The organism is Marinobacter sp. BSs20148 (assembly GCF_000283275.1).
Classification (GTDB): domain Bacteria; phylum Pseudomonadota; class Gammaproteobacteria; order Pseudomonadales; family Oleiphilaceae; genus Marinobacter; species Marinobacter psychrophilus.
Map to the genome: position 1 here is coordinate 3,509,266 of NC_018268.1, position 56,844 is coordinate 3,566,109.

Annotated in this window: 55 protein-coding genes, 1 other RNA gene and 1 pseudogene (2 of these 57 cut by a window edge); 29 read left to right on the forward strand and 28 right to left on the reverse strand. The window is 52.0% G+C overall.

Going from position 1 to position 56,844, the window contains the following annotated elements; translation table 11 throughout:
- The 6 genes from carB to grpE all read right to left on the reverse strand — a co-directional run.
- Positions 1–2,071 carry the 5' portion of a carbamoyl-phosphate synthase large subunit gene (gene carB / locus MRBBS_RS16020; RefSeq protein WP_014872628.1) on the reverse strand. 1,148 nt of this gene lie to the left of the window's left edge, so the window shows 2,071 of its 3,219 coding nt (coding positions 1–2,071); its start codon is at positions 2,069–2,071; the stop codon falls past the left edge of the window.
- Between the two features lie 95 nt (positions 2,072–2,166).
- Positions 2,167–3,297, reverse strand: coding sequence for a glutamine-hydrolyzing carbamoyl-phosphate synthase small subunit (carA, locus tag MRBBS_RS16025; protein WP_041635338.1), 1,131 nt, complete (start codon positions 3,295–3,297; stop codon positions 2,167–2,169).
- A 227-nt stretch (positions 3,298–3,524) separates the two neighbouring features.
- Positions 3,525–4,328 (reverse strand): 4-hydroxy-tetrahydrodipicolinate reductase, encoded by an 804-nt coding sequence (gene dapB, locus MRBBS_RS16030; RefSeq protein ID WP_014872630.1) that lies wholly within the window; start codon positions 4,326–4,328, stop codon positions 3,525–3,527.
- A gap of 58 nt (positions 4,329–4,386) precedes the next feature.
- On the reverse strand, positions 4,387–5,514 hold the full coding sequence (dnaJ, locus tag MRBBS_RS16035) for a molecular chaperone DnaJ (protein WP_014872631.1): 1,128 nt from the start codon (positions 5,512–5,514) through the stop codon (positions 4,387–4,389).
- Positions 5,515–5,596: 82 nt separating this feature from the next.
- Positions 5,597–7,522, reverse strand: coding sequence for a molecular chaperone DnaK (gene dnaK, locus MRBBS_RS16040; protein ID WP_014872632.1), 1,926 nt, complete (start codon positions 7,520–7,522; stop codon positions 5,597–5,599).
- A 91-nt stretch (positions 7,523–7,613) separates the two neighbouring features.
- Positions 7,614–8,222, reverse strand: coding sequence for a nucleotide exchange factor GrpE (gene grpE, locus MRBBS_RS16045; protein ID WP_014872633.1), 609 nt, complete (start codon positions 8,220–8,222; stop codon positions 7,614–7,616).
- 250 nt (positions 8,223–8,472) lie between these two features.
- Between grpE and recN the strand changes: the two genes are divergently transcribed.
- On the forward strand, positions 8,473–10,149 hold the full coding sequence (gene recN, locus MRBBS_RS16050) for a DNA repair protein RecN (RefSeq protein WP_014872634.1): 1,677 nt from the start codon (positions 8,473–8,475) through the stop codon (positions 10,147–10,149).
- Positions 10,150–10,243: 94 nt separating this feature from the next.
- Here the strand turns inward: recN and fur are convergent, their stop codons facing one another.
- Positions 10,244–10,654 carry a ferric iron uptake transcriptional regulator gene (fur, locus tag MRBBS_RS16055; RefSeq protein ID WP_041635339.1) on the reverse strand — a complete coding sequence of 137 codons (411 nt, stop codon included), beginning with the start codon at positions 10,652–10,654 and terminating at the stop codon, positions 10,244–10,246.
- A 122-nt stretch (positions 10,655–10,776) separates the two neighbouring features.
- On the opposite strand from fur, the gene MRBBS_RS16060 reads away from it, so the two are divergent.
- Positions 10,777–11,103, forward strand: coding sequence for an outer membrane protein assembly factor BamE (locus MRBBS_RS16060; protein WP_014872636.1), 327 nt, complete (start codon positions 10,777–10,779; stop codon positions 11,101–11,103).
- A gap of 23 nt (positions 11,104–11,126) precedes the next feature.
- Here MRBBS_RS16060 and MRBBS_RS16065 read toward each other — a convergent pair whose 3' ends face one another.
- The 3 genes from MRBBS_RS16065 to MRBBS_RS16075 are packed head-to-tail and all read right to left on the reverse strand — an operon-like array spanning position 11,127 to position 13,374.
- Positions 11,127–11,408 carry an RnfH family protein gene (locus tag MRBBS_RS16065; RefSeq protein WP_014872637.1) on the reverse strand — a complete coding sequence of 94 codons (282 nt, stop codon included), beginning with the start codon at positions 11,406–11,408 and terminating at the stop codon, positions 11,127–11,129.
- Positions 11,405–11,848 carry a type II toxin-antitoxin system RatA family toxin gene (locus MRBBS_RS16070; protein WP_014872638.1) on the reverse strand — a complete coding sequence of 148 codons (444 nt, stop codon included), beginning with the start codon at positions 11,846–11,848 and terminating at the stop codon, positions 11,405–11,407. Before MRBBS_RS16070 ends, MRBBS_RS16065 begins: the two co-directional genes overlap by 4 nt.
- A gap of 41 nt (positions 11,849–11,889) precedes the next feature.
- The gene (locus tag MRBBS_RS16075; protein WP_014872639.1) at positions 11,890–13,374 is read right to left on the reverse strand and encodes a sodium-dependent transporter; all 1,485 of its coding nucleotides are present in this window, start codon (positions 13,372–13,374) and stop codon (positions 11,890–11,892) included.
- Between the two features lie 176 nt (positions 13,375–13,550).
- On the opposite strand from MRBBS_RS16075, the gene smpB reads away from it, so the two are divergent.
- The 9 genes from smpB to MRBBS_RS16115 all read left to right on the forward strand — a co-directional run bounded on the left by smpB (position 13,551) and on the right by MRBBS_RS16115 (position 21,736).
- The gene (smpB, locus tag MRBBS_RS16080) at positions 13,551–14,030 is read left to right on the forward strand and encodes an SsrA-binding protein SmpB (protein WP_041635679.1); all 480 of its coding nucleotides are present in this window, start codon (positions 13,551–13,553) and stop codon (positions 14,028–14,030) included.
- 44 nt (positions 14,031–14,074) lie between these two features.
- Positions 14,075–15,538 (forward strand): wax ester/triacylglycerol synthase family O-acyltransferase, encoded by a 1,464-nt coding sequence (locus MRBBS_RS16085; RefSeq protein WP_014872641.1) that lies wholly within the window; start codon positions 14,075–14,077, stop codon positions 15,536–15,538.
- Positions 15,539–15,595: 57 nt separating this feature from the next.
- Positions 15,596–15,958: a transfer-messenger RNA gene (gene ssrA / locus MRBBS_RS19205) on the forward strand.
- A gap of 235 nt (positions 15,959–16,193) precedes the next feature.
- On the forward strand, positions 16,194–16,754 hold the full coding sequence (locus tag MRBBS_RS16090) for a DUF6088 family protein (protein WP_227497532.1): 561 nt from the start codon (positions 16,194–16,196) through the stop codon (positions 16,752–16,754).
- A gap of 282 nt (positions 16,755–17,036) precedes the next feature.
- The gene (locus MRBBS_RS16095; protein WP_014872643.1) at positions 17,037–17,963 is read left to right on the forward strand and encodes a LysR family transcriptional regulator; all 927 of its coding nucleotides are present in this window, start codon (positions 17,037–17,039) and stop codon (positions 17,961–17,963) included.
- Between the two features lie 129 nt (positions 17,964–18,092).
- Positions 18,093–19,124, forward strand: coding sequence for a TRAP transporter substrate-binding protein DctP (dctP, locus tag MRBBS_RS16100; protein WP_014872644.1), 1,032 nt, complete (start codon positions 18,093–18,095; stop codon positions 19,122–19,124).
- Between the two features lie 80 nt (positions 19,125–19,204).
- Positions 19,205–19,696 (forward strand): TRAP transporter small permease, encoded by a 492-nt coding sequence (locus MRBBS_RS16105; RefSeq protein WP_050996664.1) that lies wholly within the window; start codon positions 19,205–19,207, stop codon positions 19,694–19,696.
- Positions 19,693–20,970, forward strand: a complete 1,278-nt coding sequence (locus MRBBS_RS16110; RefSeq protein WP_014872645.1) for a TRAP transporter large permease — start codon at positions 19,693–19,695, stop codon at positions 20,968–20,970. Before MRBBS_RS16105 ends, MRBBS_RS16110 begins: the two co-directional genes overlap by 4 nt.
- A gap of 166 nt (positions 20,971–21,136) precedes the next feature.
- Positions 21,137–21,736 carry a M15 family metallopeptidase gene (locus MRBBS_RS16115; protein ID WP_014872646.1) on the forward strand — a complete coding sequence of 200 codons (600 nt, stop codon included), beginning with the start codon at positions 21,137–21,139 and terminating at the stop codon, positions 21,734–21,736.
- A gap of 40 nt (positions 21,737–21,776) precedes the next feature.
- Here MRBBS_RS16115 and istB read toward each other — a convergent pair whose 3' ends face one another.
- Positions 21,777–22,595: an IS21-like element helper ATPase IstB gene (gene istB / locus MRBBS_RS16120; RefSeq protein ID WP_050996666.1), complete on the reverse strand. Its 819-nt coding sequence runs from the start codon at positions 22,593–22,595 to the stop codon at positions 21,777–21,779.
- Positions 22,570–23,556, reverse strand: a pseudogene (locus MRBBS_RS16125) (DUF932 domain-containing protein). Before MRBBS_RS16125 ends, istB begins: the two are co-directional and overlap by 26 nt.
- A 999-nt stretch (positions 23,557–24,555) precedes the next feature.
- On the opposite strand from MRBBS_RS16125, the gene MRBBS_RS16130 reads away from it, so the two are divergent.
- Positions 24,556–24,990, forward strand: coding sequence for a hypothetical protein (locus tag MRBBS_RS16130; RefSeq protein WP_041635340.1), 435 nt, complete (start codon positions 24,556–24,558; stop codon positions 24,988–24,990).
- A 213-nt stretch (positions 24,991–25,203) separates the two neighbouring features.
- Here the strand turns inward: MRBBS_RS16130 and MRBBS_RS16135 are convergent, their stop codons facing one another.
- From MRBBS_RS16135 to MRBBS_RS16150, 4 genes are all read right to left on the reverse strand, one after another.
- Positions 25,204–26,244: a reverse transcriptase/maturase family protein gene (locus MRBBS_RS16135; RefSeq protein WP_014872650.1), complete on the reverse strand. Its 1,041-nt coding sequence runs from the start codon at positions 26,242–26,244 to the stop codon at positions 25,204–25,206.
- Between the two features lie 1,576 nt (positions 26,245–27,820).
- Complete coding sequence (locus MRBBS_RS16140) at positions 27,821–29,086, reverse strand: DUF1302 family protein (protein ID WP_227497534.1); 1,266 nt, start codon at positions 29,084–29,086, stop codon at positions 27,821–27,823.
- A gap of 1 nt (position 29,087) precedes the next feature.
- On the reverse strand, positions 29,088–32,237 hold the full coding sequence (locus tag MRBBS_RS16145) for an outer membrane lipoprotein-sorting protein (RefSeq protein ID WP_014872652.1): 3,150 nt from the start codon (positions 32,235–32,237) through the stop codon (positions 29,088–29,090).
- Between the two features lie 82 nt (positions 32,238–32,319).
- Complete coding sequence (locus MRBBS_RS16150) at positions 32,320–33,162, reverse strand: alpha/beta fold hydrolase (protein ID WP_083847078.1); 843 nt, start codon at positions 33,160–33,162, stop codon at positions 32,320–32,322.
- Between the two features lie 246 nt (positions 33,163–33,408).
- Here MRBBS_RS16150 and MRBBS_RS16155 point away from each other — a divergent pair, with 246 nt between their 5' ends.
- A complete protein-coding gene (locus tag MRBBS_RS16155; protein WP_014872654.1) occupies positions 33,409–33,876 on the forward strand; it encodes a MarR family winged helix-turn-helix transcriptional regulator in 468 nt (155 codons plus the stop codon).
- 19 nt (positions 33,877–33,895) lie between these two features.
- Here MRBBS_RS16155 and MRBBS_RS16160 read toward each other — a convergent pair whose 3' ends face one another.
- Positions 33,896–35,476, reverse strand: a complete 1,581-nt coding sequence (locus MRBBS_RS16160; protein ID WP_014872655.1) for a 2Fe-2S iron-sulfur cluster-binding protein — start codon at positions 35,474–35,476, stop codon at positions 33,896–33,898.
- A gap of 84 nt (positions 35,477–35,560) precedes the next feature.
- On the reverse strand, positions 35,561–36,106 hold the full coding sequence (locus MRBBS_RS16165) for a carboxymuconolactone decarboxylase family protein (RefSeq protein ID WP_014872656.1): 546 nt from the start codon (positions 36,104–36,106) through the stop codon (positions 35,561–35,563).
- A 132-nt stretch (positions 36,107–36,238) separates the two neighbouring features.
- Between MRBBS_RS16165 and MRBBS_RS16170 the strand changes: the two genes are divergently transcribed.
- Positions 36,239–37,132, forward strand: coding sequence for a LysR family transcriptional regulator (locus MRBBS_RS16170; protein WP_014872657.1), 894 nt, complete (start codon positions 36,239–36,241; stop codon positions 37,130–37,132).
- Between the two features lie 97 nt (positions 37,133–37,229).
- Here the strand turns inward: MRBBS_RS16170 and MRBBS_RS16175 are convergent, their stop codons facing one another.
- A complete protein-coding gene (locus MRBBS_RS16175; RefSeq protein ID WP_014872658.1) occupies positions 37,230–38,123 on the reverse strand; it encodes a LysR family transcriptional regulator in 894 nt (297 codons plus the stop codon).
- Positions 38,124–38,222: 99 nt separating this feature from the next.
- Between MRBBS_RS16175 and MRBBS_RS16180 the strand changes: the two genes are divergently transcribed.
- Both MRBBS_RS16180 and MRBBS_RS16185 read left to right on the forward strand, forming a co-directional pair.
- On the forward strand, positions 38,223–38,546 hold the full coding sequence (locus MRBBS_RS16180; protein ID WP_041635342.1) for a hypothetical protein: 324 nt from the start codon (positions 38,223–38,225) through the stop codon (positions 38,544–38,546).
- A 50-nt stretch (positions 38,547–38,596) separates the two neighbouring features.
- Positions 38,597–39,274: a hypothetical protein gene (locus MRBBS_RS16185; RefSeq protein ID WP_041635343.1), complete on the forward strand. Its 678-nt coding sequence runs from the start codon at positions 38,597–38,599 to the stop codon at positions 39,272–39,274.
- 445 nt (positions 39,275–39,719) lie between these two features.
- On the opposite strand, the gene MRBBS_RS16190 is transcribed toward MRBBS_RS16185, so the two are convergent.
- The 3 genes from MRBBS_RS16190 to MRBBS_RS16200 all read right to left on the reverse strand — a co-directional run bounded on the left by MRBBS_RS16190 (position 39,720) and on the right by MRBBS_RS16200 (position 41,336).
- The gene (locus MRBBS_RS16190; protein WP_041635344.1) at positions 39,720–40,190 is read right to left on the reverse strand and encodes a hypothetical protein; all 471 of its coding nucleotides are present in this window, start codon (positions 40,188–40,190) and stop codon (positions 39,720–39,722) included.
- Between the two features lie 323 nt (positions 40,191–40,513).
- A complete protein-coding gene (locus MRBBS_RS16195; RefSeq protein ID WP_014872664.1) occupies positions 40,514–40,789 on the reverse strand; it encodes a hypothetical protein in 276 nt (91 codons plus the stop codon).
- Positions 40,790–40,898: 109 nt separating this feature from the next.
- Positions 40,899–41,336, reverse strand: coding sequence for a hypothetical protein (locus MRBBS_RS16200; RefSeq protein WP_014872665.1), 438 nt, complete (start codon positions 41,334–41,336; stop codon positions 40,899–40,901).
- Between the two features lie 135 nt (positions 41,337–41,471).
- Here MRBBS_RS16200 and MRBBS_RS16205 point away from each other — a divergent pair, with 135 nt between their 5' ends.
- Positions 41,472–42,599 (forward strand): zinc-binding dehydrogenase, encoded by a 1,128-nt coding sequence (locus MRBBS_RS16205; protein ID WP_014872666.1) that lies wholly within the window; start codon positions 41,472–41,474, stop codon positions 42,597–42,599.
- 504 nt (positions 42,600–43,103) lie between these two features.
- Here the strand turns inward: MRBBS_RS16205 and MRBBS_RS16210 are convergent.
- The 3 genes from MRBBS_RS16210 to MRBBS_RS16220 all read right to left on the reverse strand — a co-directional run bounded on the left by MRBBS_RS16210 (position 43,104) and on the right by MRBBS_RS16220 (position 45,212).
- Complete coding sequence (locus MRBBS_RS16210; protein WP_014872668.1) at positions 43,104–43,883, reverse strand: hypothetical protein; 780 nt, start codon at positions 43,881–43,883, stop codon at positions 43,104–43,106.
- A 178-nt stretch (positions 43,884–44,061) separates the two neighbouring features.
- The gene (locus tag MRBBS_RS20515; RefSeq protein WP_014872669.1) at positions 44,062–44,808 is read right to left on the reverse strand and encodes an integrase core domain-containing protein; all 747 of its coding nucleotides are present in this window, start codon (positions 44,806–44,808) and stop codon (positions 44,062–44,064) included.
- Positions 44,805–45,212: a transposase gene (locus tag MRBBS_RS16220; protein ID WP_014872670.1), complete on the reverse strand. Its 408-nt coding sequence runs from the start codon at positions 45,210–45,212 to the stop codon at positions 44,805–44,807. Before MRBBS_RS16220 ends, MRBBS_RS20515 begins: the two co-directional genes overlap by 4 nt.
- 98 nt (positions 45,213–45,310) lie before the next feature.
- Here MRBBS_RS16220 and MRBBS_RS19710 point away from each other — a divergent pair, with 98 nt between their 5' ends.
- Positions 45,311–45,475: a hypothetical protein gene (locus MRBBS_RS19710; protein WP_014872671.1), complete on the forward strand. Its 165-nt coding sequence runs from the start codon at positions 45,311–45,313 to the stop codon at positions 45,473–45,475.
- A gap of 21 nt (positions 45,476–45,496) precedes the next feature.
- On the opposite strand, the gene MRBBS_RS16225 is transcribed toward MRBBS_RS19710, so the two are convergent.
- Positions 45,497–46,405 (reverse strand): LysR family transcriptional regulator, encoded by a 909-nt coding sequence (locus tag MRBBS_RS16225; RefSeq protein ID WP_014872672.1) that lies wholly within the window; start codon positions 46,403–46,405, stop codon positions 45,497–45,499.
- 200 nt (positions 46,406–46,605) lie between these two features.
- Between MRBBS_RS16225 and MRBBS_RS16230 the strand changes: the two genes are divergently transcribed.
- The 6 genes from MRBBS_RS16230 to MRBBS_RS19220 all read left to right on the forward strand — a co-directional run bounded on the left by MRBBS_RS16230 (position 46,606) and on the right by MRBBS_RS19220 (position 49,551).
- Positions 46,606–47,214, forward strand: a complete 609-nt coding sequence (locus MRBBS_RS16230; protein ID WP_014872673.1) for a glutathione S-transferase family protein — start codon at positions 46,606–46,608, stop codon at positions 47,212–47,214.
- A 15-nt stretch (positions 47,215–47,229) separates the two neighbouring features.
- Positions 47,230–47,595, forward strand: coding sequence for a nuclear transport factor 2 family protein (locus MRBBS_RS16235; protein WP_014872674.1), 366 nt, complete (start codon positions 47,230–47,232; stop codon positions 47,593–47,595).
- 23 nt (positions 47,596–47,618) lie between these two features.
- A complete protein-coding gene (locus MRBBS_RS16240; RefSeq protein WP_050996749.1) occupies positions 47,619–48,230 on the forward strand; it encodes a DsbA family protein in 612 nt (203 codons plus the stop codon).
- A gap of 46 nt (positions 48,231–48,276) precedes the next feature.
- Positions 48,277–48,501, forward strand: a complete 225-nt coding sequence (locus MRBBS_RS16245) for a 2-hydroxymuconate tautomerase family protein (protein WP_014872676.1) — start codon at positions 48,277–48,279, stop codon at positions 48,499–48,501.
- A gap of 49 nt (positions 48,502–48,550) precedes the next feature.
- Complete coding sequence (locus MRBBS_RS16250; protein ID WP_041635347.1) at positions 48,551–49,015, forward strand: DMT family transporter; 465 nt, start codon at positions 48,551–48,553, stop codon at positions 49,013–49,015.
- A gap of 128 nt (positions 49,016–49,143) precedes the next feature.
- Complete coding sequence (locus MRBBS_RS19220; RefSeq protein ID WP_083847080.1) at positions 49,144–49,551, forward strand: GFA family protein; 408 nt, start codon at positions 49,144–49,146, stop codon at positions 49,549–49,551.
- Positions 49,552–49,708: 157 nt separating this feature from the next.
- On the opposite strand, the gene MRBBS_RS16255 is transcribed toward MRBBS_RS19220, so the two are convergent.
- Complete coding sequence (locus MRBBS_RS16255; protein WP_014872679.1) at positions 49,709–50,368, reverse strand: TetR/AcrR family transcriptional regulator; 660 nt, start codon at positions 50,366–50,368, stop codon at positions 49,709–49,711.
- Between the two features lie 102 nt (positions 50,369–50,470).
- Here MRBBS_RS16255 and MRBBS_RS16260 point away from each other — a divergent pair, with 102 nt between their 5' ends.
- The 3 genes from MRBBS_RS16260 to MRBBS_RS19225 all read left to right on the forward strand — a co-directional run bounded on the left by MRBBS_RS16260 (position 50,471) and on the right by MRBBS_RS19225 (position 51,867).
- Entirely contained in the window at positions 50,471–50,902 is a 432-nt protein-coding gene (locus tag MRBBS_RS16260) for an MAPEG family protein (RefSeq protein WP_041635348.1), read from the forward strand.
- Positions 50,903–51,008: 106 nt separating this feature from the next.
- A complete protein-coding gene (locus MRBBS_RS16265; protein WP_041635349.1) occupies positions 51,009–51,416 on the forward strand; it encodes a hypothetical protein in 408 nt (135 codons plus the stop codon).
- A gap of 343 nt (positions 51,417–51,759) precedes the next feature.
- Positions 51,760–51,867 (forward strand): DUF1127 domain-containing protein, encoded by a 108-nt coding sequence (locus MRBBS_RS19225; protein WP_227497687.1) that lies wholly within the window; start codon positions 51,760–51,762, stop codon positions 51,865–51,867.
- Between the two features lie 1,214 nt (positions 51,868–53,081).
- Here the strand turns inward: MRBBS_RS19225 and MRBBS_RS16270 are convergent.
- On the reverse strand, positions 53,082–54,512 hold the full coding sequence (locus MRBBS_RS16270) for a sigma-54 interaction domain-containing protein (RefSeq protein WP_041635685.1): 1,431 nt from the start codon (positions 54,510–54,512) through the stop codon (positions 53,082–53,084).
- A 255-nt stretch (positions 54,513–54,767) separates the two neighbouring features.
- On the opposite strand from MRBBS_RS16270, the gene speB reads away from it, so the two are divergent.
- Together speB and MRBBS_RS16280 are read left to right on the forward strand one after the other, a co-directional pair.
- On the forward strand, positions 54,768–55,718 hold the full coding sequence (speB, locus tag MRBBS_RS16275) for an agmatinase (RefSeq protein WP_014872681.1): 951 nt from the start codon (positions 54,768–54,770) through the stop codon (positions 55,716–55,718).
- Positions 55,719–55,768: 50 nt separating this feature from the next.
- Positions 55,769–56,844 carry the 5' portion of a YjiH family protein gene (locus MRBBS_RS16280; protein ID WP_041635350.1) on the forward strand. It continues 310 nt past the right edge of the window, so only the first 1,076 of its 1,386 coding nucleotides appear in the window; the start codon lies at positions 55,769–55,771; its stop codon lies off the right edge, out of view.

Here is a 56,844-nt window from a genome sequence, read left to right on the forward strand (position 1 = left end):
CGGGCTGTTTCAGGCCCAGGCCCGCAATCAGCTTCTGGAACCGCTCGCGGTCTTCGGCGCAGTCAATGGCGTCCGGGCTGGTGCCTATAATAGGCACGCCAGCGGCTTCCAGGCCGCGGGCCAGCTTCAACGGGGTTTGACCACCGTACTGCACAATCACACCCTTGGGTTTTTCAACGTGGATAATTTCCAGCACGTCTTCCAGGGTGATCGGCTCAAAATACAAACGGTCAGAGGTGTCGTAATCGGTCGACACGGTTTCCGGGTTGCAGTTGATCATGATGGTTTCATAACCATCTTCGCGCATCGCCAGGGCCGCATGTACGCAACAGTAATCAAACTCGATGCCCTGACCAATACGGTTAGGGCCACCGCCAATGACCACGATCTTTTCACGGTCAGTCGGGTTTGACTCGCATTCTTCTTCATAGCTGGAATACATGTAAGCCGTGTCTGAGGCAAATTCCGCAGCACAGGTGTCTACACGTTTATACACGGGGCGAATACCCAGCCCGTGGCGCATGGCGCGAAAGGCGTCTTCTTTCACGCCCATCAGCTTCGCCAGACGCGCGTCGGAGAACCCCTTGCGCTTCAAGCGAAACAGGGTAGCGTGGTCCAGTTCGACCTTGCCAGACGCCTGCAGCGCCTGCTCTTCTTTAATCAGGTCTTCAATCTGCACCAGGTACCAGGGGTCTACGTGGGTCTGGCGAAATATATCCGCCACACTCTGGCCCGCGCGGAAGGCATCACCGATGAACCAGATGCGCTCGGCACCGGGCACATTCAGCTCGCGGGTTAACGTTTGCCGGCTTTCTTCGCTGTCAAATTCCGGCAGCATTTCATCAAGGCCGTCAGAGCCTACTTCAAGGCCGCGCAGAGCTTTCTGCAACGATTCCTGGAAGGTGCGGCCAATGGCCATCACCTCACCCACCGATTTCATCTGGGTGGTCAGGCGGGCGTCGGCCTGGGGGAATTTTTCAAAGGTGAACCGTGGGATCTTGGTCACCACGTAATCAATGCTGGGCTCGAACGAAGCGGGGGTAATACCGCCGGTGATGTCGTTCTTCAACTCATCCAGGGTGTAACCGATCGCCAGCTTGGCCGCCACTTTGGCAATGGGAAAGCCGGTGGCCTTAGACGCCAGCGCCGAGGAGCGTGACACCCGCGGATTCATCTCGATCACCACCATGCGGCCGGTGTCCGGATGAATGCCAAACTGCACGTTGGAGCCGCCGGTTTCCACACCAATTTCACGCAGAACCGCCAGCGAGGCGTTACGCATGATTTGGTATTCTTTGTCAGTGAGGGTTTGCGCCGGTGCCACGGTAATGGAGTCACCGGTGTGCACGCCCATCGCGTCGAAGTTTTCAATGGCACAAACAATAATGCAGTTATCGTTTTTGTCGCGCACCACTTCCATTTCGTATTCTTTCCAACCGATCAAGGATTCGTCAATCAGCAGTTCGCTGGTGGGCGACAGGTCCAGCCCACGAATGCAGATTTCTTCGAACTCTCCACGATTGTACGCAATACCGCCGCCGGAGCCGCCCATGGTGAAAGAGGGACGGATGATGCACGGAAAGCCAACGTTGTCGGCAATGCGGTGGGCTTCTTCCAGATTGTGAGCAATGTCGGCACGGGGACACTCAAGGCCAATGGATTTCATAGCCTTGTCAAAACGACTGCGGTCTTCAGCTTTGTCGATGGTATCGGCGTTAGCACCGATCATTTCAACGCCGTATTTAGCCAGTACGCCGTGCTTTTCCAGATCCAGCGCACAGTTCAACGCGGTTTGCCCACCCATGGTCGGCAACAGAGCATCGGGCCTTTCTTTTTCAATAATCTTGGCAACCGTTGACCAGATAATCGGCTCGATGTAGGTGGCATCGGCCATGGCCGGGTCGGTCATGATGGTGGCCGGGTTGGAGTTAACCAGTATCACCCGGTAGCCCTCCTCGCGCAGAGCCTTACAGGCCTGAGCGCCGGAATAGTCGAATTCACACGCCTGCCCGATCACGATAGGGCCTGCTCCCAGGATCAGGATGCTTTTAATGTCGGTACGTTTTGGCATGTCTTGGTCAACCTGTCAGCAACTTTAATGTCTTGCAGCGCGGTGCGCAGCGCCTGTTTGCGCGAGGCCATTGGCTGACCTCACTCGCCTTTTCTCTAAGCGCGCCGGGCTTCCATCGAGCGGATAAACTCGTCAAACAGTGGCGCCACATCGTGGGGGCCAGGGCTGGCTTCCGGGTGGCCCTGAAAGCTAAACGCGGCTTTATCGGTGCGGCGCAAACCTTGCAGAGTGCCATCAAACAGCGACTTGTGAGTTGCCTCCAGGTTCGCCGGCAGGCTGGCCTCGTCTACTGCAAAACCGTGATTCTGGCTGGTGATCATGACGGTTCCATCGGCCAGGCACTGCACCGGATGGTTAGCACCGTGGTGGCCGTGGTTCATCTTCATGGTTTTGGCACCGCTAGCCAAGGCCAGAAGCTGGTGACCCAAGCAAATACCAAACACCGGCAGGTCGGCTTCCAAAATGTCCTGAATGGCTTTTATGGCGTAATCGCAGGGCTCAGGATCACCGGGGCCGTTGGACAAGAACACGCCGTCCGGATTCATCGCCAACACCTCGGCTGCAGGCGTTTGTGCCGGCACAACGGTGATGTCGCAACCGCGCGATGCCAGCATGCGCAGAATGTTCAGTTTAATACCGTAGTCGTAAGCTACGATTTTAAAGTGCGGGCTGTCCTGCTGACCGTAACCATTGACCAGATCCCACTCCGTTTCTGTCCAGTGGCTAACGCTTTTCGAGCTGACTTCTTTCGCCAGGTCCATTCCTTTCAAACCCGGGAAAACTTTTGCCAATTCCAGAGCGCGTTCGGCAGTAGCGCTTTCGCCGGCGACAACGGCGCCGCTCTGGGAGCCTTTGTCGCGCAGAATTCGGGTCAGGCGACGGGTGTCAATATCGGCAATGCCCACAATATTGTTGTCGCGCAAATAGCCATCCAAGCTCTGGGTGCTGCGCCAATTACTGGCTGCCAGTGGCAGATCGCGAATGATCAGAGCGGCGGCGTGTATGCGGTCTGATTCCACGTCTTCCGGGTTGACGCCGGTGTTGCCAATGTGCGGATACGTAAGTGTCACCAGCTGGCGAGCGTAGGAAGGGTCGGTCAGTATTTCCTGATAGCCGGTCATGGCGGTGTTAAACACCACTTCGCCGCTGGTTTCGCCGTCAGCGCCAATAGCGGTGCCGTAAAACAGGCTGCCGTCTGCGAGTGCAAGGATTGCGGGAGTACTCAAGGCTTCTATCCTCATCGAGTGGCGTCATGTTCGTCATGAACGGGAGCGTAGGCGCAAATTCAGGTCGCAAAAAAGCGAGAGGGAGTGGTGGCTCCGTCCCGCTGTTTTGTCCTACGGGAAGGAAAGATGTTTCCCGTGGCGCTGTAAAATCTACGCTTGATGCAGTTAAAGCGCTCTATTATAGAAAATAAGGCGCTTTTTGTCCATGAGGAATCCGCCCGGTGGCGTTATTGCTTCAACTCCAACACATCTTGCATATCGTACAAGCCGGCCGGCTTGTTTTTCAGCCACAGCGCGGCACGCATTGCGCCTTTGGCGAAGGTCATGCGGCTGCTGGCTTTGTGGGTGATTTCGATGCGCTCGCCTTCGGTGGCGAACAGGACGGTGTGATCGCCCACAACGTCGCCCGCGCGAATGGTTTCAAAGCCAATTTCTTTGCGGGTACGTTCGCCGGTGAAGCCTTCGCGGCCGTAAACAGCGCATTCTTTCAGATCGCGGCCCAGCGCATCGGCAACCACTTCGCCCATACGCAGCGCGGTGCCTGACGGAGCGTCTTTTTTGTGGCGGTGGTGGGCTTCGATAATTTCAACATCGTAGTCGTCACCCAGCGCGGCAGCCGCAGTGCGCAGTAAATTCAACACCACACTTACGCCCACACTCATGTTGGGGGCAAACACCACAGGTACATTTTCGGCAACTTGTGCAAGTTGTTGCTTTTCGGCGTCAGACAATCCGGTGGTACCAATAACGTGGGATTTACCGTGGGCCAGGCAGAAGCGAGCGTTTTCCAAGGTAAGATCTGGAAAGGTGAAGTCGATCAGCACGTCGAAATCATCTTTCACGTCCGCCAGGCTGCCGGCCATGGCAACACCGGTTTTCCCGATGCCGGTCATGTCGCCGGCGTCAGCGCCGATCAGGCTATTGCCGGGTTCAACAATAGCCGCGCCTAGTTGCAGGCCATCAGTGCCGTCAACGGCTTCGATCAGTACCTTTCCCATGCGCCCCGCAGCACCGATGATGGCTACCTTCATCTATAAACCCTCAGTTCTTGCATCTGTTTAAGCCCTCAGTACTCGCCTCTGCGTGCCCTCAGAACTTGGTTTCGTCAAAGAAGCTCTTCACACCTCTAAACCACGATGTTTTCTTCGGGCCATGCTGGTCGCCGTCACCGCTGTCGAGGGTATCCTGAAACTCATTCAACAGTTCTTTCTGGCGCTTGGTCAGACGTACCGGGGTTTCGATGGTCACCCGACACAGCAAGTCGCCAGCACCGCCACCACGCACCGGTGCCACGCCTTTGTTGCGCAGGCGGAACAATTTTCCGGTTTGGGTCTCGGCCGGTATTTTTAGCTTAACGCGGCCATCCAGCGTTGGCACTTCCAGCTCACCACCCAAAGCGGCATCAACAATGCTGATGGGCACTTCGCAATACAGGTTACGCCCGTCGCGGGTGAAGATGGAATGTTCGCGCACGGCCATTTGCACATACAAGTCGCCAGCAGGGCCGCCCTCTATGCCCATTTCGCCTTCACCAGACAAACGGATGCGGTCGCCAGTATCCACGCCGGGGGGCACTTTAACCGATAAGGTTTTCTCTTCTTTCACCCGGCCCTGACCCTGGCACTTACTGCACGGATTCTTAATAACCTTACCCGCACCACGGCAGGTAGGGCATGCTTGCTGCACAGTGAAAAAGCCCTGCTGCATACGCACCTGGCCCATACCTTTACAGGTACCACAGGCTTCAGGACGCGAGCCTTTCTCGGCACCATTGCCATCACAGGCTTCGCATTCACGATGGCCAGGAATGGTGATTTTAACCGTTCTACCTTTAACGGCTTCTTCTAAGTCCAGGTCCAGGGTGTAGCGTAAATCGGAGCCGCGGGTGTTGCGGCCACGGCCACCACCGCCTCCAAAAATATCGCCAAATACGTCGCCAAAAATATCCGAGAAATTCCCATTACCGCCACCAAAGCCACCGCCGCCCTGGCCGTCAACGCCGGCATGACCAAACTGGTTGTAGGCCGCTCGCTTGTTGGCGTCTGCGAGTACTTCGTAGGCCTCACTGGCTTCTTTGAATTTGTTGTCGGCGTCTTTATCGTCCGGGTTGCGGTCCGGGTGATATTTCATTGCAAGCTTGCGATACGCCCGCTTTACTTCTTTGTCGTCCGCGTCCCGGCTCACGCCGAGAGTCTCGTAATAGTCGCGCTTGGCCATGCTTCAAATCCCGTGGTTATAACGAGGAAAACGCGGGAGCGACCCGCGTTTTCCAACTACTGGCAAAATCTAGGTCAATCGATTAACGCTTGTCGTCGTCCTTCACTTCTTCGAACTCAGCGTCAACAGCGTCATCAGCGGTGTTCGACTGGGCATTTTCCTGCCCTTCCTCCGGCTGGCCCTGCTCCGCCTGATCGGCGTACATCTTCTTGGCCAATTCGCCAGAAACTTCAGTCAGCTTCTCGGTCTTAGCCTGGATGTCGTCCTTATCAGAACCTTTCAGCGCTTCTTCCAGTTCAGTTACAGAAACTTCAATCGACTCTTTCTCGCTGTCGCTGACTTTATCGCCAGCGTCCTTTAAGGTTTTACGCACCGCGTGAACCATGGCATCGCCCTGGTTGCGGGCTTGAACCAGCTCCTCAAACTTGCGGTCTTCGTCAGCGTTGGCTTCGGCGTCACGCACCATTTTTTCAATTTCTTCATCACTCAGGCCGGACGACGCCTTGATCACGATAGACTGCTCTTTACCGGTCGCCTTGTCTTTGGCAGACACGTTCAGAATACCGTTGGCGTCGATGTCAAAAGTCACTTCGATCTGCGGCACGCCGCGCGGTGCAGGCGGAATATCAGCCAAATCGAAACGGCCCAGTGACTTGTTCTGCGTAGCTTGCTTGCGCTCGCCCTGAACCACGTGAATGGTTACCGCTGTTTGACTGTCGTCCGCGGTAGAGAAAGTCTGCGACTTCTTGGTCGGAATCGTGGTGTTCTTGTCGATCAGCGACGTAGCAACACCACCCATGGTTTCGATACCCAGGCTCAGAGGTGTTACGTCCAGCAGCAGTACGTCTTTCACATCGCCAGACAATACGGCGGCCTGAATGGCGGCGCCCATAGCAACCGCTTCATCTGGGTTAACGTCTTTGCGAGCTTCTTTACCGAAGAACTCTTTTACTTTTTCCTGCACCAGCGGCATACGGGTTTGGCCGCCAACCAGAATCACTTCGTCAATCTGATCGAGGTTCAGACCCGAGTCTTTCAGAGCGACTTTACACGGCTCAAGAGTGCGCTGTACCAGGTCTTCCACCAACGACTCCAGCTTGGCACGAGTCAGCTTGACGTTCATGTGCTTGGGGCCGCTGGCATCAGCGGTAATGTACGGCAAGTTCACGTCGGTCTGCTGGCTACTGGAAAGCTCAATTTTAGCTTTCTCACCGGCTTCTTTAAGACGCTGCATGGCCAATGAGTCGCCACGTAGATCAATACCACTGTCTTTTTTGAACTGGTCGGCCAGGAATTCGATGATTTTCATATCGAAATCTTCACCGCCCAGGAAGGTGTCACCATTCGTGGCCAACACTTCGAACTGGTGCTCGCCGTCTACATCGGCAATTTCAATGATCGACAGGTCAAACGTACCACCGCCCAAATCGTAAACCGCGATGGTGCGGTCGCCGCCCTTCTTGTCCATGCCGTAGGCCAGAGCAGCAGCAGTCGGCTCATTGATAATACGCTTAACGTCGAGACCGGCAATTTTGCCCGCATCTTTGGTCGCCTGACGCTGGCTGTCGTTGAAGTATGCCGGAACGGTAATAACGGCTTCAGTCACTTTCTCGCCCAAGTAATCTTCGGCGGTTTTCTTCATTTTCTTCAGAATTTCCGCAGAAATCTGCGGCGGAGCCATTTTCTGGCCTTTTACATCGACCCAAGCATCGCCGTTATCAGCCTTGGCGATCTTGTAAGGCACCATTTTGATGTCTTTTTGCACAACATCGTCTTCAAACCGACGGCCGATCAAACGCTTGATCGCATAAAGGGTGTTATACGGGTTGGTAACAGCCTGACGCTTGGCAGACTGACCTACCAGAATTTCGTTGTCGTCGGTATAGGCGATGATCGATGGCGTAGTGCGATCACCTTCAGAATTTTCAATAACCCTGACCTTGCCACCGTCCATAACGGCGATGCAAGAGTTGGTTGTGCCTAAGTCAATACCGATAATTCTGCTCATTGAGTCACTCCAAATCTTTCTGAATGCTGGGGCCGGAGGATCACTCCGAACTGTTCTGGTTAAAAGCTATATTGGCGCTTTAAGCTATTTTTCAAGCCTGCTCATCAATTTTTGGTGCATCTTGGGGCTTGGCCACCATCACCATGGCTGGGCGCACAACCCTGCCATTCAACAAATAGCCTTTCTGCATAACCGCAACCACGCTGTTTGGCTCAGCGTTGGGCGCTGGCACCATAGACATCGCCTCATGGTATTGCGGATCAAACGGTTCGCCGACAGGATTCAGGCGCTCAACGTTAAACTTCTTGAGGCCAGACAGGAACATATCGAGGGTAAGCTCTACGCCTTGGCGAATGGACGCCACCAAGTCGCCAGAAGATTCATGGCCTTCGGTGCTTTCAACCGCTTTTTCCAGACTGTCTACCACCGGCAACAGTTCCTTAACGAACTTTTCTACCGCAAATTTGTGGGCTTTTTCGACGTCGTTCTCGGCGCGACGGCGTACGTTCTGCATTTCTGCATGCGAACGCAGCACCTGCTCTTGAAACTCCTGGACCTGCGCCTGCAGTGCTTCAAGGTCGGCGGATGGCGAGCTTTCTGGCTCTCCCTCGGCTGCTTCTACGTTTTCTTCTGCGGCTTTATCTACGGCTTGTTGCAGCTCATCTGCAAATTGCTCGTTGCGTTCTTCGTCAGTGCTCATGACTACTCCTGGTGAATAAAATACGGCCGGTATGACCACGGCCTACTCTTTATATCCGGATAACCGCCATAACGGCCGGAACAAAGTATTTGCAAGTCGATATGGGGCCCCGCGACGCAGTTTCAACCGATGCGCGATGCATTTTGCAACAAAGTTGACACCACAGAGTTTGCAACAACACAAAAGCCTGTATATATTTACAGTCACTGTATGAAAAAACAGTATCCAGACATCGAGCGGAGGTTTCGGCATGCTCACACAGCTAACGGTTTCCAATTACGCCATCGCGGAACGGGTGGAACTGCACTTCCATAAAGGCATGACCGCCCTTACCGGGGAAACCGGTGCCGGCAAATCAATTGTGCTGGACGCACTTGGCCTTGCCATGGGAGGACGCGCAGACGCCGGCGCTGTGCGTTATGGTGCGAAGCGGGCTGACATTACCGCCACCTTCGATATTTCAACTATTACGGCTGCGCGCAGCTGGCTGGAACAGCAAGAGCTGGACGATCATAACGACTGCATTTTACGCCGCGCCATCAGCCGCGACGGCCGATCCCGCGCCTACATCAACGGCCAACCCTGTCCGCTAAGCCACCTGAAAGAACTGGGTGGCCTGCTAATGGACATTCACAGCCAGCACCAACATCAATCCTTACTGCGCAAGGATACCCACCGCACCTTACTGGATGAATACGCCGGGGCCGATGAACTAGCAGGGCAAACCCGCCAAGCCTGGAGTAGGTGGAGTAAAACCCGTCAAAAAATGGTCGAGCGCCAAAACAACGCCGATGAAACTGAAGCCCGACTGCAACTGTTGCGCTATCAAGTAGAAGAGCTGGATCGCCTGGATCTGCAAGAGCTAGAGCAGCAGCAGCTGGAACAGCAACAACAGGAGTTAAGCCAAGCTGATACCATTTTGCACCATAGCAATCAGGCGGCTTTACTGTGTTCGGAAGACGACACCAGCGCTGCCGCACTGGTACGCCAGGTGCTTCAGCAACTTGGGCAGCTGCCAACGGAAATTCCAGCGCTGGCCGACACTCTGCAAATGCTGAGCGAAGCGCAGATACAAATCAGCGAAGCCGGCGACAATCTGCGCCGCTTTGTTGATGATTACGAAGCCGACCCGCAGCACCTTGCAGAAATAGAAGATCGCTTGAGTGCGATTTATCAGATGGCGCGCAAGCATCGCATCATGCCCGAACAATTGTTCGAGCTGCACCAGCGGCTGAACGGCGAGCTGGCTGATCTGGACGGCGGCGCAGACAGTCTGGAGCAGCTTCAGGCCGAATTGGACGAGCAGCTACTGGAATACAACGCGCTGGCCGATGAACTGACACAGTTGCGCCGGCACGTGGCGGTAAATCTGGACGTCCGCGTAGCAGCAGAATTGGCTCAACTGAGCATGCCTAATGTGCAGTTTGTAACGCAACTGGCCGACAACCGTGACGAGCCGGCGGCTCATGGCCACGAAGACATCGAATTTCTGGTTAGCGCCAATCCCGGCCAGCCAGCGCGACCACTGGCGAAAGTCGCCTCGGGCGGCGAGCTTTCGCGGATCAGTCTGGCCATTCAAGTGGTGGTAGCACAAACCTCTACCACACCGACATTGGTGTTCGACGAAGTAGACGTGGGGATTGGCGGTGGCACCGCCGAAGTCGTTGGCAAACTACTGCGGGCACTCGGCGAAAACGGTCAGGTGCTGTGTGTTACCCACTTGCCACAAGTGGCAGCCCAGTGCCATCAACACCTGTTCGTTAGCAAGTTCACAGAGCAGGAAGCCACCTTCTCGAAAATCGAAACCCTGGACGATCAGGGCCGAATCAGCGAAGTCGCCCGTATGCTGGGCGGCGTAGATATGACAGAACAGACCATTGCCCACGCCAAAGAAATGTACAGCAAGGGACAGGCAACCCATCACTGACAGCATTCCCCCTCTCTATCCTGAGAGTTTTCGGGGCGGGCCAGAACCCCGCCCCCTTTTTTGCGCTTGGGAAAGTGCTTGAGTGTGAGTTGGCTTATGACTTGATGGGCTTTACGTACAACGTCAGGCTGTGATCGACAATCTCATAACCGTGCTCGGCTGCAATGATTTGCTGGCGATCTTCAATAACCTGATCAAAAAACTCGATGACTTTTCCGGTTTCGGTACATACGATATGGTCGTGATGGTCTTCGCTCGCCATTTCGAATACAGCATGGCCGCCTTCAAAGTTGTGCCGCAGCACCAGGCCCGCTGATTCAAATTGGGTCAATACACGGTAAACGGTCGCCAGCCCTACATCATCACCCTGTTCCAGAAGCTTTTTATAGACATCTTCTGCGCTCATGTGGTGCTGAGTGGCGCTTTCAAGAATACCGAAGATTTTAACCCGTGGAAGAGTAACCTTCAGACCGACTTTTCGTAATTCGGCGTTTTCAGATGGCATATTACTATTCACTCGTTGGTGTGCCTTGCGGCTTCCGGTATGATGGGGCCGCCATTTTAGGATCAACCCGTGCTACATCTGCCATTGGCAGGCATTTTCAAGATAGAGGAATTCCCCCGGCGATGCAAAAGCTTATAGCTCTTATTCTCACTCTTTTTCTGGCTGGCTGTGCCTTTCCCGGCGTTTACAAAATCAACGTCCAACAAGGCAATATTGTCACCAACAAAGAGCTGACCGCACTGACGGAAGGCATGCCCCGCAGTCAGGTTCACGCGGTGATGGGCACACCGCTGATGCTCAACCCTGTTGACACATCAAGGGAATATTACGTTTACACGTTCCAGCGTGCAGGCGGAGACATCGAAGAACAGCGCATTATCGTGTATTATGATGATGACCGTTTCTCCCGCTACGAAGCACAACTGCTGGAAGAGACGCCCGCCTACTGAGGCTAAGCAGGCGCTGTAAGCGCCTACTGTTTTTTAGCTCTGTTCAATCGTGCCTGCTTGGGGTCAATCATGAGCGGGCGGTACAGTTCTATTCGGTCGCCCTCCTGCACCTCATGCTGGCCCGGTTGTTTTATGGCCTTACCAAAAATGCCCATGTCAGCGTTATCAGGGTCCAGCCCCGGGAACCGCACACAGATAGAAGACGCTTTAACTGCACCCAACACACTGGTGCCCTCAGGGACATCCACCGTTACAATTTCCTGCCGTTCAGGCAACGCGTAAGCCACTTCTATCCGAATGCTCATGAGCTTTCACCATAAACGACATCGGCCCGCCGGCAAAACGCGTCTACCATGGTATTGGCCGCCTGATTGAAAATGGGCCCAAAAGTCATCCGCGCCAAAGATCCGGAAAACTCAAACTCCAGAGTCAAAATCACCTTGCAGGCGTTATTTTGTAACGGCTTGAAGTGCCAGCGCCCGCTAAGATTGCTAAAAGGCCCGTCCACCAACTGCATTTCGATAACTTCGGGCATCAAAAGCTGGTTGCGCGTAGTAAGAATATGGCTCAAACCGCCTTTGGCAATTTCCATCGAAGCAGTAACATGCTGCTCATCTTGCTGCTGCACACTGGCACTGCGACACCACGGCAGAAATTCCGGATAACGGGCTACGTCGTTAACCAAGTGAAACATGCGCTCGGCGGAATGCCACACCAACGCGGTTTTATCAATCTGATGAGCCATTGAGTAAAGCGGTCCTATCTAATAAAGGAGTAAACATGGAACTAATTCGAAGATAAACGTGCTTCTGGCAGCCTTTGTGGCGCCGAACCCACTTCGGCCTGGGCGTTGCCATCGCACCAGAAAGTACGACTGTCGCCATCGCACCATTGGTTTAGCGAAAACACTGTGTACTGCAGGCCAATGTATACAACCACCAGCGGCAACACCCAACGCATCACCCAGTACCAGCCATCAAACAACCAACCGGGCGTGTTGCCTAGAATTTTTCGCAATAACCGCCGGGTAAGGCACCAGCCAGCAAACAGCGACACCATCACCCCAACAGCCGGCATAAAAATGCCACCAGAGATCAATTCCAACCAGCGAAACAGTGTTGCACCTGCGGGCCGATAACCGCTCCATATATTCAACGAATACAGCGACAGCAGGCCCAACAGCCAACAGGAGACCAGAACCAGCAAGGTCGCTTTGCCCCGCGACAGATCCGTGCGTTCCCGCAGCCAGCCAATCACCGGCTCCATCAGCGCCAGAGCGCTTGCCCAAACCACCATCACCAACATCAAAAATAGCAGGGCAATAACCACCTGACTGGCAGGCAGCTGACCCAGCGCCGCAGGAAGGGCTACAAACAACAGGCCAAAACCCCTGTTGGCTTGATTACCATCGACATCCACTACCACCGCAAACAGCGCCAGGCCAGCCAACACGGCAACCAGCGTATCCAGCAAAACCACGGCCAGAACAGAACGTTTCAAACGGGTGTGTGGCGAGCTATAAGCACCGAAAATGGCCCACACACCCACTCCCAAGCCAAGGGTAAAAAAGGCATGAAACAACGCCGCTTTAACGCTGTCCATAGTCACATCTTGAGGATGTAACGCCAGAAAGCGGGCCATAGCGGCACCCGCCTCACCGAAATAGACCGCAAATCCGACAAACCCCATCAGCAAAATCAGAGTGGCCGGCACCAGCAGGCGAAACGCCCGCTCCAGGCCGCGAACCACGCCGCGCATAGACACACCGGCCACCAGCAACAAAAAGAAACCGTGCCAAGCCATGAACACCGGGTACCGTTGCGGGTCAGACACCAGGCGTGACAATACGCTTGCCGCATGGGCGGCGGTATTACCGGTAAAGTCCCCACTGGCGCCATAAAACACCCAGGCCAGCGCAATAGCGCCAAATACAGCCGTATAAGACAACACCACAAAGGCTGCCAGCACACTCAAGTAACCCAGCCATATCCAATTGCGGGAGCGCTTGGCAGTGAGCACGAAATTGTCCATCGCCCGCACCATTCCATGACGGCTATAGCGGCCAAAAGACGTTTCAGTAATCGCCAGTGGCAGAGTGATTAACAACAGGCAGGCCAAATAAAGCAGGATAAAGAGCCCGCCGCCGTGGCGACTGGCCAGATAGGGAAATTGCCAAAAGTTGGCCAGCCCCACAGTAGCGCCCGTCGCCGCCCAAAAAAACGTGGACTTGCGGGTAAACGATCCCATCTGTGCCTGAAGATGCGGCGGCATGAACAATCCGGTCAAAAATGATCGCCCATTGTAGCCGATACCGGTTGCAGCGCACGACCTGTTGCCAGCAGGCGGGTGAATTCGTGACCGGTCTGGCACTCCTGAGCTACAATAGCCGCTTTGCCGGACCAGCAATCGCCGGCCGGTACATTCGTGCGACGTCGGATAACGGATTCATGAGCAAGAAAAAACCAGGTACTTCAAGTAGTACCATCGCGCTGAACAAAAAAGCCAAACACGAATACCACATTGAGGACCGCTTTGAGGCCGGTCTTTCGCTGCTGGGCTGGGAAGTAAAGTCCATGCGCGCTGGCAAAACGCAGCTGACCGACTCTTACGTGCTGCTGAAAGACGGCGAAGCCTGGCTGTTGGGGACCCATATTACGCCACTGACCACTGCGTCAACCCACGTCATAGCAGACCCTACTCGAACTCGAAAACTGTTATTGCACGCCAAAGAAATCGCTAAAATTGTGGATTCAGTCGGCCAAGAAGGCCGTACCTGCATACCCTTAGCGCTGTACTGGAAAAAGAACAAAGTGAAGTGCGAGATCGCGCTGGTAAAAGGCAAAAAACTGTTCGACAAGCGCGCCACCGAGAAAGAACGGGATTGGAACCGCCAGAAGCAACGGGTGTTGCGCGAGGCTAATATCTAAGAAAACGCCCCAAAGAATGGCGGCGCACAGAATAGGGAAAGCGCATGAGCAAAATTACGCAAATCCCCATGTCAGGTGTCGACCTATCCTGGCTGCGCATGGACACGCCAGAAAACCCGATGATGATTTCATCGGTGCTGATTTTTGACGCGGCCATCGCCATCGCCGACCTAAAACGGGTTCTGAACGAGCGTTTTCTGAAATTTCGTCGTTTTCGTCAGCGCGTTGTGGAAAAAAGCAGCAAAGCATACTGGCAAGACGACCCGCTGTTTAACCTGGATAACCACGTGCATCGCCGAGCCCTGCCCGGCAGCGCCGACAAAACCGAACTTCAGGCGCTGGTGAGTGACTTGAACAGCAGCGTCATGGATTTTCGACGGCCGCTGTGGCAGATCGATTACGTCGACAATTACCAGGGTGGCTGCGCGCTGATTGTGCGCATTCATCACTGCATTGCCGATGGTATATCGCTGGTGCGGGTACTGCTGTCACTCACCGACCCAACACCGCAACCCTATATACCAAAACCGCGGCCAACCAGGCCTGAAAAAGCCGTGTTAAAACCCCTGAGCCGCTGGATGCACAAGGCCGTCAGCAGTGCACAGGTCGCGGGCCAGCAAGCCAGCATTCTGTTCCAGTCACTGCGCTCAGAGCCAGGCTACGCTCTGCGTCTGGCTGGCACCGCTGGCGATATCGCCCTGGACTTGCTGAATCTCGGTTTGATGCCCTTTGATCCGAAAACCGGTCTGCGCCGACCGCTGTGCGGTCGCAAACAAGTGGCCTGGGCCGAAGCTCTGAACCTGAACGACGTCAAGCACTGCGCAAAAGCCATGGGCGGCACTATTAATGATACGCTGCTGTGCGCTGCAACCGGCGCTATACGTCGCCACCTTTTGGAAAGCAATGAGGCGATTCCCGACTGCGGGATCCGCGTAGCTGTGCCGTTTAATTTGCGACCGCTGAACCAGCCCATTTCCGTACTGGGCAATCAGTTTGGCTTGATGCTGGTTAGCCTGCCCATCGAAATTGACGGGCCAAAGGCACGTTTTCAGCAGATTCAAAACACTATGAACGAGCTCAAGCGGTCTTACCAGGCGCAGGTAACCTACAGCCTGCTGGATCTTTTTGGCCGCGGCCCGGGCATGCTCGAACGCCGGGCCTTGGCAATGCTCAGTAACAAAGCCTCAGCCGTACTGACCAACGTGCCCGGCCCGCGGGAAGCGGTCTATCTGGCAGGCAGTAAGCTGCGCCAACCCATGTTCTGGGTCCCGCAAAGCGGCAGCATTGGCATTGGCATGAGCATCTTCAGCTACGCCGGCAGCGTGCATTTCGGCATTACCGTAGACCAAGGCATTCAGGCCTGCCCAAACGCCATCATGGACTACTTCCACGACAGCTTTTACGAGTTGGCCAAAACGGCCGGTATCGAACTTGAACCCCCCGCAAAACCACTCGCTGCCGATGTCAAAACCAAGCCTCCTCGGCGCGAGCGCAGGCAATCGGCTTAAATTCTCTGGCACGCAGCCCTTGAAGTTAGCCGGAGTAGCCACATATAATGTGTGTAAGGGGACGACATGGCTTCGACGCTGGTGGCGAACCCTTGGGTGCATGTCGAGATGGCAGCGAATCTCGTTAATCCAAAGCTGCAACGCAATAGTCGCAAACGACGAAAACTACTCACTAGCAGCGTAAGCTGCTAGTCGTCCTGACTGGGTCGCCCGTAGCCCAGAGCTACATTTCAGGACGTCATCGCTTACGGGATGCTTCGTTATCCAGAGTTCACTGGCTAACGACTAAGATCTAAAGAACTCGCTTCTCGCGCCCTGGCCTTCGGGTAGCCTGAAGTTAAATCAGTAGAAGGACACAAGCATGTAGATCCTAAGGCACAGTGCTGGCGGACGCGGGTTCAATTCCCGCCGTCTCCACCAACTCCTGAGGCTCCGGGATTACACCGGAACTCATAGAACTTTAAAGCCCCGCTAGTCGGGGCTTTTTTCTGCCTGTGTTTTGTGGCTTAGGGAAATAGATCTGCCATAGGCCATCACTCGCAATCACTATGATCCTGACACCAACTCCCTTGAATGCCCTGATATTAAAGGGCTACTAAAGATTGACTGCGTTTTATTTATGTCAGATTAAAGCATATCCACGTCAGAGAAGATCTTGCATCAACTGCAGCGCATGAGGTGGGGGTTCCCGTTTTCCATCAGACAGTTCCACGAAATGAGTACAGCTACGTCTGCGCACAAAACGCTGAGCAGGCTTACGCAGAAAGGAATAATTGTAAGAGTAGCCAAAGGCATTTGTGTGCGCCCCAAGGCATTCGCCAGCATACTATCAATCGAAATCACGGCAAGGGCAGAACAGATAGCCAAAAAGTGGGCACAGCAGAACGGCTACATACTGTTAAGGCAGGGCATTGAGTCCGCCTATCGACTTGGCCTTCAAACCCAGGCTCCCGTCAGAACGGTGTTTTGGAGTAACGGTGCCAGCAGCACGTTTTCGGTTGGCAATGACATTGTTGAAGTGCGACACGTGGCAGAATCAAAGCTGCAATGGAAATCACGCCCTAAAGGCGAGCTACTGCGAAGCTTCACCGTCACCCCAGCCTATTACGTGAAACTCAGCGAATTGAAAAAAGCACTGACCAGGCTGAAACTTTCCGAAGCCCAGAGCCGCGTAGCGATCAAAAAGCTCAAGGCGGCGCCTTTGCCTGGAGGATAGCAGGTCAAATTGGAGCAGCTTAAAAAGGAAATGATGGTTTGACGGACATTTTTCGACTTCCTGACCAGAAAACTCGCCTCTAAAGTCAGATAGCGGTCAAAATATCTACGAACGACACCTCATTTTATACAGTGGCCAGTGTTGGGGACCAGGCAACGGTCATTTCTGGTCATCAAACACCACGTTTATTGTGGCAATATCACCACCTAGGTTGGTGCTTGGAATCGTTGAACCATCTCGCTGCACCGTTACGACATATGACACTCAAAACAGGCACTTTTTATGCTCAGCCAGCGTGCGTTAACCTACCTAAACGAAGTCATTCGCCGCGGATCCCTTAGGCGCGCTGCGGCTCATCTGAATGTCGATGCTTCTGCCGTTAGCCGTCAATTAAAAGCGCTTGAAGAAGAGCTAAATACCCGACTGTGCGAGCGGCACGGTCGCGGAATGCGAGCGACTGCTGCGGGCCAGCTACTTGTTCATCATTTTCATGCCCAGCGGGCTTCAGAAGAAGCCGTACTGTCTCAACTCATGGCACTTCAAAACTTAGTAAAAGGGGAAGTTCGCATTGCCGTTGGGGAAGGATTTATTGCTGATTTGATCGCCGCACCTTTGGGCACGTTCATGTCAGCGTTTACTGGTATTAATGTAGAAATTCGCATGGCCGGCGTTAACGAAGCGATGTCACTACTCAAAGATCGTGAAGTCGATATAGCGCTACTTTACGCACCGCCGGTAGATCCGCAGTTTTTCTGCCATGTGGAAACGCGCCAGCCTCTCGATGTTATTGTTCCTCCTAATCATCCGTTAATTGAACTGAATCGACCCGTAACGTTGAATGATCTAAAAGGTTGGCCTCTTGCGTTAATGGATAATCCTTTCGGTATGCGGCAAATGGTAAATATGGCAGCTCACCAGGAGCGTGTTCACCTGGAAGCGCGCCTTCATACGAATTCTGTATCCGTTTTAAAAAATTTCGTCCGTTCAGGGATTGGAGTTACGTTTATGCCGGAGCTCACAGTCATGGATGAAATAAAACGCGGAGAAATTTTCACGCTACCCATGCAATATCCCGTTATGAACGATACCCACGCGCAAATTGTGAGTCTAAAGGGCCAAGAGTTAACGATAGCGTCAGCCGCTTGTATCGATCATTTACAAAAAGGAATGCGCTTTTTCTCGGCTGACGCACCTAGACTGTTGCAATAAAGTCCACACTTTAGGTATTGCATAGTCAACACTTCAACACATAGTCTTCTACCAGACATCCCTGATAAGTCTGAGTGCTTGCACGTAATACCTCGCAACTAATCAAAATAAAACAGGAAATTTACTATCATGAGACAAAAATTTGCACCCAAGCGACTCATATCAGCTTGCCTGATTGGCTCCGCCTTAATGGCAGGAAATGCCCTTGCAGCAACCACGATTAATCTGAGCTACAACGGAGCCCCTGACCTAGAAAAGAACGCCGTGCACGTTTTCGCCACTAATCTAAAAGAGTTGGTTGAAGAAAAAACCAAAGATCAGATTCAGTTAGCCCTGTATCCCAACAGTATGTTGGGAGAAGAGCAGGAGCGCATGGAGCAGACTATGAGCACACCGTCGCTCAACGTCGCATCCTTTGCTGGAGTTTCACCTCTCGTCGATGAAATATTCGTCAGTGCTATTCCATTCCTGTTCGATGATTTTGCTGCGGCACGCAGCTTCTTCGATAAAGGTCAGTATTGGCAGGAAGTCGGCGATGTGCTGCAGGAGCGTGCCGGTATCGATATGTTGGCGGTCGTGGAAGAGGGAGGCTTTTTGGCGTTCACCAATAACAAAAAACCCATCAGCCGCCCTGAAGACTTTCAAGGTCTTCGCTTCCGCGCCATGGACCCGAGTCAGGTGGCACTCTATGAGGCATTTGGTGCATCCGGCACGCCCATTCCCTGGACCGAAACTTATATGGCCCTGCGGACGGGTGTAGCTGACGGCCAAATGAACCCGCCGATGTACATTGCCCTGGGCAGCCTTCATGAAGTGCAAAAATACCTGACCCTTGCGAATATTCAATACTCCAATCAATTCCTTGTCGGCAATAGCGAGATGATTGCAAATTGGGACGAGGAGATTCGCAGTGCCTTTATGGAAGCCGTCGCCGAGGCTAACCACAATGCCAGGGAGCATAACGAGGATCAGGTTGAAAAGCGTATCGCTTACCTGGAAGAGCAAGGCATGGAAGTTATTCGCCCTCCTGAAGAGGACCTGACTGCTTTCCGCAACATTGGCCAGCCCGCCTATCTTAAATGGCTAAAAGAGCGTGACATTGAGCAACGCTGGATTGATATGGCGCTGAAAGATGCAGGCATGAGCAGTCTGCTCGACTAATCAACGGCTAACACCTTTGCCGCGACAGAGGGCTGGTGCCTCGCCAGCCCTCTATTTTTTGTGCCTCATGGAATGCTGCAATGCTCAATAAGCTTCGATCCCGCCTACTGCTTATAAGCTGTCCGTCCACTCTAACCCTAGCGGGGGCTTTATTATCCCTCAATGTTGCGGCTATTTTGTTTGGTGTTTTTGCACGCTACATTGCGGGCGGCGCCCCTATCTGGACAGATGAGCTCTCTCGCTTCTTGATCATAGCCACCGTCATGATTGCGGCTGGTGCCGTCTGGTCGGAAGGGGGCCACATGCGCGTCGGTCTCCTAGAAAAACTGCTTCCAGCTCCATTCGCTCGTTTACTGAACCTGTATCAATGGCTGCTTACTCTGCTAATAGCCGTGGGAGCAGCATGGGTAAGCTACCGCTATGCGCTATCGGTCAGCATGTTTACCACGTCCGGGCTTGGCATTAGCCGCACAGTGCCACTACTCTCGTTGCCTTTTGGCTTTTTATTACTGGCTTGGCATGTGCTGCTTTACGGACCCGCGCCTCTAAAGTCCATAGAGGACCAGATATGATTCTTAGCATGTTGGTCGTTTTTCTTATCCACGTTTTACTGGGCCTTCCTTTATTCATCGCATTGATTACAACAGCGATCGTAGGTTTTTTGTTTGTCGATCCCTCGATGATTCCACGGATGATGCCCCAGCAATTTTTTAGCGGTATTAATGTTTTTTCCCTGATGGCTATTCCGCTATTCATCTTCGCCGGTAATCTGATGAACGTCAGCGGGTTAACGGAACGTTTAATGGGGCTGGCACGCCTGATGGTCGGGCACTTACGGGGAGGTATGGGCCACGTCAACGTCGTTTCGAGTGTTTTCTTTGCAGGCATTAATGGCTCAGCAGTGGCCGACACGTCGGCACTCGGTTCGCTTTTGGTACCCGCCATGGAGAAAGAAGGGTACTCAAGAGCCTTTTCGGCTGGATTGACCGCGGGCAGCTCGTTGATCGGTCCGATCATTCCGCCCAGTATATTTATGATTCTCTACGCCTCACTAACGAACACCTCGGTCGGGGATCTTTTTCTGGCGGGCGTTATACCTGGGCTGTTGCTAGGTGTTGCATTCATGGGAATGAACGCTTGGTATGCCTGGCGCCATCGATTGCCAAAAAGTGGCAAGTTGCCATCGTTCGGCCAGCTTGGAGTAGCGTTTTTAGCGGCCCTGCCCGCGCTTGTCGCTCCCTTCATTATCGTCGCAGGCATTGTGTTTGGTTTTGTTACCCCTACGGAATCTGGAGCTTTGACAGCGCTATATGTCGCCTTGTGCGGTGTCTTTCTCGGTGGGTTACGTTTGAAGGAATGCTGGAAAGCTATCGTTGATACGGCACGCCTAACTTCTGCGATTTTTCTGATTATGGCAGCTTCCGCTACGATTAGCTGGCTACTCTCGTATGCTCAGGTTCCAGCGCAATTCGTGTCACTACTTTCTCCCTATGTGGACAATGGCGTCGTCATTTTACTAATGCTCAGCGTTATCACATTCTTCACGGGGATGTTTATGGAAGAAGTATCAGCGTTGATGTTACTAACGCCAGTCTTTGCGCCAGTGGCCATGATGGCAGGAATCGATCCCGTCCATCTGGGTGTCATCATCACTTTGAATATTACGATTGCCTTGATAACACCGCCGTTGGGCGCCTGCGTTTTCGTGGCCGCGGCCGTTAGTCGGCTTGAGATTGTCTCACTGTTCAAAACCATTTGGCCCTTTGTGCTAACGGCTATTGCGGTACTTATTCTACTAATCCTTTTCCCACCGCTAACGCTGTGGCTCCCTACTCTGTTTGGATAAGACAATGCCTTTGAACACACTATTGAACGCCTTGCCACTTATACCCAGTCATCCAGCCCCGTGCTGGGAACGGCTACGCTGCGCCCCCATTAAAGATAACGGTGAGCGCCTAGTACCAATGAGCCTCGCGCCTACACCGATCAGCGTGTTCCCCGCCTATGCTCGGATGGGCATTCCTGGTGCGGTGCAGGAATGTTTTGTACGTGAAGGTGTTTATCGGGCGCTGCTCGCTGCGGCACGTAGCTTACCCGACGGCATAGGTATAATCGTTTTAGACGGATGGCGTCCATGGCAGGTGCAACAGTATTTGTTCGACACCCTGCACGAAGCAATCCGGCACCACCAGCCTGATCTCAGCACAACCGCGCTGTTAGAGCGAACAAGGGAGTTTGTTTCGGTACCTAGTCGCGACCCCTTAGCTCCCAGCCCTCACCTCACCGGCGGCGCCGTCGATGTCACGTTATGCGATGCCGATGGTTTACCTTTAGATATGGGCACTTTGTTTGACGAGGCAGTGCCTGCCTCCCACAGCGACTATTTCGAGCACCTGAAAGCACTAACGCCGCAGCAACAAAAAGCGCGGGATCATCGCCGCTTGCTTTACCACTCCATGCGTCAACAGGGCTTCACCAACCTACCCAGCGAGTGGTGGCACTACGATTTCGGCGATCAACTGTGGGCGTATTATGGAGCCCATGACCACGCCTATTACGGCCCAGCCGAGCTAGACACCATTGAAAATCGCTGGCGCAAACAACTGGGATGATTGGGTAACAGTCACCAATTTAGTGTGTTTGTGTAGTGGTTCAATGATCTCGGACATCAACCCAAATGCTAATATCGCCGCCCTGAGTGAGGCGCCTGATGACCGGGAAGCTTCCGGCCGTCATAAAGTTACTCACTGTTCCACATTCCCGGATTTGGACGATGTGCGCGTGGTGTAACAGCCGCTCCAATAGCGCAGCGGTTAATGTCGTGTCGCCATAGAAGGCACTGGCCCACTGTGAGAATGGGAGGTTACTGGTGACGATGACACTGCCGTGCTCGTAGCGTTTGGCAATGACATTAAAGAACAGATTGGCCTCTTCGCGACCAAATGGCAGATAGCCGATTTCGTCGATGATCAATAGCCGTGGCGCTAAGATACTGCGTTTTAAGTACTGATCCAGACGTTCCTGTTTTCGGGCAATAACCAGTTGCAGCATCATGTCGGCCGCGGCAATGAAGCGCGTTTTAATGCCTTGGCTGACGGCTTTGTGGCCCAGGCTGATGGCCAGGTGGCTTTTGCCAACGCCACTGGGGCCCAGAAGCACCACGTTCTCTGCTCGCTCTACGAAAGCCATGCTCGTCAGTTCGTTCAGCTGTTTGCGCGGGGCTCCGCTGGCGAACTTGAAATCGTAATCTTCAAAGAGCTTTCGTCCCGGGAAGCCTGCGAACTTTAACAACGTCTCTCGGGATCGTTGTGATCGAGCGTTCAGTTCCAGATGCAAAAGCTGCTCCAGGAAGTCAGCCAAGGTGCCTTCGTTTGAAGCAGCATGGTCGGCGATGGCCGCCCATTCACTGGCCAGGGTATCGAGCTTGAGGCTTGCGCAAGCATGCTCAATACGCTGATGTTGCAGGTTCATAGGCGAGCCTCCAGCAGCCGGTCGTACACGCTGAGCGGATGCTGAAAGCTCTCTGTTGGAATAGGTCGAGTTGAGACTGGTCTTTGTTGTAATGCCTGTTGTGTTGGTAATCGATGAATTCAGTCACAGCATTCACCAAACCTTAAGCAGTACCTTTGGATGAAGCCAGCGTGGCGCCCATGCCATCGCCTTCATACAGCCCGAGGGCTTTGGCCATGGACCGCTCGTTGGTTTTGCCGACCCCATTACCGGAATCATCGGTGAACACCTTGAGGAAGTAGTTCCTGGCTTCGATGGTATTCACTTTCCGTTCGCCCAGTGTCTTCAAGCGATACATGAAGTCGTCCCAAGCGGAGACGAATATGCCGAGCTGCTTCTTCACTAGGTCCGCATCGAAGGCTGTATTGTGCTTCACCTTTACCGCAGTAGCGGTGGCGTCCCTAAGCGCCACCGCTAGTGTGTTGTTGCATACCACACGAATGCTGGTGAATTGCGCGGTGGTGGCCATGGTGCCATCACAAGCCGCAGCCAACAGCACATAGGCATTGGTTTGATCATTGCCTTGCAGCACACCGGACTGGCCGGTGCGAGCAAGCGCCCACATTTTCCGGCCACCTTTCAGCACGCTCGCTGTTTCCAGTTCAAAACCGGAAACCTCGGTTAGATCCCGATAGAACTCCAGAATTTCTTCGGGCTGGACCACTTTGAAAGGGTTACCAACAACAGACAGCGGAGCTTTGGTGTCTAACCGGTACAGCACCTTGCTATCCGGGTAAGACAGGATCTCCCCGAGGGTGCCACCGGCATTGGTGACGTGGCGAACGGGGCTTTCCTCGAGCTGCCAATCCAGACCGGCTTACTTGACCCAGACTTCCAGGGGCTGATTCGTCGTGAGTTGATTACCCCGGCCATTCCACCGGGTTTGGCCAACATAGGCCACCTGCTCAATAAGGTGAGCCATGGTTGTTCTCCTATGGAATTTACGAAATGACTTAACGAGAGTCGTCCCGGGAATCGGGATCAGTGCCGGCAGACGCACCAACGACACCAGCCGTTTTCTTGCCATAGTTTTTCTTACCAATCCAGACAGATTGGCAGTTGAGACATGGTTCGAGCATTGAAAATACCTCTGTGAATTGGGAGGGAAGGCACTTTCAGCGCCTTGGTTCACGGAGGTGATATAGGTTTGAGATTTGATGGAATCGTAGGAAAGCTCACGTCCAGCAGTTTTGGGAGTAACACGTTTTCACTCGTTACCGGCCCAGATCCCTTTGCATTTCCACGCCAAATCGTCCACTTCGATCAGTCATTATGCCTTACTTGCAGCAGGATCAATTGCCAACTAGAAAGTCCTCGAGAAGATTGTGTCATTTGGAGCTGCTTGCCTGAAAATAAGGGCTGACATCTGATAAAAGCGGCCCTTTTCGCCCGCACCCGGACGTTAGCTGCGGTGGATTACCGTCATCTCTCTTTTTGTCGAGGGGTCCAAAAAGCAGCTCAGGTCACAAAGGGGCCTCACGGGCCAGGACTGACACGGCTTCGACCAGCGGCAGGAGTCAGCCCTAAGCGAATAAGCAGTCACTTAAAAAAACTTTTCTAATGCCAGTGGTCGGGTTCGTGAATACTGCCTTATATGAAGAGCCTGCTGTTGAAACCACTGAGAGTTAGGTTGGCTAATGCGGCAGGTCGTTGTTGATATTCATGCTCTCCCTCTCTTTTTTGCAGTTCAATAAAAGCAATTATCTGCACTGATAAACGATGACTTGCGGCACTGATCAACCACATAAAGTGTCGAGATAATTTACACTCAATCCATATAAGACAAGACTGATTTCTTCAATCGTTATGCGAATCAAATATATGTAAATTTGGTACGATATTTGCTTACGTTTTTTTGTAGTAATTAATTCTGAGACGTGGAGGTCGATTCGTATCTACCACCCAAATAGAGGGTTAGGCGATGAATAAGTGTATCCAAAAGATTTTGTTGGCCGCGTGCATCGTGGCCATGCCCGTTGCGACTCACGCGGGTCCTATTGACCCCGGCACTGGTTACACCCGCGATTCGGCGTCCAATGTCGTCCAGGGCGGTGGATTAGAGTGGTTGCAGTGGAGTGAAACTGTAGGCCAGTCTATCGATTCCGCACTCAGGGTATACGCGTCCCAAGGCTGGCGTTTAGCCACAAGCATTGAAATGGCCGACCTCTTTAACGCTTTTAGCTTCGGCAGTCCCTTTACGGGACGGGAGGACACCCAGACGGTGTCTTCGGATTGGCTTCCTGGTGAAACGGGCTTTCAGCAGGATTTTTTTACGATTTTTGGACGCACCGGTTTTGTCCCTAATTCCATTTTTGATTCGAACGATCCTTCTGATCAGTCAAGCGCGTTTTTCTGAGTTGCATCGTGTATAGGAAAGTGTGTCTGGACGGCTACCGTCGTCGACGACCGTACGCGGATTAATCAGCAGAACTTCTTACCCGTATTTGAGGACGGTTCAACGCAGTTATATTATGATGATGGTGCGACCACTCAGTCCTTGGGTAACATCGGTATCGCTCTTGTCAGGTCGGTGTCAGTGCCTGAGCCCGGCACCTTCGCGTTGTTGTCGCTAGGTCTTATGGGGCTGGGATTGAAGCGCCGAGTTCATCGTAAAACCCTGTAAGTCATGTAGCAGGTCTACGTGTAAAGTCGATGGTGGTAATCCTGCAAAGGCCCATTGGATCCAGCGCCGTCGATACCTCTCAAGGCACGCCAGTATATCTTCTCGTGAAGAGCGCTGGCGTAGCTTCTGCTCATAAAGCCGAGTGTAGCGACGAATGTGGTTCTGATGTGTTCGTGCTGAAACAGTGAGTTTACCTTCTCCAAACTGATAGCCCAGAAAATCGAAACCCTTTTCGATCCTGCCAATAAATGTCTTGTCAGGATGTTGTTCGAGTCCTAAACGCTCGAAGACCTGGCTAACGCTCCGTATGGCCTTTCTGAGTTTCCAGCGTGTCGAGGCCAACACGATGATGTCATCCATATAGCGGCGATAGAATAAAGGCTGTTGCTCCATCGCTTGATCGAGCTCATACAAAAAGAAGCTGCCTATCAATGGGCTCAGCGGACAGCCCGATGAGATCCCTTGGCGATGGGTTAAAAACACACCGCCCTTATCAACAGAACGTTTTAGATACTGCCCGAGCAGATTTATCACAATCTTGTCATCGATGTGTTTTTCCAGCCTATCCAACAGCCGTTCGTGGTTGATGGACTGGTAATAGGATTTTACGTCGGTTCGGAAGACGAAGGCGTTGCCGCTAAGTTCTTGGTAGATCGTATTGACTGTTTGCTTGGCTCCGCCATGCCCTTTGAGATGAGTACAGAGTCGAGACGCCGGTAGCAGGTCAGCAAGTACCAGCGTTAACGCCTTCAGTACGATGCTGTCTTGTGATGTCCAAAGGTGAATGTACTCACCGTCTTGTTTGATGACTTGCTGCTGTGGACTGAATAGGTAGCGGTTCCCTCTAAGCTGCGCGATCAGATCAGGCTGGATTTGATCCCAATGAAACCGCAGATCCCAGACATCACTGTTCGCCGGGAAGTGTTTACGCTGCTGACACAGCCAGCGGTAGGCGGTGTCAACGTGATGGATGAGGCGATCAATCATTGGATTGCAAATGTCCCCTTTGTGGTCAAAACGGTCAGTCGCGGCACCGTAAGAAAGGACCGCTTTGAGAACAATGCGGACATTTGATCAAGCATAGAAGACTTACCAAGTACATTATGTGAAAGGGTTCGAAAGCTGATCGATGAAGTCCTTTATGACACTAAGCAGCTCAGTCCGCCTCTCTGCAACTTTATTGAAGCGCAACCATGGAAACAGAGTAGAACCCTTCTTCGTGCTAGGAAGATCACGGGCCGCTTAAAAAGATACTTTAATGGAATAGTGAAAGCAGAGACCCGGCCTGGAGCCAGTTCCCTGCTTTGTCCTGATCGCAATTACCAGCCGCCCGTTAATGCATGCGCTATGATTCTCTTTTGGCACATTATAGCTTGCTACGCCCAATCTCAAACATGGGAATCACTCCGCGGTACAGAAACGATTTAGGGGGTATATATTGTGGTAAATTTTTTAAAAAAATAATTATTTATATACATTTATCAATTATTTATAATAGATTATGAGTCCTTTCGGGGTAAAGATATTAACGGGAACGCTAGAGAGCTTTGTAGTGATCCTTAGCGCTGACGACGGTTTTAGGTCAATCTCCCGCATAGCTAGGTTCAAGAAAAGCGACTATGTTATGCCTTTTCCCACCGGTGCATAACCGTCTTAACGTGGGTAACGCGACTAAAATTCTATAATTTAAACGATATTAATCAAGATTTTAAAGACGCTATTCAAGGGACGCCGTCTCCACCAACTCCTGAGGCACCGGGATTACACCGGAACTCATAGAACTATAAAGCCCCGCTAGTCGGGGCTTTTTTCTGCCTGTGTTTTATGGCTTAGGGAAATAGATCTGCCATAGGCCATCACTCGCAATCACTATGATCCTGACACCAACTCCCTTGAATGCCCTGATATTAAAGGGCTACTGTAGATTGACTACGTTTTATTTATGTCAGGTTAAAACATATCCACGTCAGAGAAGATCATCCGTCAACTGCAGCGCATGAGGCGGGGATTCCCGTTTTCCATCAGACAGTTGGCGGTGCGCTCCTTACGTTGGATACCAGTCCGATTTCTCGGTACAAATACCCCGTCCCAAGCAAAGCGGAAAAGGCGCAGTCTGAAACGATTGAGATTGTTGATACATCCCTCAAAATTTGTGTCGATGCAGTAAACCGGATGCCTCGCAGCCCCTATGGCGAAGATCAAGTCGAGAAATGACCGGATCCAGAATTGGACTGATTCAACTAGCACCAGGTACACATGTTCCGACGCGAAACTAAGATTTTGTCCAACAAGCCGTCGAAGTGGCGTTGAATCAGCGGTCAGAGTCCGTTTCAGGATACGAATGATCTCAGTTTGGACACGCGTCGGCAGGTGAAGATGGGGGATGAATTGGTAAACAGCTGCCAGACTTCATGAATCCGTGCATGAGCAACCCAGGCAGGATTGAATACGTGGGTGTCGTTGATTTCCAGATACGGAACAACAACGCCTTAAAGCAGGATGCCCACGGTCAATAGTATTTTATCCAACATTTATTTGCCCCCAGTGGAGATAGTCAATGCGCTTAAAAACTCAGAGTGAAACCTGCAGACAGGCGACTCTCGTCATGAAACTGGCCAAAGGTCCCTGTCCGTTTTCCAAAAAACAGATCAGCCCCCGTCCGCAGAACCACGTTGGTCGATACTGAGTACTCAGCTTCCAGTTGGATCAGTGAGTCCCGATTGTTCAGGTCATATATGCCGAGAACCTCCAGTAACAAGGCGTTGTTCATTGCATCACGCCTTACCAGTAGCGTGAACTGCTCGTTGGACGGCTCTTCATCGCGCTCAGTGGAAAAACGGTATGTCTGGAAGAACTGCGTGCTGATAAACCAGTCACTGAAGCCACTGTAATCCAGTCCAAGCACATAAGACGCGACTTCTGACTTCCTGACTTGTCCGGTTGCGGGGTCCAGTGACCGCTTTTCACTTTCAAGACCGATCTCACTGCGAAATGTTACATCCCCAACCGGTTTTGATGCAGTGCCGCCGATCAAGTGGGAGCGATTATAATCCGCCCTAATCAGTTGCTCTGAGGGATCAAACTGAATCAGTGGATCATCAATTGTGTGGTAGAGATAATTCAGAGAAAGATCCCAGCCTTGCTGGAAAGTTGACAACTTTAACCCAAAATCGCTCTTGGCAAACGAGTCAGGGCGATCTACCTCCAGCCGCCCTTCTCCCGCAAACGGGTCCGGGATGAGGGAATACGTGGCGCCCGGTAACGTGCTTTTGGTCACCGTAGCGTCCGGGATCCAGACGATCTGGGCAGTCCCGTTATCCAGCGCAATCTCTGTGAGTGCAGACCATAACGGGATACGCCGATTCTCAATATCCGGGAGTATAAACTCCCGGTAGCTCAGCGGATTTAATACATCCAGCACCCTCAGACCATCGGCTTGCCCCCAGACGATCTGTTGCTTGCCCAGGCGCACAAAGGCGTCACCGACATAGTGATCCAGGTAAAATTCCCTGAGTTCCACGTCGGCGTGATCACCAGGAAAGCTTTTCTGCGTCAGCCCCGCGCGAAAGGGTTGGTCCGGCCGCCCCGGGTCCAGTTCATCTTTTGCATCAAGGCGCCCTTCCCCTAACAGCGTAAGGCGCATTCCCGACTCAAAACGCGCGATCCATTCAGGTCTCCAGACTATTTCCTGCTTCTGCCAACCACTGACCTCAGGGGCATAGGCGGCCTCTACCTCGATCAGGGAGGCGTGCTCAACTTCAGCGGCTTGGACTGGCGTAAGGAGCAGGGTCCAGATGACCGGCAGTATCAGCATTCGAACCGGTTTCATCTCAGTAGCCCCGCTTCAATGCATTCTGCTCAAACAAACGTGGGGGCACGTCTGCTCCGTAGTCCGTGTTGTGGAACTGGATGCGTGTGGAATGACCGGTCTTCTTGTTGGTGGCCTCGATATCAGTGATGGCCCAGATGCCGTCAATCTTCTCAATACCGCGTGCGTGCACCGTCTTGAGAAAATTACCCCTTACGTCCCAATATTCGGTCAGTCGTGGAATCCACAAAGATGAATCGATACGGAACACCACCCGCCCATAGCCCAGTGCACGACTAACCTCCTGATCAATCGGAGTCGCCTCTACTTTCCAGGTAGGATGACCATCTACCTCCTCTTCACCGAGTAGTGAGAATCGGTAGTCCTCGGCAGCAATCTTGCTCTCTTTCTTGATTTCTTCGTAGGTGAAGTCGGTCCCCAGAAAGTAATCGCCGCGATCGGACGCAGAGATCCGTCGAACCTTCCTCAATGCCGGCAGATAGAGCCATTGATCATCTTCTCTGGCCTGGTCCTCGTAATCCCACGTCAGGAACGCAGTTCCCGCAACGGTTGCAGGCTTTGTATAGAAGATTGCCGTCTTCTTGGTCTCTCCGAAGTAGCGACGAAACGCCCGGGTATGTTCTTCACGAGTGTTACCACGGCGATCAGTCAAAGTGATGATCATATCCCGTTGAACAGAAACACCCTCAGGGCGGTCGTTCATCTGTTGGATAATCTCATCGACTGCAGGCGCGCCCTCACCTGCGACGGCTTTGCTGGTCAGCGCGGCCGCTGCCAAAAGCGCTAGCAGGATCATTCCGGTTTTCCAGAAACTCCCGCTTTGGCCGAGCATGAATTTTGGCTGAAAAATAAGAGTAATCGCGGGAATCAAGAGCAGGCTGGCAACAAACGCAACCGATACAGACAATGCCACCAACATTCCGAAGTTCACTAGGGGAGGAACCTGGCTGGTCATCAGAACACCGAAACCCAGAGAGACGGCCAGAAGGTTAAACCAGAGTGCGCGCCCGGTGGACACGAAGACACTTGAAATGCGCTGAATGCTGCTAAGATCCCCAGGCTTTGACATTGCTTCCCGAAGTCGGTCAATGGTGTGGATCGCAAAGTCCACGCTCAGGCCTATGGCAATGGCGGCGAACATGGATGTTCCCACGCCGAGCCAAATACCTTTTGCACCCATGACGGCGTAGATCACCAGGATGGACAATCCAACCGGAATCGCTGCCATCATGCCGGCGATGATTGACCGAAAGAGGAGTGCGGCCATTAAAAATACAGCCAGAAATGACACGATTACGCTATTAACATGGCTGTCAGCAATGCCATCAATCCAGTGGTAATCCACGTTAATCCGGCCGCTTATTTGCGCCGTCACTTCGCCATCAAATTCAGCGGAGAGGTAGTTCTCGATCCGTGGAATGAGAGAGCGGCTGACCTGATAGGACCCTGTTTTCAGGCTTGCTCTGACCAACGCTGTTTTGCGCTGGGAATCCACGCGCTCCTCGAAGTCAGTCGGATCGCCTGATGCCGTGTACAAGAGAAACAGCTGGGCAATGAGATTCTTGTCATCCGGTAAGGCGTAGTATGCTGGATCATCCTCATGGACGGCTTTATTCATCTGCTTGATGTAGTCAGCAATGGAGGTTGTTCCATGAACCTCGGACTGCCCTTCCAAGAAGCTCTGCAGCTGACTGATATCTCTCAACACGGACGGATCGTAAATTCCCTCTGCATCAGGTGCTTCGATCACTACGTCCAGATAGTAGGTTCCATCCATCGAAGCATTGATTGCCTTATCAGCGACGTAGATCGGTTCATGTGGCTGAAAATTTTCGATCCTTTCCTCGTTGATCACCACGTTTGAGGCTCCCACCACTGCAAGGCCGCCAAGCAGTAGCCCTCCCGCAAGGACTTTCTTCGGATGCTTCAGAGAGAGTGAGCTCAGTATATTCACCAAGCCTCTGTTTGGAATCAGGCTGTTTTGACGCTGGAAAAGCCTGCTAGGCCGCGCTTTGAAAAAGGACAGCAGTGAAGGCGTCACGAAAAGTGTCAGAATGCCCGCAATCAAAACCGCCACGGCACCGAAGATGCCAAAATACTGCAGCGGCGGCATATCATTGGTGGGATACAGAGCCAGAAACCCAGCCGCTGTTGTCAGGGTGGTCAGAGTAACCGGGCGCCACATGTTGGCCATTGCCGTAGCAATCGCATCGGAATGGGGCAACGCGGGGTCAGCGGACAGAATTTCGTAATATTCAGAGAAAATATGAATGGAATCAGCAACGGCAATTCCAATCATGCAGACGATCAAGCCGTTGGTGATGACATAGAATTCTGCTCCGCCGACTGCCATTGCCCCCAGCGTTCCGGCGACAGTGCCCGCAACAATCAGGTTAGGAATAATGGTTGCCCGTGGGGTAAAAAAGGCTGCGATCAATACAATAGTAATAATGAGACCTGCCAAGGGGTTCAACCTTTTCGCATCACGGTCAATGTACTCAGACAGAAAACCGACGATGGCACCCTCTCCTGCAACATAGATTTGTTCCTGCCCCTTTGGTGCCCGCTCAATGAGCCCCATTACAGCCTGATAGGTCGCTTCAGCCTGCCCCTGATCCAACAGCTCGGCTACGATTAATGTCATGGAGCCATCGGCGGCAACCAGGCTGCCGTCGTAGAGAGGAAAATTCTTAACGCTGTTTTCAATCCATTTGATGTGAGCCCCATCGAGAGGGCCATCAAGAAATTCCCGAACCTCCATTCCAAAGGTATCCCCCTGGATATTGGACTCGGTCGCCAGGCTAGTGATGCCCTGAGGGTCAATATTCGGCACGGATATCAGCTGATCACTCAACCACTGCACCAGTTTCAGGCTTCTCTCGTTGTAGATCCCTGCCGCCCCATCGTTTTGCACTGCAATCACCATAGGATCTTTCAGGTTGAAAATTTCTTCGACAGCGCGCCGATAGATCAGCGCCGGTTCGTTGTCGTCGATAAACGCATCGGCCTGGGTGTTCTTTTTTAACTCCCCAAGCTGACTGCCAAGGCCACCAACAACAATCAGTGCCGCGATCAGCGAGAACCAGCGATACCGAATCAGACGTTTGAAAAACAGAAACGCAGTTGAGCGATGCTCCTGATGTCCAGCCATCACCTCCTCCTAGTGTATATACACTTTAAAAATGTTTAAAAAAGGCGCTTCGACGCCCTACGCTATTCACTTTTTCCTATGCTCAGATGCTTATCAGGGCCGGGCGGGGTGAATGGATAAACTTCACGATCTCGCCAATCACATCAGGGTTCTGCAAAAGTCGGCTATGACCATACCCACTGGTCTCGAACAACCGGCTGCGCGGGAAAACCTCATTCAGCGCCTTTGATTCAATGACTGGCACCTCTTGATCCATAACGTCGTGAACCAGCAACGTGGGTTGCATGATTGCTGGTGCGAGCGTGACCAGATCTAACCGGTTAACATCCAACCCTACCGTTGTTTCCATACCACGGATGAAAAGTCGTTTACTCTTTTCGCCAAGATTCACGAATCGGGCAAACCGGTTCAGTACCCCCTCAATCGTTGCCGGGCCTGAAACTAGTACCAAACGGTCGAAACAGCTTTTCATTGCTTGTACATACACCAGCGCGGCCGCGCCCAGGGAGTGCCCGATAGCAACATCAAAGGGTACTCCCACGTAATCACGTGCTTCCAGAACGGCTTCAATAAACCGCCCGGGATGCGATTCTTCTGCGTGAGATTCCCCATGCCCCAGAGGATGAACCGCATAAATGGTGTACTCATTCGGATCAAGCTGACTGATCAGATCTTTGAATTGCCCGATCCAGCCAGACCATCCGTGCAACAGCAGCATCTTCTTCTGACCGTTGCCGTGGATGGACAAAACGCTTCCTCCACTCAATTGCACGGCCTGATCAAACAACGGAATCGATGACCTCCGTCGTTCTTCTTTAATCCGGGGACTGGTCATTAGCTTGACAGCTTTTCGAGCCGCTCCCAGGGGTGACAATCGGCTATATATGCCAAAAAAAGCTTGCAGCAAGCTTAGTGATACACTCATGTGACCTTCCCTCCGACTGAACTTCAACAATGTGGTATGACTCGGAATCAACTACGGACTCTCAAATTCCATTTGTTAAGTGTATATACACTACAATAGGTAGCGCAAGAGGAAATTTCGTGAATTTGATATTGATAAATGCCGAGGAGAAGGAACTGATTTACGCCATTCAACCAGTGGCAGTAGACATTCCCGTTGGGTGAACCTACCATAATGCATATACACTTCATGAAGCAGGAACCGGTAATGTCCGAGCACTTATCCGACAGCCATAATACGACGCCTCTGGATGTCGCCCAAACGTGTGCGGCGCTGTATTCAAGGGTGTTTTCAAGGCTGGTAACCCGCCACTATAACAACAGCCTGTCGGAAACCGGTCTTCGCATCACTCAGTTTTCCATATTGAATGCCATCAAATTATCACCACCAAACTCCATCAACGAGCTTGCGGATCTGCTTGGCATGGAGAGAACATCACTGCAACGGACTGTCGAAAAGCTGATAGCCAAAGGCCTGCTCCAATCTCAACCTACAGGCCACAAACGCTCTTTGGGCCTGTCACTCACGACTAAGGGCGAAGAAATATTCCAGCAAGCATTGCTCAAATGGGAAGAAGCTCATGAGGAGTTTACCAGCCTGGTTGGAGAGGATGACTGGGCGGAAATGGCACAAAAACTCTGGCGATACAGCGGCAAACTTAAGTCCACACTCTAGACTCGCGGATTCGCAGCCACTAGATATCGAGGACCAGAGAATTCCCCTTTGCGCGCGAAACACACGGGCACATCAGGCCCCCGCTATCGCGTTCGAAGGGTGAGAGTGCTTCATCCCAATGCTCTGGTTCGCCAGCAAGAACCTTGACGGCGCATGATTTACACTGGCCAACACGGCAGCTGTTTGGAATCTCGACACCTGCATCCAGAATGGCATCCAGAAGTGTCTGGTCCGGTGTGACATGAAGCACCTCTCCGGATCGCAAAAGCGTCACTTCAACCGGTCTGGCGTCGGCTCCAACCTGCGCATCAAAGCGTTCGAAGTGAACGCGTTCCCGATCGATTCCGAGTTGGTTCGCAGCGATGAGTACCCCATCAATCAATTTCGCGGGGCCGCAGACATAAACTTCGGCGTTGGCAGGCGCGCTCGCCAAAACTCTTTCGAGATCCATTCTCTGCCCGAGATCTCCAACGTAACTGGTCATTCTTGGCCCGAACTCCCTTTGTAGTCGGTCAAGGTAGGCCATTGCAGACGCTTTCCTACCGGTGTAATGAAGCTCGAAATCAACAGTCTGGTTTTGCAGCGCCTGAGCGATCGACTTTATAGGTGTGATACCGATACCACCGGCAATCAGGACAGCTGGATTTGTGTCAGTTTGGATATCGAAGTAGTTGATTGGCAGGGAGACCCCCAAAACGCTACCTAATTGATAGTTCTTGTGGATCCAGTCCGACCCTCCCCGACCATCGGGCTCGCAGAATACCGCAATCTCATAAACGTCTCTGCGGTTTGGATTGGAGGCAATGGAGTATCGGCGGACCTCGTTTGTACTGCTGCCCAAAACAACGGGCACTTCGATGTGCGCCCCTGGCTTGATTTCTGGTAGTGGTTCTCCGGAGGGCGCTCTTAGCTCAAATGCCCGAATCCTGTCAGCGAGTTGTCGCACACCAGTTACAATCAGCTCAAGCTCCCCCTCCCCGATCTTAGAGATATTCGGCGATGCCAACTGCTCTGCCCGGGATCTCAGATCGCGATTCTCTTCGCGCTCCAATTCGATCAGCTTGTCCACCTCGGCCTGGCTGTAACGAGGCGTAATATGTTGCGGGCAATTCCAGTCAAACGCCTCGATGTGAATGATCATTCCCCGCTCCACGCGAGCTCGATAACCATCATCTTCCAGACGCACCATTTTGGGGGTGTCATCGGCATCCACGAGCTCCATCCGCCCAAGCAGTTTCAGCCGGACGCGATTCGGATAATCCATGAAAAACACAGCTACCCGATCATTTTTCAGGACATTCCCTGTCGTGACGTACTGTCGGTTACCGGAATAGTCGGCAAACCCAAGCGTCGACTGATCGAGAACCTTCAGAAAACCTGCAGGCCCGCCACGATGCTGCAGATACGGCCATCCGGTCTCGCTAACGCTCGCCATATAAAAGCTGTCTCGGGCTTCAATGAAGGCCTTTTCGCGCTCACTCAGCAGGTTATTATGATCAGGTCCCGAGTCCATGGCCGCATAACCCGAGCGACTGCCCATTGCCTCCTGGACCCGCCTAACCGTCTGAGTAAAAGCAATCTCCGCAAATTTATGAGCCATGGTTTTCTCTCTTGGTTCCAGATGATCTTTATGGAAGGCCGAGACGCTGCTGCTCTATCAAACAACGCATCCCGGCCACCAACGCTAGTGGCTAAGCTCAAGTTCAACAGACGGAAAATCAATCGCGACCCGGCTGGCTTTGCCCAAAATGTTGGTAAGAACGTTCATACCAACGTGTGTGATGATTTCTACAATGTCTGCCTCTGAGAAGCCTGCATCCCGGACCTCCTGAAGCTCAGCGTTGGTCACGTCTCCGTTGTGTTCGGCAATCGCCCGCGCAAACTTCACGGCTGAAGCGGCCTTTGCGTCCCCGCTGCTACCGGCTCTGTTGGCCTCAATCTCCGAGCCACTGAGTCCCGCTTTCCGACCAATCGCCGTGTGAGCAGAGACGCAGTACTGACAAGCGTTTTGCTGAGCTACGGTCAACGCAATCCGCTCTCGGGTTTGCAGATCCAGGCTGCCTTCTTCTGAGATGGAATGCAGTCCCAGAAAAGCCCGCAGGGCCGAGGGGGAGTTTGCAAACACCTTCAGAAAATTAGGCACCATACCTAGCTTCCCCTGGATAGCTTCTAGTAACTCCGCCTGCTCAAATGTTGCATTACCTTTTTCAACGACATTAATACGGCTCATAGCTCCAATCCTCTGATGATTTGTTGAGCGTTCCGGTGTTATCTCGGAACGTGCTATCACTATGGCTGTTTCTGGAGAATTGGAGAATAATCGCAAAAGACAGAACATTATTTCGCTTGGAGTAATAATTGAATGGACCGAATTCATCAGATGCAGGTGCTGGTTGCCGTCGCAGAAGAAGGAGGCTTTTCATCGGCGGCTCGACGACTGAGCCTCTCAGGGCCGGCAATTACGCGCGCCATTTCCTCCCTGGAAGAAGATTTGAACGTTCAGCTTTTTAAGCGCACAACCAGGCAGGTCCGGATTACTGAAGCCGGGGCTCACTATCTGGAAGATGTCAAACGGATCCTGTCCGATATTACAGATGCAGAGGAAACCATCTCGGGAACAGCAGCTGCGCCAAGGGGACATCTTGTGGTAACAGCCCCCGCAATGTTTGGTCGCCTTCACGTGATGCCCGGCATTGCAACGTTCCTCAAAAAGTTTCCGGACATGACCGTCGACGCCCTCTTCCTTGACCGCATCGTTGATATGCTGGAAGAAGGTGTAGACGTGGGCGTGAGAATTGGCCGATTGCCGGATTCCAGCATTCGAGCCAGGAAAGTTGCGGAAGTCCGTACGGTTCTGGTCGGTTCCCCTGACTACCTGGTGGCCAAGGGTATTCCCCGCTCACCAAAAGATTTGGCAAATCACGCGCTAATTGCAGCCAGAACAGGAAACTTCTCTCCAGCCTGGAGATTTAGTGCTGAAAACCGGGAAATCAGCGTAAAAGTAAGACCGAGACTGACCGCCACATCGAATGACGCTGTTATCGAAGCAGCCGTTAATGGCCTCGGGATTACTCGGGCACTGTCCTATCAGGTAGGACCCGCTGTTGCTGACGGTAGACTGCAGGTTGTCCTTGAAGAGTGGGAGTTGCCGCCAATCCCTGTGCACATAATCCATCGTGAAGATCGAACCGTTCCTGTCAAAGTTCGAGCATTCATTGACTGCCTTTATGACAGCCTAAAAAACGCGCTTGACTGATTCAGTAGATACTGACTCGCTAGGTGGTAAAAGCATACCCTCAAAATTCTGGCTTGGGCGGCGAGCTCCAACCAATGGCAGTCGTTCCCAGGCAGTGCTAATAATCAGCAAACTCCGACACCATGAAATCAAAGACTCGCCTGATTCGAGGGTTGGTTCTCAATTCATTGTGGGTAACTAGCCATAGGTCCATGGTGATCAGAGGAAGATTCGAGATAACGACACGTTCTACTAGGGGTTCGTTATCTCCAATTTCTTCTACTGTGGCACTAATGGCCATACCTTGTTTGACCAATTCCCACTGAACAATATGGCTATTTGAAATAACTGGAAAATTCTGTCTAGTCAGACTAAAGCCCTGCGAATTGAGCAAAGTCATCAGACGGCCTGGTTTCTCAGTATCGATGAAGTTCGCCTTGTTCAACTCGGCGATCGATGGAGGATTTCCCAGTTGCTGCAGATAACTTTTGGCTGCGTAGAGATGACCTCGAACACTGCACAGTCTTTTTGCAATTAACTCCGGCTGTGTCGGACGAACACTCCGGATCGCAATATCAGCCTCTCTTCGATTGAGGTCACGTTGTTCGTTAGTTGAATATATTTCGATTTCAATGCCAGGCTCCAGCTCCCGTAACGCCTTGATCATGGGTGGCAGCATAAACGTGGAAAGGAGCTCTGAAGCGGTGATGCTAACGTCGCCCTCGATTAAATCCGATTTACCCGAAGCCGATAAAGAAAACTGGTTAGCGGCATCACCCATGAGCCGCACATGTTCTAACAATTTGATGCCATTGGGCGTTAGCTCAAGGCCTCGACCTCGTCTGGTAAATAAATCGAATCCAATTTCACTCTCCAGGGCCGCCACCTGTCGCCCCAAGGTAGGTTGCGTCATTCCCATTGACCGGGCTGCCGCAGCCAGGGAGCCTTCTTCCGCCGTTACCAAAAAAGCCCGAGCACGGTTCCAGTCGAATGTTATTGATTTCCAATCCATACAAATATGCATACCTGAAGTCCAAGTTTCATTGTATTGCTTTTATTTATGTCTTGGTAGGATTCTTGTCCAGAAATCACATTCACAGGATAAATAGAGATGAAATCTCCTGCCCTTGTACTACTCGTAGCAACGCTATCACTCGGCGGATGTGCAAGCCTGATTCAAACTGCCTCTATCTCCGAAGCATATAAGCACTATAATCTTCAACAATACGAACGTACATTGGCGCTGATCTCCCAGGCAGAAAACGCAGACGCGATGTCGGCTGAAAAAAAAGCCGAATTGACTTACTTAAAAGCAAAGACTTACGAGAGGCTAGGTAAGAGCGAGATCGCTTACACCCATTACGAATACTTGGCGCGGGAGCACGGCAATTCGCAATACGGCTACCTGGCTGTCAAGCAATTGAATGCACGTTAATCAACTCCAGTCATCCAATCTTTAGTTAACTTTTACCTGGGACTTTACAATTGAAGGACATCATTGTTTGGGCAATACATACCCCCACGGGAACGCTCGTCTTGGTGACAGCTGTCGTTGCCATGTTCGCCAAGAAAGGCAGTGCACTTCATAGAAAAGCAGGTTCTTGGTTTACTGTATCTATAATGATCATGCTGACTTCTGGTATTGCAGCCGCGTACCTCAAAGATTCCATCATTGACATGATGTTGGGTGCGTTCGTGATGTATACCGTGTTTACCGCCTGGCTAGCCGTTCACCATAAAAAGAATGAAACTGGTCTCCTCGAAGTAATTGCTTTGACATGGGTTGTCGGTTTCGCCATTACTGCATTTTCTATCAGTATAAGTTGGCGCGGGGTAGAAGCGCCCCTTGCCTATCTGATCTGGGGTGGTTTAGCGATTCTTTGCGCATTCGGGGACATCCGTAACCTTTACCAGTCAGGGCTTTCTGGCACTCAACGCATTATTCGGCATGTCTGGCGCATTGGCTTTTCACTGGTATGGGCGGCTTTAGCATTCACCGACAAAATCGTGAAAATGCTGGGCGCTAATCTTAAGAGCATGCAGGAAGAACAGCTGTTACTCATCGTTACGATACCAACCATGGTCATACTTATCACCATCTTATATTGGATAGCCAAAATCCTGTTTTTCTCTCACAAGAGATTCGCTGGTTACGGTAGCTAAACTTTGACGTCCGCTCTGGGTCGTTCTGAGAAACTGAGGTTGACACACAGGGCAGCTCCCTAAAATTGGGAAAATAAATCTGTCCCGATTTTCCTTTTCAATTGCGACATTTTGGAATTTCAACATGATGACGGCGTGCCGGTGCTTCTGATGACCGGGAAATTTAGTTCTTTTTGTGGTCGTCTGACCGTAGTGGTTATTCAAATTTGAGCGGTGAACAACTGCTTCGATCTCGATGTAAGAAAACGAAAAGGCTCAGCCTGGTAGGTTTCACGCTTCATAAACCGAGGTGTTTTGTACTGATGTTAGAGAGATTTAGTTCTGAAGCGGCGCAAAGGACATCCAAATAGGATGTTGCCTCAGTCCAGACGTGCCACGCTAGCAAGCTTTGTCCACGAGCCATCGGGGAGCGAGCGCTCGAAAGACCCCGCTCCTCCCAAGACAGCTACATTGTCGTGATGCTTCCCTTAGATTGGCTGGTCCAGGCTTGCCCATCGCCGCGACGGGACGTAGTGGTCGACGTTCCACTGCCGGTGGCGCCTTCAAATGCACCACTACCGCCCATTACTGTCCAGGCCACCGGTTCCCCTTCTTCACCAAGCATATATGAGTAATATATCATGTCGCCGTTGTCCGAAATGCTTGTGCAATAGCCAGCGCCTCCAGCCTGTCCTGAAGCAAGGACGCCCTGATGCCCAGTGCACCATTGGCTTGATACGTCGCCGTTTGCCCGAACCACGGTTCCATGGTTTCTCATGAGCGTTCTACCTTTTGTCCCATTCGGCATCTCTACAGCTTGTCCCTGTGAAATCTGTACCCAGTAGATCGTGCCTTCGACATTCATGGTATCTGCCTGGGCGGTGAACACTAAACAGATTGCAAAAGCGCCAATGGCGCCGGTGTATAGTTTTTTCATGATCGCGATCCTTATCAGTTTTTATCCGTTTTTGTAGGACTTCCCACGCAGGAATCGGGATGACCTGCATTGGCGCATTGGTCTCAACAAAACTGCGGCTGAAGAAGGGTCGCGCTAGCACACTCCATTGATACGCGTGTTGACGTAGTTAATTAACAATTGCACATATTTTTGGGAACGCAAGCTGGTAATCCGAAACCGGCGCACGACTCTAAAGCTCTGGTCAAAAGCCACGTCAAACTCGCCCTCGCTGGGGGCATCAGCGCCTTGACCCCGAAAACCTCGGATAAGTTTCGCCGCCTGCGCCGTGTGAGTAAAATAGCTTAGCCAACTGCCTGCTCATCCATTCGGGCCACTTCGTGGCCAATAGCCAAAACCTCATTAACGAGTTCGTCGGCTTCTTTCAGCGTTGTTCTTGCGCCTATAAAACACGGCCGAATCGCCAGCATGCCGTCGACCATTGTTGTGCTGGGAATGGCATGCCCGCGCTGCACCATGCGCCGATGGATGCGACCGTTCAGTTCGCTCAGTTCGTTCAGGTCGGCCCAGCGGTCACTCAGGTACCGGAACCCGCAAATCGAGAGGGTGGGTGCTGACACGCTGCCCGTTTTGAGACGAAAGGTAGATAGCTCGATTACAGCAGGAAAGGTACGCAAAAATTCGGAAAGTCTGTTGTTAGAGACTGGTGCAGTCGCCGAGGCTTTGTTCTTAAAGCAGTCCTTTTTGCCAGCCCAAAATGGGCCGTTCTTTGGTATCATCGCTTGCAGCATGCGCGCCCTTGAAATGGAGCCGAAGGCGCAATGTAGAAGGCGTTGCCGTGCCTGCACTTGATGCAACATTATAAATCACCAGCATCTGTCCCACCCATCTGCTCCAAGTAATGTCATCAGTGATCAACTCGGTCATGAAATAACCCACGTTTATTCGGCTGGTCTTGCCAGCATCAAATATTACGCTTCGTGTCGGCGATGCATGCACTTCGTAGTCAGATACTTCAGCTTCATCAATCAAACCGTCGGGCCGCAATGCCACCCATTCAACAAAACCGTCATGTGGCCCAATTTGGGTCCGCAAATATTCAGCGGCCTGCTCATTATCGGTGTAATTGGGGGTCAGATGAACATTATTGCTTGGTGAAATGCTCATCTGACCCCAGTTTTCCGCTACGATCAGACAGTCCAGCGGCGCGGGTCACGCAGGCGCTAAGGGCTTGCCCCTCATTTTATGAGGTAAGACCGGTTAGTGAAGTGCCAGGCCACCTAACTTTTTCAGGAGAAAAAAATGTCGGACACCAACATCGAACTTATTTCCACCATTAGCGAAGACAACAAACTGGAACTTGCCCTGCGCGAGATCGAGATTCCCCAGCCCGGCGAAAACGAAGTGGTCATCCGCATCGAAGCCGCCCCTATTAACCCATCTGACCTGGGAGTGATGTTCAGCGCGGCCGATATGACGACTGCCAGCCAATCCGGTAGCGCCGATCGCCCAGTCATCAGTGCCGATGTCCCGGCCAAGTTCATGGGTGCCGTTAGAAAGCGGGTTGGCAAGCCTATACCCGTAGGCAACGAAGGGGCCGGTACAGTCGTCGCTGCGGGCTCATCAGCCGCTGCGCAAAGCTTGATGGGCAAAACCGTTGCGGTAATTGGCGGTGGTAGCTACCGCAAATATCTCTGTGCCAATGTGCAAAGCTGTCTGGAACTAGAGCCGGGTACGACTGCAGCCGAAGGCGCTTCAAGCTTTGTTAACCCGCTGACGGCATTGGTCATGGTAGAAACCATGCGCGCTGAAGGTCACAAGGCTATCGTTCACGCTGCCGCCGCCTCTAACCTCGGACAAATGCTCAACCGCATCTGCATCGCCGACGGCATCGACCTGGTCAATATCGTCCGCAAGCCAGAACAGGAAGCATTGCTGCGCGAATTGGGTGCCAAATACGTGGTTAACTCCAGTAGCGACAGCTTTATGGCAGACCTGACCCAAGCACTGATCGAAACCGGCGCGACTATCGCGTTCGACCCTATTGGTGGCGGTAAATTGGCTAGTGATATTCTCACCTGCATGGAAGCCGCCGTCGCTCGCAACATCACTGAATACAGCGTGTATGGATCTGACATCTATAAACAGGTTTATATTTATGGCGGGCTTGATCGCGGCCCCATCACGCTAAACCGCAGCTTTGGCTTTGCCTGGGGTGTGAACGGCTTTTTATTGTTTAATGCGTTAAGAAAACTGGGCAAGGAAACCACCATCGCCATGCGCAAACGCATAGCCGCCGAGATCAAAACCACGTTCGCCAGCCACTACACTCACGAAGTATCCCTGGCCGGTGCTTTACAACTGGATGCGATCGCGGTTTACGGCAAACAGGCTACCGGAGAGAAGTTCCTAATCAAACCACAGAGCTAACGTTTGATCTCTGGCCGCAAGGCCATCCTAGGCTGCTGGAGTCAGATTGACTCCAGCAGCCGGAATCTCTTTTCGTGCTGTTTAAGATACGAGCTGAGGTCAGTCTGTTGTTAGAGACCGGTGCAGTTGCCGAGGCTTTGTTCTCCCAGCAGCAATTCTCGGCGTCGGCAGCTAAACGTGGCTTTACGCCTTGGTAACCAAATGGAAGTATGGAATTGGTCGGGAATGTTCCGTCAGAGTGCTTCACTGGAAGGTCTCGAAGTATCTCCGACAATGGTTGCTGTTTTATTGGGTAGTTCAGGTCAGTACCGGGGCACATGAAACTGGCGGTTTTGCCTTTGAGTGAGCGTAAATTACGATCCAGAAGGGCCAGACTTTACTATTCAGTGAAGTCTTCCGATGGCGGTTTACTCGGTCAGACATCTGAACAATTTAAGCAGCACTGAAAGGTTCGATAACAGCCCAGTTCTTTTAGAAGTGACAGCAGTAACGGGGTAAAACCTCTTATTTGCCATACAGCATTTGATGGGCTCGCAGGATGGGTTCATTGACCATTAGCGCTCGTTTGAGTCGTGTTTGAAGGGATGGCGCACCAGCCTCCACCTGCAGCAGTGCCGAATGCGCGGCACACAGCGTTGTTGCCGCACCCCAGTCGGAAAACAGGGTCTGTGCCCATTCCCGGAATTCCCTCGCCGCTCCCGCACGTTTTTCCAGCGCAAGCGGCAGCGTGGGATGCAGACTCACAAGGCCTTTCGCGCCCAGCCTCGGGAGCCAACCGGGCAGCTCTGCGTACCCAAAGGTATCGTCCACGTGGATCGCACCCGATTCGGGATGGAACACCAGCACGGATGAGAAGTGCACATTTTCGTTGTCGGAAATGAACACAACGCCCCGGGGCACTGAAAACTCCAGGTCATCACGGTACTTTTCATGAAGGGCATCGTGCTCGGTGCATTCGGATTCCCAGGGTAAATTCGGGAACCGGTTACGATGCCGGGCTGTGCCGTAGAGTTTCGCATGGGGGTAAAGCTCGTGCATTCTCTCGACATTAACGGTGTGGAAGGGATGTACATTGAGAATGGCCTCTACCCTGGCACCGCCAACAATCGAGTTGATCGTCTCCTGCTGATAAGCATCGAAAGCGTAAGCGTCCAGGAACACGAAGTTGCCACTGGCAAGCTGTACCAGGGAGGCCTGCGTTCCGATATCAATACGCCCCCCGAGCTTGAACGACCCGCGAATATTCCAGAATGTGTCGGCCACCTTGATGATGTAGTTGTTCATCCCTCTAGTCCCCTCGTTACATGTGAAAAAATCATAATTGATTGAATAAATTGCATATTGGGTTAGTTACACTTTTTCTGGTTTTTCACTACATTTTCCTCTGAAGACTGTGACGTTTTGCTGTCCAAAATAGCGGCGAGGGGACATGTCAACCTCATATGGACAGCTCTTTAAAACGTTAACCTCTATTTGCCCGCTCCAGCGCCTTTCGTGCTGCCGGTAACGTTGGGAAGTTTACAGCGGTACTTGTCTCACCCTCTGGTGCTTCCGAAGTGATGGGGTTGATGTGGACAGCTTCCGGCGGTAACGCGGCCCTTGGTTTCCATTGGCAGAAGCGTTCTGGATGGTCTTTGTAATACCGATCCAGCGTTGCTTGTCGCACCTGCCTCACGGTCTTATAATTGCCGGTGTAGACCTGAGCCGTTGTAAAGCCAGCCAGCCCGCTGTGATGGTGTTCGTGGCTGTACCAGCAAAAATAGTCCACCGCCCATAGACGTGCAGATTCCGGGCTGTCAAAGCGTCCGGGAAAGTCGGGTTGCGTTTTGAGTGTTTTAAACTGGCTTTCACTGAATGGATTGTCATTACTGACTCTGGGGCGACCGTGGCTGCAGACCACACCCACATCGGCCATCAGATCAAGAAAGTTCTCGGCGATCATTGGCGATACACGGTCCAGCAGCTTGTGATAGACCTGATACGGCGTTTGATCACAGAACTCAGGCTCGTTCATTCGCTCACGTATCTGCACCTGTTCCGATGTTGAAAGCGCTCTGGGTTGCGGCGTCGTTTTAAGAGAGCGCCTGGCTGGGTCTGGAGCTGTGCTCTGACGTCGTCGCCATGCGTATACGGTGCTTCGGTTCAGTCCCAAAGCCTCAAAGGCAAAGCGGAACGGAATGTGCGCCGGGCGCGCCTCAAAGACGGTCATGATGGATCGCTTCCATTGTTCGACAGATCGAGCATCAACAAGGCTTTTTTTTGGAGATCCACACAGTCCTCCGTCACCCGCAAACGGTGCTGCGTCTTAGCCAGCTCTTTCTCTAGCTGCTCAATGCGTTTCTGATCCGGTTTTTTTGATGCTTTAGGCCCCGGTGCAGACTTGAATAAAGCAGCCTCGTCCCCGACTTTCAGCTGCTTACGCCAATCCCGCAATTGTTTGCTGTAGAGGTTTTCACGGCGCAATAAAGGGCCGAGTTCCCCGTGGCCGCATTGATCTGCTTCTGCCAGTATTCTCAGCTTGTACTTCGTGGAAAACCGACGACGGGTCCGCTCCTCCAACTGACTGTCTGGCAGAATGTGATTATCGGGTATTTGTGACTCAGGTTTTGGCATTGCTTACACTCCTCAATCCGCGCCCTGAAATCTATGTTAACTCATAGACCGGGTGTATGGACTGAGGTTGACAGACAGGGCTAGCATGGAGGTGCTTCATGAGCCGCAAGAAGACCCCGGCTTATACCGAAGAGTTTCGGCGGGTCGCCCTTGTCGCCTGCATGAGAACAATGATTGTGGTGCTCAATACCATGATTAAAATCAGGAATCATGGTGTGGCGATATGGCTTAGTTTGGTGAGTCGACACCACGGTAACGTGTAATGCGGCCGATGGATTGAGGCGCTAGATGTCCGAGTTACCCATGACTTCACCGTTCTGTCTATCTGCAAACCAGGCTTCTAGAAACTCTATACACTGAACAAGTTTTGCCGGTACAAGATGTCGAGCAGGATATAAAGCATAGAGTGTTAGGTTAGTTTTTTTCGAATCCGACAGCACTTCGATAACCTCGCCTTTCATCAGCGCTTTTCGACAGACAAAGTCCGGGACAAAGCCAATGCCGAGGCCCTTTTTAATTGCCTCCATCATAAAGATCGTACTGTTAACACGCAGTGTCCCTTGAATAAGAATACCATCTTCTATCGGCCAGACGTTCTTGCTCTGAAAGTAGCTATACACAAAGCAATTATGATCTTTTAAGTCTCGCGGCAGGGTAATGGCAGGGTGCGTTTCAAGATACTGGGGCGAAGCAAGAACTCGGTAGTTGAAATTGATCAGCGGTCTGCCAACATAGTGCGAATCAACCGGACGGCTCGATGCGCGGAAGCCTAAATCAAAACCCTCTTTCACTAGGTCAACGCTCTCATCATCAAGATGAATATCCAATTCAATGTCGGGATAAGCCCGCATGAAATCTGCAAACAAGGATGATAGGTGAGTAATACCTAGCGCCATGGGTGCGTTGATCTTTAGTTTGCCACGAGGGTACTGCTGGATATCTTCTACAAAATTGTCAGCGTCATCGAGCTTTTCCAATATCTCCCTAGCCCGTTGTAAATAACCTTCACCAACATGAGTCAGCTGGATATTGCGGGTTGAGCGATGCAGCAAGCGCGCGCCCAGCTCGTCCTCAAGACGTCTGATCTCTTTGCTGACCATGGATTTCGAACCATTGATCTGCTCAGCTACTCGGGTAAAGCTCCCTAGGTCTACCAGCCTGACAAACAAGCTAATCGCTCGTAGCTTATCCATCAATGAAGCCCTGCCCGATTGATACACAGAGTGATAGGTGGGGTGACGCAATCATCTTTGTTTCCAATTTTAGAACAGATAGTTCTTATTATAGCGGTATATAGAGACAGTAAAAAGATCTACAGTTCATTCCGTCGCTGCTAGCAAGATCAGAAGCAGGGTCTATTTACTTGAACACTATGAACCCCTAGGAGAAAACTATGTACACACTTTACTACCTACCCGGCGCCTGTTCGCTAGCAACACATGCGGTCTTGCATGAACTGGATCAGCCCGTTGAAATTGTCGACGTACAGCAACTGAGTAATTTTACTGACATCAACCCCGTCGGTACCGTCCCAGTACTAATTGATGGCGACAGTACGTTACGAGAAGGCGCCGCCATTTTGCTGCACCTGCTTAATAAACATAAAAACCACATGCTGCCCACTAGTGGTGCCAGCCGTGAACAGGCTATCGAAGATATTTTATTTGCCAATGCCACAATGCATCCCGCCTATAGCCGCTTGTTTTTTATCGCCCAGCACATCACCGATATACACGCCAGAGAAACCGCGTTTACTGCCGCTGCCGAGGCCATTAATTCGCTGTGGCAGGTTGTTGAGCAACAACTGGCAGGACGGGATTATCTTGGCGGTGAGCGGGTTTCTGCTGCCGATTTCATGCTCGCAGTATATTCCCGCTGGAGTGCACATTTCCCTGTCACGATTACGCAAGGTAGCAACACATCACGAATGTTAGATGCGGTGCAGGCAATGCCCAGCTTTCAGCGTTCGCTTGCCGCCGAACAAACCCGGTCAGCCGCTTAAGACAGGAGCAAGCGCATGACCTCTATCAATGAATTCGAGTTACTTTACGACATAGTGCAGGACTATTTTGACGGCCTGCACTATGGCGATGTGGAAAAGCTACGCTCTATTTTTCACGCCGATGCATTCTTGAAGGCACCGGGTTCGCGTCGGAGTCTCGAGCAATGGCTGTCGGCAGTCGCCAGTCGCCCGGTCCCTTCGCAGCAGGGGAGGTCTTATGATTTCAAGTTATTATCGATAGAGGTCATCAAAGACCAGGCCATGGTGAAACTGGAATGTCCGTTATTTGAACATCGTTATATCGATTTCTTAGGCCTGCTCAAAGAAGATGGGTGCTGGAAGATCGTTACTAAAATGTACACTGATTTAAAAGCAGAATGATAATGGAAACGCTAAAGATAGAAATGGTTCACGACGTAGTTTGCTCCTGGTACCCTATAGGGTACAGCCATATGAAAGAAGCACTTCACCGGTTAAATATCAAAGCTGACTTTCATTTCTTACCCTATGAACTTGACCCTGATATGAGTGAAAAGGGCGAGTCAATCGATCGTTTTTTTGAGCGTCGGCACCAGTGGGATCAGTCTAAATTACTCAACTATAAGGAAAATGTTACAGCGGTGGCCGCGTCGGCTGGTGTAAGTATCGATTTCTCCAAGCGCACCCATTACTACAACAGTGGCAAGGCGCATCAATTGATGCACTGGGCTGAAGGCTATGGTCGTCAGCAAGAACTGAATGAGCTATTGATAGATGCCTATTTCAAGCACGGATTGGATATCGGCGACCCGTTGATACTTATAGATCTCGTCGAGCAATTAGGTCTTGATAGCTCGAAGGCAAAACAAGTGCTGTGTTCAAGTGTTGTCGATAAACAGCTGCTGCTTAAAAATCAGCGTATACAGCGGTTAGCGGTGCAGAGTATTCCTGCCTTTGTTGTTAACGATAGCAAACTGATCTCCGGATCAAAGTCGGTTAACGATTTCGAGCAGATCTTAAAATCTATACAGCGATAGATTATTTAACCAAACTACTAGAACCAGAACCATCAAGGAACAAATCATGCCATATGTCAACATTAAAGTAACCGATGAAGGTGTCACCAGCGAACAAAAGCAAGCCCTGATCGCAGGCGCTACAAAATTAGTTGTGGATGTACTTAATAAAAGTCCGACAACCACCTTTGTCATTATCGAGGAAGTGAACACCGATAATTGGGGCATTGGCTTTGAGCAAGTCACTGAGTTGCGCAGGCAAGCGTCAACGTCGCCAGCAGATAAAACCTAAACCACCCATTTTCCAAAACTTCGAGCACATTAACTGAGAAGGAATGGCAATGAACTATTTAGTCCAGCCCATATTTTATGTTTTGCTCATGTGTGTCGCAGGGTTTGGGATCCCTGTTATGGCGGCTTTAAATAGTGGCTTGGGGTCAAAGCTTGATAGCCCAGCGTTAGCGACCTCTATTCTGTTTATAGTAGGCGCTGTCGCTTCACTGACGTATTTATTCTTTTCGGGTGGCATTCCTAAATCTCCCGTTGAAAAAACTATTCCCATAGTATTTTATATGGGGGGCCTGTTTGTCGCATTTTATATTCTCAGTATCACATGGGTTATACCAAAACTTGGTGTTGCTAATGCCATTTCGTTAGTGCTATTAGGGCAGCTTCTCTCGATGACTGCTATTAACCACTTCGGCCTATTCGGCGCCCTACAAAACTCAATTTCTGGTCAAAGTTTGGCTGGATTAGCTTTAATGATTGCTGGTGTATTTCTTACTGTTGGTCGTTTTTCATCATGAGTTGTATGTACTCCATAGGCCCAGGACCTATAAAATTATAGACAGCAGCGGCATAATAAATCCTCGCTTTTTTATGCCGCTGCTGTAAGATTTATGTTCACAATAATTCACTCAATATGGGGGTTGCTATGGCCAATATAATTACAGGAAGTTGTTGTTGTGGCGACGTTGCTTTCACACTTGAAGATTACTTTAGTAAATTTTATCTTTGTCATTGTGAACAATGCAGAAAGCTAACTGGTACTGCTCACGCATCCAATCTATTTACGTCACCTGAAAATATTAATTGGATTAATGGGACAGATAAAATAAAACGCTATGATCATCAGGAGCGTTCATTCTCTAAAGCATTTTGTGAAAACTGTGGCTCCGGGTTACCATTTTTTTCGAAAGATGGTAAGTCATTAATAGTGCCAGCAGGTAGTTTAAATGAAGAACCGTCTAAAAAAATAGATGCCCGGATTTTTTGCTCCGAGCAAACTAAATGGTACAAAAGCAGTTTGACAGTAGCCAAGTTTCCGGGTTTTCCAGAGTAAAAACAGTTCTTGAATTCGAAAAAGTAACAAGCGTTTGAAGAGGCTTGTCAAACACGACATCAGTGCTTGTGCTGTTGTCGCCCAACAAAGAGTTCCAGTTCGTTCCGGGCCTGATAGCCCTCCACCGGCCACTCGAGAGTTTCGCATCTCATGCCATTCAACTGTCACGGTGAAAAATGCCGTCAATGAGTGACAGCAGAATCGCTTTGTGTCGTGGAAGGTTAGCCACAGAATCTTCAGCAGCCACAAGGTTTCCATCCAGTCGCATGCTTATGTAACCGTGAATCATTGACCAGATGGCAATTGCGTCTGTCTCAATGTCCACGCGATGCTTTATAGGGTCTTGCCTAAGCAATGAAAGCAGGGCTGAGTAGACGCGTTCCATTTCGCTGGCGACAGCTGGATCGTCTTGATCGATCAGTTGGCGTTGCCATAGTAGTTGATAGCGATTGGGGGTGTCGAAAGCAAACTTGAAACAGGTTTCGGCGAAGGCCTGAATAGCCTGTTCTGGTGTATCCGCTAAATCCGTTATCGCTTCTATGGTTAGATCTGCTAGGTCGGCAAACACTATTGCAGCGATGGCTGTCAGCATTGCTTGCCTGGTTCGAAAATGATTGGCGGGCGCTGAATGGGCCACGCCAGCATTGCGTGCTACGGCGCGAATAGTGACGCCTTCTACTCCTTGAGCGTCGAGCAGTGCTAACCCTCCTCTAAGCAGTTCCATCCTTAGGTCGCCGTGCTTTTGCCCTGCAGTACGTTTTTGTTTCACTTTCAAATTGACACCGTCCATATTGCCCAATAAACTGACACTGTCCATTTTAACACCGGCTTGAAATTTAGCCAGCTGAAGTTAGCCCTTGAGGGGCCAAAGCCTCGAGCTAGACATTCAATTGATTTATTAAAAACAACGAGAAATCCAATGAACTCAAATCACATTATTTGGCCTGTGCTAGCGCAAGTTTTACTGACCCTGACAATGTTCATTGTGCTTGGGGCGAGGAAGGCCAAGGCCGTAAAGACCGGTGAAGTAAATCGGAAACAGGCGGCATTAAACAATCGAGTATGGCCTGAGGATGTGGTCAAGGTCTCCAACAACATTGCCAACCAATTTGAAGTGCCGGTCTTGTTCTACGTGCTCTGCCTGGTGCTCTATAGCATTAATGCTGTCGGCATAGTTGCCATAGTTCTGGCATGGCTGTTCGCGCTGAGTCGATTCGCTCATGCCTATGTGCATATTGGTTCCAATTATGTCCCGACGAGATTACGGCTGTTCATGCTTGGGTGCTTTGTGTTGATTGCGATGCTCCTCCAAACAGCTTGGCAACTAGCGACAGACATAGTAGCGGTATAAGCAGTGCCAGCTGACAGCCAAAGCTGTAAATCTTCGTGTATGGCTGCGCCAGTTTTAAAAAACCACACCGCTTTGCCTGCCTTTACGGCCAGCGTTAGGAGCTAAAATGATATCTAGAATACTCATCACCTTTTGCGTACTTATTTTTGCGGTAGTTATTCCAGTTTTGGAAGTTAATGATTCTCATGTATTTAACTCTAGCTGGCCCGCACATGCCAGATTTCATGAGGTTTGGCAGCTGATAACTAATTGCGGGATTGGTTTGCTTTGCCTCTGGCTGGCTTGGATCAACGATAATATTCGACTGGCAAGTGTTTTAGTTGTCCTAGTGATGGGCGGTGTTTTAGTTGCTCATGGGATTCAAGATTTTTATAGTGGTTCAATATTGTCGGGTAACATGAGCAAAACAATATTAGGCATGGAGCTCGCTGCATTTGCAGCAGGTGTAGCTGTTGCTATAGCTGTTGGGGCAGCAATACTTGCATTGCGCTCAAGTACGTATAGAGAAAAATGATAAAGCATTTTTACGTATTATGTGTAGTAACAACTTTGTGGGCCTGGTTCTTCCTGTGGGGGGGATTTCTTCAAACTCTTATTTGGACTGTAAAGCTATTTACCAATTCCCGGAAATAGATGCAGTTCCGGTGGCGGTCATGACGCGACCCGACCTGCAGTGAAACGTTCTGTTGACCTTCTCGCCTCTAACTTGAACATCCCCAAACAGTATTGTTCATCACTGAATTTCTGACGAAATCCAGGTTAATCGTCTTTAATTTTAACCCGTTTGTTGCGCCTAGTTTAACAAGAAACAATTAGCTTGAACTAAACAGCATCACCGAAGGACAGCGGGCAGCCTGATTCGTCGGCTCGTTCAGTGGCAGATCAATTGGCGTACTCGCAGGCAGCTGGCTCGCCTACCTGATCACATGCTCCGGGATATTGGCATTTCCAGAAGCGATGCTTAACAAGAGGCAAGTAAACCATTTTGGGAAAAGTGAGGCCGCGCGCTGAATTTCTTGGCCGCATCTCCTGTCACGCACCAAAGAGATACATGGTGACGTTGGGGGCTTGGTCGATTCGCCGATTTGGAACCGCGAAGATGCGTAAAGCTGGTCGCCTTCCCCGTGGTGTGGCGGCAAAGGGGCGGCTTGCTTCACACTGCGATTGGTGTGCATGAAGCGAATCCCAAGATGCCTCACGCCGATCGTTTAACCCGTGACCCTGACCCCCAATTAGGTCTAGCCAGAACTGGAATGACAACACACAAGATGTCCAATTTCGGACATCCTAAACCGGACAGAATTAAGTACGTTGCTTACCGATAAGTGCGCGCGTAGAGTACTTATCATGCGCTATTGGGCAACCGTCAAACTGGTTAATTTCAGACAACGATGATCAGACAACGTTGTGCCCGAAACCGACTTAAATGATGCAACTACTGGTTTAAAAAGGGCTTTAAAGAAAAGCCAAAATAGCACCTAATTATATGAACAACCTCGCTTTAACCCAATTGCCACCATCCCAGAACCAAGCAATAATCTGCCCTCGGGAGGTGGAGGTCAGAGGTTCAAATTTTCTTCGCCCGCTGAGCCTAAGACCAACTTTTTTGTGGGTAACTATCTCTTATATACAAATTTAATTGTTAACTATCAGTTTTTTGCCGATGTTATTGGCGTGACGCCGCCTCCACCAACTCCTGAGGCACCGGGATTACACCGGAACTCATAGAACTTTAAAGCCCCGCTAGTCGGGGCTTTTTTCTGTCTGTGTTTTGGGCTTGGAGAAATAGATCTGCCATAAGCTTTCACTCTCAATCACGATAATCCTGACACCAACTCCCTTGAATGCCCTGACAGTCGACGGCTGCACTCTACGCTGGGTTATATCAGCCCGATAGGTTACGAAGCCGCCGTTGTTGAATGGAGAAAAGCCGCTTAACTGGGTTGTCACAAAGTGCTCGACCGCTCCAATCTACCCTTGTTCTGGGGTGCGACGATTTCTCACAGAGGTAACCTCATGTCGAGAAATGTGAGGTTACTGTAGGGTTAAATTCGCTGGCATGGCAGGTCATCTTGGAATGGACAGTCACTATTTTCTTACTCGTTAAGAGCGCGGCTAGGGTATGGTCTTGTTGGGATGTCGCGTCGTCCAACCCTTGATTGGGCTTCTCCACCGCCCCTCAATCGCGCGGCTTGGTGGCCTTGAGTCCGTGACGCTTAAGCTTGCGCACCACGCTGGGCTGGCTAATGCCCAGGCGCTCGGCAATGGCGTAGGTCGTCGGCAAGGTGTCGCACAGGTTGGCCAGTACCTGTCGCTCGGCGCGCGCCAGATAGCCTTTCAAGGTCTCGCCGTCCGCCATGCCGGTCAGCATCGTTTTCTCACTCGCCACGCCCGCAGGCGCAGGCTCATCAGTGATCCCGCACGCCCTTACCGCCGATGCGTCGATCTGATCCCCGGGTGTTAACAACCAGGCCCGCTCCAGCCAGTTTTCCAGCTCGCGCACGTTGCCCGGCCAGTCGCCACCCATAAGCTCGGGCCAGACACTGGCATGCAACAGCTTTTGACGCCCATAACGTTGGTTAAGCTGCGCCAAGCACACCTCGACCAACGCCGGAATGTCCTCACGGCGGTCGCGCAGTGGCGGCAGCGTGATCGGAATCACATTCAAACGATAATACAGATCGAGCCTGAAACCGCCCTCCTCAACCCGACGCGCCAGATCCTGATTACTGGCCACCACCAGCCGGAAATCGACCCGGCGCGGTCGCGTGTCGCCCAGGCGGGTCAGAATTCCGTCCTGGATGACCCTGAGCAGCTTGGTCTGCATCAACAGCGGCAGCTCACCGATTTCGTCGAGAAAGACAGTGCCACCTTCGGCTTGCTCAAGCAGCCCCGCCTTTCCCTGGCGCGCCGCACCACTGAACGCACCAGCCTGATAACCGAACATCTCCGATTCGAACAGATTGTCGGGAATCGCTCCGCAGTTGACCTCAATGAAAGGGCCATCGCCACGTCGGCTCCAGCGATGTAGCTGCCGGGCGAACGCCGTTTTGCCAACGCCGGAATCCCCCAGCATCAGCACGGTGGCATCAGAGGGCGCCACCCGCTTGAGCAGCAGGGCGATTTCCCGCATGACGCCGCTGCGCACGCGCAGCTCGCCCAAGGCATCGTCCAGCGCCTGGTCATCGGCACCTTGCGGCAAACGGTGACGTTTCAGATGCTCGCTGAAGCGTTTCTGCAGCAGCGCATATTCGTCTTGAAGCAGCTGGAGATCTGTGAGGTCCCGCGAACGGCTGACTATTCGCTCGAGACGGCCAGCAACGAACACCGGATACGCTTCGGCAATCACACTCCGCCCGGTACCGGTCACCTGCATCAGCTGCGCCATCTTTCCGGTTCGCATGACTTCCAGGGTAATGGAGGGCTTTAATACGCCACGCGCCTCCAGCTCCTGCACCGTTGTGCCCATCAGCTCTCGACGTGAAAGACCGTAGACCGCAGCGGCGCCAGGGCTTACGTCCAGTATCTGGCCGTCGCCGGCGACGATGAAGAAGTGATCGCTGGCCGTCTCGACGATGGTCTCCAGCACATGCTTGTCGATGTCGCTCACCTGGAGCTCCCTTTCCAATACCATTGATTCATTATGGTATCGATGATTCATTTTCGAATCAAAACTCCGTGCTATTGATTCGTTTATGCATCAATCACGGTGACCATGTGCCTCACAGCGGGCTTCCGCACTTGGCACGAGAACTGCTGAGTTATCGACTACTTAACGATCTATAAGAACAAAATCACGATATCAGGCTGGATATTCAGCCGACTCGATAACAATGCCTCGAAAAGGCTTCAACAAGGAGAGAACATGAGCGATTTCAACCAACCTATGGGTGGCAACGAGATGCCTCGGTTCGGTGGCCCCGCCACTATGATGCGATTGCCAGCGCAGGACACCGCCGAGGGTCTGGATGTTGCCTTCGTCGGCATCCCCATGGATATCGGCACCTCCAACCGTCCGGGAACGCGCCTGGGGCCGCGGCAAATTCGCGATGAGTCGCGCATGCTGCGCCCTTACAATATGGCGACCCGGGCCGCCCCCTTCGACAGCTTGCAGGTCGCCGATATCGGCGACGTGCCGATCAATACCTTTAACCTGCTTAAGAGCGTAGAGATCATCACTGAGTTTTACGACCGGCTGCTGGAACACAACTGTATACCCTTGACCCTGGGCGGCGAGCACACCATCACGCTGCCCATCTTGCGCGCCATCGCCAAGCGTCACGGCCCGGTGGGACTGATTCACATCGATGCCCATGCCGACGTCAACGATCACATGTTCGGCGAGCCGATCGCCCATGGCACTCCCTTCCGTCGTGCGCAAGAAGAGGGGCTGCTCGATGCGCAACGGGTCGTCCAGATTGGCCTTCGTGGCACCGGCTACTCCGCCGATGACTTCGATTGGTGTCGGGAGCAGGGCTTCCGTGTGGTCACCGCCGAGGCTTGCTGGTATCGATCTCTCGCGCCACTAATGGCCGAGGTGCGTGAGCAGATGGGCGATGGCCCAGTCTATATAACCTTCGATATCGATGGGCTCGACCCCTCGGTCGCCCCCGGTACCGGCACGGTGGAGATGGGGGGCCTGACCGCCTCACAAGGGCTCGAAATCGTACGCGGTGCGGCCGGTTTGAACATCGTGGGTGGCGACCTGGTAGAGGTCTCGCCGCCCTATGACACCAGCGGCAATACCGCCCTCATGGGTGCCACCCTGCTCTACGAGATGCTTTGCGTGCTGCCCGGCGTTATGCGCCGCGATTAAGATTCCCGGCCACGCCGATACAACAACGATAATTTAAGCTGAGGTACCGTATGTCATCTTCCCTCGATATGTCCGACAACATAGCGCTTGAGGGCGCCCCTCTATCTCGACATGGACTGATTAAGTTCCTCGTGCCTTCGCTGCTCGGCGTGCTGCTTTTCTTGGTGCCCTTCTCCATGGGCGGTACCATCAACATCGGCATGGGGTTCGCCGCTGACGGCCTCAAGGCCCTACTGGGGGGTGCCCTGCCGGCCATCGCTACGTTAGTCCTATGCCTGTCCGTGGCACTGACCCTGGTGGTCAAGTTTACCCATCCAGGCTGGGCGCGTGAGGGCAAAGTCAAGGAACTGTTCGACGTGGCGCCGCTGTGGATAGTCATGCGGGCGTTGGGTGCCGTCTTCGCGCTGATGATCTATTTCCAGGTCGGACCGGAATTCGTCACCGCTTCTTTTACCGGCGGGGTAATGCTTAACGACCTGGCACCGGTACTGCTGACCTTCTTTTTCTTTGCCGCCATCCTGCTGCCACTTCTGGTCGACTTTGGTTTCATGGAGTTCATCGGCAGCATGGCAAGAAAGCCGTTTCGCCTGATCTTCAACTTGCCGGGGCGCAGTGCCATCGATGCTACTGCCTCGTGGATGGGCTCGGGCACCGTCGGCGTGCTGATCACCACCCAGCAATACGAGAAGGGTTTCTACAACTGTCGCGAGGCGTCGGCCATCGCCACCAACTTCTCCATCGTCTCCATTGCCTTTGCGATCCTGGTGGCTAACTTCATCGGCATCAACCACCTCTTCGTACCTTTCTACTTGACGGTGTTGGTCGCCGGCCTGATAGCTGCGGTGATTGTGCCACGGTTACCACCGCTGTCGCTCAAGCCCAATACCTATTATGAGCCGGTAGGCTGCCGCCTGCAGGAGGAGCCTACCGCCAACCAAGGCTTGCTGCGCTTCAGCCTGGGCATGGCCGTGGCACGCGCGGAGAAGGCCCCTGGTCCGCGGCAGTTGGTGCGCATCGCCCTGTTCAACGTCGCCGATATTTTCTTCGGCCTGCTGCCGCTGGTCATCGCCATTGGTACCTTAGCGCTGATCCTGGCGGAGTTCACGCCGCTGTTCACTTGGCTGTC

Excerpts from the sequence above, each read along its gene's own strand:
- dapB (WP_014872630.1), bottom strand. The coding sequence starts at position 4,328 with ATGAAGGTAGCCATCATCGGTGCTGCGGGGCGCATGGGAAAGGTACTG.
- dnaJ (WP_014872631.1), bottom strand. The coding sequence starts at position 5,514 with ATGGCCAAGCGCGACTATTACGAGACTCTCGGCGTGAGCCGGGACGCG.
- dnaK (WP_014872632.1), bottom strand. The coding sequence starts at position 7,522 with ATGAGCAGAATTATCGGTATTGACTTAGGCACAACCAACTCTTGCATC.
- grpE (WP_014872633.1), bottom strand. The coding sequence starts at position 8,222 with ATGAGCACTGACGAAGAACGCAACGAGCAATTTGCAGATGAGCTGCAA.
- recN (WP_014872634.1), top strand. The coding sequence starts at position 8,473 with ATGCTCACACAGCTAACGGTTTCCAATTACGCCATCGCGGAACGGGTG.
- fur (WP_041635339.1), bottom strand. The coding sequence starts at position 10,654 with ATGCCATCTGAAAACGCCGAATTACGAAAAGTCGGTCTGAAGGTTACT.
- MRBBS_RS16060 (WP_014872636.1), top strand. The coding sequence starts at position 10,777 with ATGCAAAAGCTTATAGCTCTTATTCTCACTCTTTTTCTGGCTGGCTGT.
- MRBBS_RS16065 (WP_014872637.1), bottom strand. The coding sequence starts at position 11,408 with ATGAGCATTCGGATAGAAGTGGCTTACGCGTTGCCTGAACGGCAGGAA.
- MRBBS_RS16070 (WP_014872638.1), bottom strand. The coding sequence starts at position 11,848 with ATGGCTCATCAGATTGATAAAACCGCGTTGGTGTGGCATTCCGCCGAG.
- MRBBS_RS16075 (WP_014872639.1), bottom strand. The coding sequence starts at position 13,374 with ATGCCGCCGCATCTTCAGGCACAGATGGGATCGTTTACCCGCAAGTCC.
- smpB (WP_041635679.1), top strand. The coding sequence starts at position 13,551 with ATGAGCAAGAAAAAACCAGGTACTTCAAGTAGTACCATCGCGCTGAAC.
- MRBBS_RS16085 (WP_014872641.1), top strand. The coding sequence starts at position 14,075 with ATGAGCAAAATTACGCAAATCCCCATGTCAGGTGTCGACCTATCCTGG.
- MRBBS_RS16095 (WP_014872643.1), top strand. The coding sequence starts at position 17,037 with ATGCTCAGCCAGCGTGCGTTAACCTACCTAAACGAAGTCATTCGCCGC.
- dctP (WP_014872644.1), top strand. The coding sequence starts at position 18,093 with ATGAGACAAAAATTTGCACCCAAGCGACTCATATCAGCTTGCCTGATT.
- MRBBS_RS16105 (WP_050996664.1), top strand. The coding sequence starts at position 19,205 with ATGCTCAATAAGCTTCGATCCCGCCTACTGCTTATAAGCTGTCCGTCC.
- MRBBS_RS16110 (WP_014872645.1), top strand. The coding sequence starts at position 19,693 with ATGATTCTTAGCATGTTGGTCGTTTTTCTTATCCACGTTTTACTGGGC.
- MRBBS_RS16115 (WP_014872646.1), top strand. The coding sequence starts at position 21,137 with ATGGGCATTCCTGGTGCGGTGCAGGAATGTTTTGTACGTGAAGGTGTT.
- istB (WP_050996666.1), bottom strand. The coding sequence starts at position 22,595 with ATGAACCTGCAACATCAGCGTATTGAGCATGCTTGCGCAAGCCTCAAG.
- MRBBS_RS16130 (WP_041635340.1), top strand. The coding sequence starts at position 24,556 with ATGAATAAGTGTATCCAAAAGATTTTGTTGGCCGCGTGCATCGTGGCC.
- MRBBS_RS16135 (WP_014872650.1), bottom strand. The coding sequence starts at position 26,244 with ATGATTGATCGCCTCATCCATCACGTTGACACCGCCTACCGCTGGCTG.
- MRBBS_RS16140 (WP_227497534.1), bottom strand. The coding sequence starts at position 29,086 with ATGAAACCGGTTCGAATGCTGATACTGCCGGTCATCTGGACCCTGCTC.
- MRBBS_RS16145 (WP_014872652.1), bottom strand. The coding sequence starts at position 32,237 with ATGGCTGGACATCAGGAGCATCGCTCAACTGCGTTTCTGTTTTTCAAA.
- MRBBS_RS16150 (WP_083847078.1), bottom strand. The coding sequence starts at position 33,162 with ATGAGTGTATCACTAAGCTTGCTGCAAGCTTTTTTTGGCATATATAGC.
- MRBBS_RS16155 (WP_014872654.1), top strand. The coding sequence starts at position 33,409 with ATGTCCGAGCACTTATCCGACAGCCATAATACGACGCCTCTGGATGTC.
- MRBBS_RS16160 (WP_014872655.1), bottom strand. The coding sequence starts at position 35,476 with ATGGCTCATAAATTTGCGGAGATTGCTTTTACTCAGACGGTTAGGCGG.
- MRBBS_RS16165 (WP_014872656.1), bottom strand. The coding sequence starts at position 36,106 with ATGAGCCGTATTAATGTCGTTGAAAAAGGTAATGCAACATTTGAGCAG.
- MRBBS_RS16170 (WP_014872657.1), top strand. The coding sequence starts at position 36,239 with ATGGACCGAATTCATCAGATGCAGGTGCTGGTTGCCGTCGCAGAAGAA.
- MRBBS_RS16175 (WP_014872658.1), bottom strand. The coding sequence starts at position 38,123 with ATGGATTGGAAATCAATAACATTCGACTGGAACCGTGCTCGGGCTTTT.
- MRBBS_RS16180 (WP_041635342.1), top strand. The coding sequence starts at position 38,223 with ATGAAATCTCCTGCCCTTGTACTACTCGTAGCAACGCTATCACTCGGC.
- MRBBS_RS16190 (WP_041635344.1), bottom strand. The coding sequence starts at position 40,190 with ATGAAAAAACTATACACCGGCGCCATTGGCGCTTTTGCAATCTGTTTA.
- MRBBS_RS16200 (WP_014872665.1), bottom strand. The coding sequence starts at position 41,336 with ATGAGCATTTCACCAAGCAATAATGTTCATCTGACCCCCAATTACACC.
- MRBBS_RS16205 (WP_014872666.1), top strand. The coding sequence starts at position 41,472 with ATGTCGGACACCAACATCGAACTTATTTCCACCATTAGCGAAGACAAC.
- MRBBS_RS16210 (WP_014872668.1), bottom strand. The coding sequence starts at position 43,883 with ATGAACAACTACATCATCAAGGTGGCCGACACATTCTGGAATATTCGC.
- MRBBS_RS20515 (WP_014872669.1), bottom strand. The coding sequence starts at position 44,808 with ATGACCGTCTTTGAGGCGCGCCCGGCGCACATTCCGTTCCGCTTTGCC.
- MRBBS_RS16220 (WP_014872670.1), bottom strand. The coding sequence starts at position 45,212 with ATGCCAAAACCTGAGTCACAAATACCCGATAATCACATTCTGCCAGAC.
- MRBBS_RS19710 (WP_014872671.1), top strand. The coding sequence starts at position 45,311 with ATGAGCCGCAAGAAGACCCCGGCTTATACCGAAGAGTTTCGGCGGGTC.
- MRBBS_RS16225 (WP_014872672.1), bottom strand. The coding sequence starts at position 46,405 with ATGGATAAGCTACGAGCGATTAGCTTGTTTGTCAGGCTGGTAGACCTA.
- MRBBS_RS16230 (WP_014872673.1), top strand. The coding sequence starts at position 46,606 with ATGTACACACTTTACTACCTACCCGGCGCCTGTTCGCTAGCAACACAT.
- MRBBS_RS16235 (WP_014872674.1), top strand. The coding sequence starts at position 47,230 with ATGACCTCTATCAATGAATTCGAGTTACTTTACGACATAGTGCAGGAC.
- MRBBS_RS16240 (WP_050996749.1), top strand. The coding sequence starts at position 47,619 with ATGGTTCACGACGTAGTTTGCTCCTGGTACCCTATAGGGTACAGCCAT.
- MRBBS_RS16245 (WP_014872676.1), top strand. The coding sequence starts at position 48,277 with ATGCCATATGTCAACATTAAAGTAACCGATGAAGGTGTCACCAGCGAA.
- MRBBS_RS16250 (WP_041635347.1), top strand. The coding sequence starts at position 48,551 with ATGAACTATTTAGTCCAGCCCATATTTTATGTTTTGCTCATGTGTGTC.
- MRBBS_RS19220 (WP_083847080.1), top strand. The coding sequence starts at position 49,144 with ATGGCCAATATAATTACAGGAAGTTGTTGTTGTGGCGACGTTGCTTTC.
- MRBBS_RS16255 (WP_014872679.1), bottom strand. The coding sequence starts at position 50,368 with ATGGACAGTGTCAGTTTATTGGGCAATATGGACGGTGTCAATTTGAAA.
- MRBBS_RS16260 (WP_041635348.1), top strand. The coding sequence starts at position 50,471 with ATGAACTCAAATCACATTATTTGGCCTGTGCTAGCGCAAGTTTTACTG.
- MRBBS_RS16265 (WP_041635349.1), top strand. The coding sequence starts at position 51,009 with ATGATATCTAGAATACTCATCACCTTTTGCGTACTTATTTTTGCGGTA.
- speB (WP_014872681.1), top strand. The coding sequence starts at position 54,768 with ATGAGCGATTTCAACCAACCTATGGGTGGCAACGAGATGCCTCGGTTC.